Genomic DNA, 57,671 nt, shown 5'->3' on the forward strand with positions numbered 1-57,671 from the left:
TCGGCGCCGTTGCCGCAGAAGCTGTGCCAGTAGGCCACGGCAAAGCGCAGGTGCTCGGCCATGGTCTTGTCGCCGATGGTCTTGTTGGCGTCGTAGACCTTGAACGCCAGCGGGTTGTCCGAGTCGCGGCCTTCGAAGCCGATCCTGCCGATGCCGGGGAAGTATTCCTTGGCGCCGATGTACACGGTGTTGCTCATGGGGTGACTCCTGCACGAACGAAGAGGGTGTTGGCGCGGATGCGAGGGGCGCTGCAGCGTGGATGCGGGATGGCTGGATGCATGGTCACGACCGTGCCGCGTCGCAGGTTTTGCCGGATCGCGACGCCGTTGGCGTGAATGTTAGCGCTACCACAATCGCGACCGAAAAAAGCCGCGCCTTGTAGCGAAGCTGAAAGTGGCATGCCCATCCCAGGCCGAGCGTTGCTGCCGACTTTACCCAGCCGGCCATCGAAAGGCTTGCTGCGCTGCGAGATGCGGGCGTGCCAGCGGGCCCTCACCCGCCCTTCGGGCACCCTCTCCCGCAGGCGGGAGAGGGACGATCAACAGCGGGAGAGGGCTTGCCCCCTTCCCCCCGTTCACGGGGGAAGGTGCCCGAAGGGCGGATGGGGGCAGCCACCGCTGACCTCACGACCCAATCCCACTCCGATCCAAATCCAACCGGCACCTACAGTGGGCGGCTAACGACCAGGGCTTGCTCCCTTCCCCCGTTCACGGGGGAAGGTGCCCGAAGGGCGGATGGGGGCAGCCACCGCTGACCTCACGACCCAATCCCACTCCCAATCCAAATCCCCCGGCAGCTACGATGGGCAGCTCACGACCAGGGCTTGCTCGCTTCCCCCGTTCACGGGGGAAGGTGCCCGAAGGGCGGATGGGGGCAGCCACCGCTGACCTCACGACCCAATCCACTCCCGATCCAAATCTCCCCGGCAGCTACAATGGGCAGCTCATGACCGCCGTCCTGCCGCTGCCGCAACCCCTGGCCGATCCCGCGCCGCGCGACCCGCGCCAGCGGCGACTGCGCCTGGGCAAGCGCCTGCAACGCCAGGTCGGCCAGGCGATCGCCGATTTCGGCATGATCGCCGCCGGCGACAAGGTGATGGTGTGCCTGTCCGGCGGCAAGGACAGCTACACCTTGCTGGACATGCTGCTGCAGCTGCAGCGCAAGGCGCCGGTGCCGTTCACGCTGGTGGCGGTGAATCTGGACCAGAAACAGCCGGACTTTCCCGCCGACGTGCTGCCCACCTATCTGCGCACACTGGGCGTGCCTTACGACATCGTCGAGCAGGACACCTATTCGGTGGTCAGCCGGGTGATTCCGGCCGGCAAGACCATGTGTTCGCTGTGCTCGCGTCTGCGGCGCGGCGCCCTGTACGCCTACGCGCAGGCGCACGGGGTGACCAAGATCGCGCTTGGCCACCACTGCGACGACATCGTGGCCACGTTCTTCATGAACCTGTTTCACCACGCGCGCCTGGCGGCGATGGCGCCCAAGCTGCGCAGCGACGATGGCGCGCACGTGGTCATCCGCCCGCTGGCCTATGTGCGCGAGGCCGATATTGCCGCCTACGCACAGGCGCGGCAGTTTCCGATCATTCCCTGCAACCTGTGCGGCAGCCAGGAAAACCTGCAGCGCCAGCAGATCGGCCGCATGCTGCAGCAATGGGATCGGGAACAGCCCGGGCGCGTCGAGCAGATCGCGCGTGCGCTGGGCGACGTGCGCCCCGAGCAGCTGGCCGACCGCGCCCTGTTCGATTTCCTGGCGCTTGGCCGCCGCCCCGATGCCGGCGCGCCCGATCCCGCTGACTGGCACGCTGCCGACGACGGCAGCCACGATAGCGACTGACGCGCCCGCCCGGTCACCGTCGGTCTTCCACCTCCACGTTTCCCCTCTTTGGTCTTATCCATGTTCTTTCGCAATCTCACGCTGTTCCGTTTTCCCACCACGCTGGATTTCTCCGAGATCGAGACGCTGCTGCCACAGGTGCAGCTCAAGCCGGTCGGCCCGCTGGAAATGAGTTCGCGCGGCTTCATATCGCCGTTCGGACGCGACGAGCAGGAAGTGCTCTCGCACCGTCTGGAAGATTTCCTGTGGCTCACCGTCGGTGGCGAGGACAAGATCCTGCCCGGCGCGGTGGTCAATGACCTGCTCGAGCGCAAGGTGGCCGAGATCGAGGAAAAGGAAGGCCGCCGCCCGGGTGGCAAGGCGCGCAAGCGGCTCAAGGACGACCTGATCCATGAGCTGCTGCCGCGCGCCTTCGTCAAGAGCTCGCGCACCGACGCCATCCTGGATCTGCAGCACGGCTATATCGCGGTCAACACCTCCAGCCGCAAGAGCGGCGAGAATGTGATGAGCGAGATCCGCGGTGCGCTTGGCAGCTTCCCGGCATTGCCGCTCAACGCCGAGGTCGCCCCGCGCGCCATCCTCACCGGCTGGATCGCTGGCGAACCGCTGCCCGATGGCCTGAGCCTGGGCGAAGAATGCGAGATGAAGGATCCCATCGAAGGCGGCGCGGTGGTCAAGTGCCAGCATCAGGAGCTGCGCGGCGACGAGATCGACAAGCATCTGGAAGCCGGCAAGCAGGTCACCAAGCTGGCGCTGGTGCTGGACGACAATCTCTCGTTCGTACTCGGCGACGATCTGGTGATCCGCAAGCTCAAGTTCCTGGACGGGGCGTTGGACCAGCTCGAACATAGCGAAGACGACGGCGCGCGTGCCGAACTCGATGCGCGTTTCGCGTTGATGAGCGCCGAAGTGCGCCGGCTGTTCGTGCTGCTGGAAAGCGCATTGAAGCTCAGCAAGGCCGAGTGATCCGGTTTGGCGACCGGGCGCATGCACGCCCGGTCGCCCGCCTGCCGTGGCGCAACGCGTGAGGTTGGCGCCTGCTCCCAGCCGGGATGCGGACAGGCCGCCGCAGTCGATGCTGGCAGACACTCCATGCAAGCGCGATCGCGCCTTGCCGACATCGTCAGCGCCGCTGTCTGCCGCGCGCTGCTGCTCATCGGCCCTGTCGCAATGCGTACCGGCAGCGCCGTCGGTCGCAGGACATCGTCGGCGTCGGTCGGCTCCGCACGCGTCGCTGGCTGCGCCAGCACATCGCGCGCAAGCTCTCACCACCTGACACATCGCAGCGCTATCCTGTGCCCATGTTCAAGCCCGTCCGCCGTCTGATTGCACCCGCTCCGCAGGTCGTCGAACGCGACTGCTTGCGCGTGCAGCTGGATGGTGCCGAGATCGAGGTGCTGCGCGTACGCGATCCACGCGCGCGCCGTATCAAGCTCAGCGTGGACGAGCGCGGCGCGCGGCTCACCCTGCCGCTGCGTGCGAGCCTGGTGGCCGGCGAGCGCTTCGTGCACGCGCATCTGGATTGGCTGGGCACCCAGCTGTCGCGTTACCAGCAGGTCGATGCGTTTCCCGCGCTGCAACGCGGCGTGCCGGGGGTGTTGCCATTGCGCGGCGCGCTGCTGCCGCTGGCCTGGCACGAAGCGCGCTACGCGCGCATCGACCTCGACGACACGGGCGCGCATTTCCATGTGCCGGCGCGTTTGGGCGAAGCGGGCCTGCGCCGCACATTGAAGGAATTCTACGAGGCGCAGGCACGCGCCGATGTCGGCCGCTGGTTGCCCACCTATCTGCCGGGGCTGCCGCGCCCACCGGCGCGCGTGCGGCTGAAGGTGATGTCCTCGCAATGGGGCTCGCTCGCGCCGGATGGCTCGATGGCGCTGGATCTGGCGCTGGTGCTGGGCCGCTCATCGGCGTTCGAATACGTGCTGGTGCACGAGCTCTGCCATCTGCTGCAGGCCAACCACTCGCCGGCGTTCTGGGCCGAAGTGGAGCGGCGGTTTCCCGCCTGGCGCGACGAGCGCAGCTACTTCCACGAACACGGCCGCCAGCTCAAGGCGCAGCTGCGGCGGTTGCTGCAACCGACCTAGCCGATCGGTGTGCTGCGCAACGCGCGGTACCGCCAGTGCGCAATGCCGAGTGCGTCAGGTTTGCAAAAGGCCAGACGCGTCCTCGCTCCGGCACAAGGGCGTCGCATTGCGCGGCAGATTGCCGTCGCACTGCGTCCGCCACGCGCTCGCGCTAGCGCCATTGGTAGGACGCCGCCCTGGCAAGTTGCCTGCAGGCCAGCGGCGACAGCCAGGCGTAGCGCTGGGCCAGCGCCGTCTCGGCGGCTGCAGCGCCCGCCTGGAGCGTGCACGTCGTCATCCAATGCTCGGCATCGCAGGCCACCGCCCAGAGTGCGTCCAGCAACCGGCGATCGTCCGCATCCAGTGGTGGTGCCGAACGCACGGTGTCAAGGAAGGCCCAGGGCGAATTCCACAGGTCGAAGCCCTCGATCGCCGCGATCAACTGCACGGGCAGACGCATCACGCGATTTCCCTGCCGACTTGCTGCCATGCAAGTGTCCCGTCGCCGCCCAGCGCGCACCTGCAGCCATCGGGCGCGCCGAGGGATGGTGCAGCTGCCGCGTCAGCCAATGGCAGCATCACCGGCGCCGGTGCCAGCGCACGTACACGTCATGCCCTCGCTTCATGCGCGTGGCGATGGCACTGGCAACGATGCCAGAAACGCGTCGATCACCGCCGCCACCGGTTGTGGCGTCTCCATATGCACATGGTGCGTGCCCGGCAGCAGCGCCAGGCGTGCATCTGGCACCAGCGCCACGCGGTGATCGCGCAAGGTATCGGAAAAATACGGCTGCGCCGGCGTGGCGAAGATCGCCTGGGTCGGGCACACGATGGACGTCAGCAGCGCATCGATCTGAGCCTCGGTCATGCGGACGGCGGTGGGCAGGGTCAGGCGTGGATCGGTGCACCAGCTATAACCACCGTCGACTGCGCGCAGGCCGCGTTCCACCAGCAGCCGTGCGGCCGGCTCGGTGAGCTGATTGGCCATCATGCGCGCGCGGATCGGCGCTTCCATCGTGCCGAACACCCGCAGCGGCCGCTGCGCCAGGCCGCGCGTCGAACGCACCGAATCGCGCAGGCGCTCGGCGGTGTTTTCCGCCGGTTCGGCCAGGGCGCCCAGCGCCTCGATGACCACCAGCGCCTCGATGCGTTCGGGTGTGGCCGCCGCCATCAGGCTGGCCACGCCGCCGCCCAGCGAATGGCCGAGCAGGGTGAAGCGGTCCCAACCCAGCGCATCGGCCACCTGCAGCAGATTGTGGATGGCACTGCTGAGGGTGTATTCGGCGCCCACCGGCAGCCACGCGCTGTGACCGTGACCGGGCAGGTCAAGCAGCACCAGGTCCAGATCCGGCGCCTGCAGATGTGCGCTCAACGGCAGGAAACTGGCTGCGTTATCGAGCCAGCCATGCAGCGCCAGCACCCGTCGCCGACCGCGTTCGGCGCTGCGCAATCCGGTGACGCGGCCGATCGCCAGCGTGCAGTCGAACGGTTCCAGCCTCACGCGCGCCGCGCCAGTGCGGCCAGTGCCTGCACGTGTGCCGCTTCGGCATTGAGGCAGGGGATGTAGCTGAGCGTGGCGCCGCGTTCGGCCAGCGTTTCGGCAAAACCCAGCGCCACCTCTTCCAGGGTTTCCAGGCAGTCGGTGGCAAAGCCCGGGCACACCAGGTCGAAACTGCGCACGCCACCTTCGGCCAGTTTCCATAGGGTGGGCTCTGCGTACGGCTGCAACCAGCGCTCGGAGCCGAAGCGCGACTGGTAGCCCATCTGCCACTCGTCCGCGCCCAGGCCGAGCGCGGACGCGATCGCCTGCGCACTGCGCTCGCATTGCTGAGGATACGGATCGCCCGCATTGGCCACGCGCTGCGGCAGGCCGTGGAAGGAGAACATCAACGTCTCGCTGCGCCCATGTACCTGCCAGTGCGCGCGAATCGAATCGGCGATCGCCGCCACCCAGCCGGCGTCTTCGCAATAGTCGCCGATCACCTGCACCGCGATCTCCGGCGCGTCGCGGTGCCAGGCATCCACCACGTCCTGGATCGAGGCGGTGGTGGTGGTCGAATACTGCGGATACAGCGGCAGCACCACGATGCGTTTGATACCGCGTGCGCGCAGGTCATCGAGCGTCTTGCGCAAGGGCGGCGCGCCGTAGCGCATCGCCCAATCCACCTGCCAGTCGGGCATGGCCTGCTGCAGGCCTTCGGCAAGGCGGCGGGTGTATACCGCCAGCGGCGAGCCATCGGGCAACCACACCTTGGCGTACTTCTCCGCCGACTTGGGCCCGCGGATCGGCAGGATCACACCGTACAGCAGCGGCTTCCAGAACAGCGGCGGGATCGCGACCACGCGGCGGTCGCTGAGAAATTCGGCCAGGTAGCGGCGCACGGCCGGCGCGGTGGGCGCATCGGGCGTGCCCAGGTTGACGACCAGCAGGGCGGAATCGGGGGGCATGTTCATGCGGGCCATTCTGGCAGAGCCGGGCGGCGCTGCCGACCACGGCGCGCCGATCCGCTGCGTCCTGCACGTCGGCTGCGCTCACCACCGATTCATTGCTCCACCACTAACGTCGCGCCATTGCTATCTTTGACCGATCGCCCCGTGGAGTTTGTCATGCCCCGTCTGTCGCGCCTGGCCCTGTTGTTGTCGCTGACCTTGGTTGCCGGCCATGCCGTCGCCGGTCCGGAAGAGGATCAGCGTGCGCGTAACGCGGTGCGGGTGCTGGACGAGATCATGAAGATTCCCGAGCAGGCCATCCCCGACAAGCTGCTCGACGAGGCACGCGCCATCGTGGTCATCCCCGATACGCTCAAGGCCGGGCTGGTGATCGGCGGCCGCCGTGGCCACGGCCTGATGTCGATGAAGAATCCGGACGGCAGCTGGTCGCAGCCGGTGTTCGTCAAGCTCACCGGCGGCAGCATCGGCTTCCAGGCCGGCGTGCAGTCCTCCGATGTGGTGCTGGTGTTCCGCAACGACCGCAGCCTGGACAACATCGTCAACGGCAAGTTCACCCTGGGCGCCGACGCCGGCGTGGCCGCCGGCCCGGTCGGTCGCAATGCCGCCGCCGCCACCGACGGCCAGCTCAAGGCCGAGATCTGGTCGTGGTCGCGCGCGCGCGGCCTGTTCGCCGGCGTGGCGCTCGACGGCGCAGTCTTGCAGATCGACGATGCCGCCGACCTCAATGCCTACGGTGGCGGTGCCACGCCGCGCATGATCTTCGAAGGCCGCACCAACGAGCGGCCATCCACCGACGTGATCGCCTTCCGCGATCGCCTGGAGGAGGCCACCTATACCGCACGCACCAATCGCAACAGCGACGGCGACAGTGCAGGCGCCGCGCCCGCACCGCGTGCACACAGCGCCACGCCGGTTCCAGCGCAGTCGCCGCCGCCGGCCAACGAGGCCAGTACGGTGCCGATGCAACCCACCACCACACCGCCAGCGCAGCAGGGCTTCCAGCCGGTGTCGGAGGGCGAAATCCGCACCGAGTCGCTGGACGGCAACCGCTGACGGCCTGTCATCCCCCTGCGCGGTGCGCTGGGGTATCCTGCGCGTTCCTTCTTTTCAGCAAGCGAGCAGATCATGGGCGGTTTCAGCATTTGGCACTGGCTCATCGTGCTGGTGATCGTGCTGCTGGTGTTCGGTACCAAGCGGCTGACCAGTGGCGCCAAGGATCTCGGCAGCGCCGTCAAGGAATTCAAGAAGGGCATGCACGACGACGACAAGCCAGCCGGCAAGCTGGGCGACGACTCCCGTGCTGCCGAGCAGGCGCGTGAGGCGCAGGCCGAGCGCGACCGCGACGCGCGCTGATTCGGAGCAGCGTCGGTGTTTGACATAGGTGTTGGCGAACTGACGCTGATCGCGATCGTTGCGCTGGTTGTGCTTGGCCCCGAGCGCCTGCCCAAGGCGGCCCGCTTCGCCGGGCTGTGGGTGCGCCGTGCGCGTGCGCAATGGGACTCGGTCAAACAGGAACTGGAGCGCGAACTGGAGGCCGAGGAACTCAAGCGCAGCCTGCAGGACGTGCAGGCCTCGTTGCGCCAGGCGGAAACCGAGCTGCGCAGCACGCAGCAGCAGGTCGAGCAGGGCGCACGTGCGCTGCACGACGACGTGAGCCGCGATATCGACATCCGTGCCAGCGCCACGCCGCTGGAACGGGCGCATGCGGATCTGGCGCCGGGCACCGGTGCCGACGCTGCGACCAGCACCATGGATGCTGCTGAAGCCGCACCTGCCGCACCGGTCATCGCGCAAGCGCAGCCGATGGCGCCGGCGCCGCATCAGACACCGATTCCGGCCCCCCATGACAGCGTGGTGCCGGCACCGCACGCCGCGCACCTCACCCGCGCGCCGGTGCCGGCGACCAGTGCGCCCATCGATGCGACCGCACCGGCTGCGCCAATGCCGACCGAGCCGAGCAAGATCCAGGAGAACCAGCCGTGAGCCTGTTCGACGACGCACAGGCCGAAAGCAGTCTGATCGAGCACCTGGTGGAATTGCGCGCCCGCCTGGTGCGCGCGCTGATCGGCCTGGGTGTGGTGCTGCTGATCCTGCTGCCGTTCTCGCGGGCGATCTATTCCTGGCTGGCCGCGCCGCTGATCTCGCAGCTGCCGCTGGGGCAGACCATGATTGCGATGAATCCGGCCGGCGCGTTCTTCGCTCCGTTGAAGCTGACCTTCTTCCTGGCGGTGTTCATCAGCGTGCCGTGGCTGCTGTTCCAGGCCTGGGCCTTCGTGGCGCCGGGGTTGTACCAGCGCGAAAAGAAGCTCGCATTTCCGCTGCTGGCCTCGGCGGTGGCGTTGTTCTACATCGGCTGCGCGTTCGCCTATTTCCTGGTGCTGCCGGCGGTCTTCCACTTCCTGACCACGTTCAAGCCCGACGTGATCGCGATCACTCCGGACGCCAATTCCTACCTGGATTTCGTGCTGGCGATCTTCTTCGCCTTCGGCGCGAGTTTCGAGTTGCCGGTGGCGCTGGTGATCCTGGTGCTGCTGGGCTGGGTCAGCCCCAAGCAGCTCAGCGAAGGCCGCGGTTACGCCATCGTCGGCATCTTCGTGCTGGCCGCCGTGCTCACCCCGCCTGACGTGGTCTCGCAGCTGATGCTGGCCATCCCGATGTGCCTGCTCTACGAACTGGGCATCATCGCCTCGCGTGCGGTAGGGCCGAAGGCGGCATAGCGCGGGCGGCGGCGCGCGCCTGACGCGCGGCCGAGACTCTTCCAGAAGCCGAAGCCGGCATACGAACCGGATTGCGTCGCAGGAGCGCAGCCGTGCGTGAGAGGCTTTATCGGTAACGCTTCATCGCGCCCGGGTGCGCCATCACGGATCGGCGGCCCCGGGCCAGCCGGACTCAGGCCGCAAACACATCCGGCCGCGACGGCGGGGTGGGCCGTGCGGCGGCGCTGTCATGGGTGAACATCTGCTTCCAGGCCGCGTACACCGAACCGGCGAACACCGGCATCAGCACCGCCATCAGCAGCAGCTGGGCCAGCCACATCGCCACGGTCTGCCCGGCCACCAGGCCGACGATCAGCGCCACGATCATCACCGCGAAATAGATCGCGAAGATGGCGATGAACGCCAGCACGAAGAACACCAGCATCGCCGGCAGGTTGTGCAGACTGGCACGCAGGCTCTCGCGCAGCGCGTGGCCGCCGGTGCTGCGGTCGAACATCACCTGCGGGGGCATCACGAACAACGCCAGCGTCATCGCCGCGAAGGTGGCGATGGTCAGCAGCAGCCACAGCAGGATGCGCCCGGCCGGCAGGCTGGCCGCCAGTTGCTCGATCTGCGCCGGGTCCGGCTGCGCGCCGGACTGGCTGATCTGGTTGATCTTGATCATCACCTCCGACAGCTGCTGCAGCCCGCTGGAGCCGATCATCACCAGCAGCAGCACGCCCAGCAGCAGGCCGGCGATCAGCTGGGGCAGCAGCGACACCAGCAGATGCGGCGCGCGGCCATCCTGCAGGCCGTGCAACAGGTGCGCGGGCCTGGCGATGCGGCCTTCGTCCACTTCGCGGATCGCCCACAGCAGGCCACCCATGAACAGCGGGCCGGCCAGCACCAGCAGGAACTGCAGTGCCGGGCCCAGCAGCGGCACCAGTACCGACAGCGATACCGCCAGCGAGGCGGCCACGCTCCAGATCACCCCCAGCGAGCCAAGCGCCAGCGGCGCCCGCTTGAGCAGTGAGAAACCGGTCAACAGCCATTCTGCGCCGGCAGACGCCGGCACCTTGCGGATTTCGCTCATTCCCATTCCGGATCGATACGCGCGCCGGACCACCCGGCGTCCCGCGATTATCGCCGCTTTTACGTGTGCGCGGCGGGACGAGCGTTCACTGTCTGCAGGCCGCGGGCATGGTGCACGAACCGGCGCAGCAGCTTGCGGGCGACCGGCGCAGCGGTGACCTCACGGGCCACGGTCCGGGCGCAGCGGCCGTGGCGGGCGATGCACTCCGCGCGCGCCTGCACGTAGCCGCGCATGTGGTGGGTGGCGAATTCGGGATGGAACTGCACGCCCCAGGTGGCCTGGCCCCAGCGGAAGGCATGGCAGCGGTCCTGGCGCGAGTGCGCCAGCACGATGGCGCCGTCCGGCGCGCGTACCACCGTCTGCAGGTGGGTGGCATGCGCAGGAAACTGCCCCGGCAGGCCGGAAAACAACGGATCCTGCTCGGCCGGCGGATGCAGTTCCAGCGCCACCGTACCGGACTCGCGTCCGGCCGGGTTGTAGTCGACCTCGCCCCCCAGCGCATGCGCCAGCAATTGGTGCCCGTAGCAGATGCCCAGCAAGGGCTTGCCCTGGTGCGCGGCCTGGCGCAGCCAAACGGCGCTGCGCTCGCTCCATTCGGCGCGGTCGGTGACGAAGGCGGCCGAGCCGCTGACGATCGTGCCGGCAAAGCCGGCCGGGTCGGGCAGGGCGTCGCCGTTGGCGACATCGATGGCCACCGTCTCGTGTTCGGCCAGCCCGGCCGCCACGCGGATCCAGTGGCGAAAACGGCCGTATCGCTTCATCTCCGGCACGGGGCAGCCGGTTTCGATGATCAGGAACGGCAGAGCGGACATGCGCAAGGATCCGGACACGACAGATGTCCTCGATTGTAGGCGGCAGTGGCCGGTTTTTTTCAAGCTGCGTGCCGCCGCAGACGCTGTGGGTCATGGCCGATTGGCATGTGCTGATTCCCTCGAGACTGGATGGCTGAAGGCGATGGCGACGGCCCATCGCGCTGGCATGCCTGGATATCGGCCGACAGCCGCGCGACTGGACCATGGACGCATGCGCCGGGCCGTTGGCCTCGGACGGGCAGCTGGCCGTCCTGGCCAGCAGCGGGTGGAGCGGATGCTGCGGGCGCCCGCGGCACCGGACGACGTTGCGGTTACTCCCGCGGCGGCAACACCGACAGCACTTCTTCGATGGTGGTGAGCCCGGCGGCGACCTTCTCCAGGCCGGTGCGGCGCAGCGTGCGCAGGCCTTCGCCGCGGGCGGCCTGGCTGAAGCTGGCCAGCTCGGTGTCGGGGCGGATGAGGGTACGCAGGCGTGGGGTGACCGGCAGCAGTTCGTACAGGCCCACCCGGCCCAGGTAGCCGGTGCGGCGGCATTCCAGGCAGCCGACCGGCGCGTGCACGTTCAGCGGTTCCGGCAGTGCTTCGCCCGGCTCGCGCAGGGCCGCCCAGTCGGCGTCGCTGAGCGTGTGCGGCCGCTTGCAGTGCACGCACAGGGTGCGCACCAGCCGCTGCGCCAGCACGCCGTTGAGCGTGGAGGCCACCAGATAGTGCGGCACGCCCAGGTCGAGCAGGCGGGTGATCGCCGAGGCGGCGTCGTTGGTGTGCAGCGTCGACAGCACCAGGTGGCCGGTGAGCGAGGCCTGCACCGCCATCTGCGCGGTTTCCAGGTCGCGGATTTCGCCGATCATGATGATGTCCGGGTCCTGCCGCAGCAGCGTGCGCACGCCGCTGGCAAAATCCAGATCGATGTTCTGCTGCACCTGCATCTGGTTGAATTCCGGCGCGATCATCTCGATCGGGTCTTCCACGCTGCACACGTTCACGTCCGGCGTGGCCAGGCGCTTGAGCGTGGAATACAGCGTGGTGGTCTTGCCCGAACCGGTGGGGCCGGTGACCAGCACGATGCCGTGCGGGCGCTCGACCAGCGCGCTCCAGCCGGCGGCCTCTTCCGGGCTGAAGCCGAGCTGCTCGATGCTCTTGAACGCCGAATCCGGGTCGAAGATGCGCATCACGCACTTCTCGCCGAACGCGGTGGGCATGGTGGACAGGCGCATTTCCACTTCGCGCCCGCCCGGCGAGCGGGTCTTGATGCGGCCGTCCTGCGGGCGGCGGCGTTCGGCCAGGTCCATGCGGCCGAGCACCTTGATGCGGCTGACCACCGCGGTCATCACCGAGGGCGGCACTTCCAGCACCTTGTGCAGCACCCCATCGATGCGGAAGCGCATGCGCCCGGCCTCGCGGCGCGGCTCCAGGTGGATATCGCTGGCGCGTTGCTCGTAGGCGTACTGCAGCAGCCAGTCGACGATATGCACGATGTGGTGATCGTCGGCATTGACGTCGCCGGCGCGGCCCAGTTCCACCAGCTGTTCGAAGCTGGGCAGGCCCGCATTGGATTCGGTGCTGCGCGCATCGCCGCGCGCGCCACGCACCGACTGGGTGACGCCGAAGAACTCCATCGTGTAGCGATGCAGGTCCAGCGGGTTGATCAGCGCCAGCTCCACGCGGCGGCGGCTCAGGTGCTGCACGTCGGCCAGCCAGTCCAGCGCCAGCGGTTCGCTGGTGGCGATCAGCACGCGCTCGGCATCCAGCGCCAGCGGCAGGATGCGGTGGCGGCGCGCGTAGGCGTGCGAGACCACGCCAGTGACCGCGGCCACATCGATCCGGGTGGGGTCGATGCGCAGATAGCGCAGCCCGGTGCGGGTAGCCAGCCATTCGGTGAGCCGTTCCAGGCCCAGCTCGCCGGCCGGCGGCTGCGCAGCGTGAAGCTTGAGGTTGGCCAGCAGCACCAGCGGATGCACGTCGCTGGCGGTGCGCACGCCGGCACCGGAGAACTGCACGCGCTCGTGTTCGTGCGGCACCACCATGCCATCGGCGAGCAGGGCGGCCGCCACGGTGTCGAACATCAACCGGCCGCGCGGCAGGATCGCCGCTACGCTGTCCGGGTCGGCGCTACGCCGCTGTTCCATGCTGATCGTCCCTTGCGGCAATCGCCCGCGGCAAAGCGCCGCGGGTGGGCCGGTATACTAGCGCACCCCTTCCGCACGGCCCTTGCTGCATGTCCGATTCCTGGCGCGTTCCAATCACTTTCCAGGGCCTGATCCAGACCCTCAACCAGTACTGGGCCGAGCAGGGCTGCGTGCTGATCCAGCCCTTGGACCTGGAAGTGGGCGCGGGCACGTTCCACCCGGCCACCTTCCTGCGCGCGCTGGGACCGGAGCCGTGGAATGCGGCCTATGTGCAGCCCTCGCGCCGCCCCACCGACGGACGCTACGGCGACAATCCCAACCGCCTGCAGCGCTACTACCAGTATCAGGTGGCGATGAAGCCCAACCCGGACAACATCCAGGACCTGTACCTGGGCTCGTTGAAGGCGCTGGGCATCGACCCGCTGGTGCACGACCTGCGCTTCGTCGAAGACAACTGGGAATCGCCCACGCTCGGCGCCTGGGGCCTGGGCTGGGAAGTCTGGCTCAACGGCATGGAAGTCACCCAGTTCACCTATTTCCAGCAGGCCGGCGGACTGGAGTGCAAGCCGGTGCTCGGCGAGATCACCTATGGGCTGGAGCGGCTGTGCATGTACCTGCAGAGCTGCGACAACGTCTACGACCTGGTGTGGACCTACGGCCCGGATGGCACGCCGGTGAGCTATGGCGATGTGTACCACCAGAACGAAGTGGAGCAGAGCGCCTACAACTTCGAACACGCCAACGTGGCCGAGTTGTTCCACCGTTTCGATGCCTGCGAAGCCGAAGCCAAGCATCTGGTCGAAGTAGACTTGCCGTTGCCCGCCTACGAGCAGGTCACCAAGGCCAGCCACGCCTTCAACCTGCTGGATGCGCGCCGCGCGATCAGCGTGACCGAGCGCCAGCGCTACATCCTGCGCGTGCGCGCGCTGGCCCAGGGCGTGGCGCAGGCCTACTACGCGCAGCGCGAGAAGCTGGGGTTTCCTGGAGTGAAGAAGTAACCGAGCCCCTCTCCCGCCGGGAGAGGGGTTGGGGTGAGGGTACGGGGCGCAGCCCTCGTGCACCCAAACTCCATAGGCTTCGGCCGTACCCTCATCCGCCCCTTCGGGGCACCTATTCCCGCAGGGAGAAGGGACCAAAAGCCCCTCTCCCCTCGGGAGAGGGGTTGGGGTGAGGGTACGGGGCGCAGCCCTCATGCACCCAAACTCCACAGAGCTTCGCCCGTACCCTCATCCGCCCCTTCGGGGCACCTTCTCCCGCAGGGAGAAGGGACTACGCAAAGGTCCACGTCATATGAGCGAACAACTTCCCCTGCTGATCGAACTGGGCACCGAAGAGCTGCCGGTCAAGGCGCTGCCGGGTCTGGCACAGGCCTTTTTCGATGGCGTGCTGAACGGCCTGGAAAAGCGCGGCGTCGCCGTCACCCGCGGCGATGCCAGGCCGCTGTCCACGCCGCGTCGCCTGGCGGTGCTGTTGCCGGGCGTGGCCACCGAGCAGCCGGAGCAGCGCTCGGAAGTGCTGGGGCCGTATCTCAACATCGCGCTGGATGCGCAGGGCCAGCCGACCAAGGCACTGGCCGGCTTCGCTGCCAAGGCCGGCATCGACTGGAGCGCGCTGGAGCGCACCAGCGACGCCAAGGGCGAGCGCTTCGTGCACCGCGCAGTGACGCCGGGCGCGCGCACCGCGGATCTGCTGCCGGAGATCCTGCGCGACGCCATTGCCGCGATGCCCATTCCCAAGCCGATGCGCTGGGGCGCGCACGAATACGCCTTCGCACGGCCGGTGCAGTGGCTGGTGCTGCTGTTCGGCAGCGAGGTGATTCCGGCCGAATTGCTGGGTGTGCGCGGCGATCGCGTGACGCGCGGTCACCGCTTCATGCATGAAGGCGCCGTGTCGCTGGCCGCTCCGGGCGACTACATCGACGCACTGCGCGCCGCGCACGTGCTGGTGGATGCCGACGCGCGCCGCGCCCGCATCGTCGAAGAAGTGGAAGCCGCCGCACAGCAGGCCGGCGGCAGCGCGCGCATCAGCGACGACAACCTGGAGCAGGTGGTCAACCTGGTCGAATGGCCGTCGGCGGTGCTGTGCAGTTTCGAGCGCGATTTCCTGGCGGTGCCGCAGGAAGCGCTGATCGAAACCATGGAGATCAACCAGAAGTTCTTCCCGGTCCTCGATGCCGGCGGCAAGCTGACCGAGCAGTTCATCGGCATCGCCAATATCGTCTCCAGGGACGTTGCCGAAGTGGCCAAGGGCTACGAGCGCGTCATCCGCCCGCGTTTTGCCGACGCCAAGTTCTTCTTCGACGAAGACCTCAAGCAGGGGCTGGAGGCGATGGGCGACGGCCTGCGCACGGTGACCTACCAGGCAAAGCTGGGTACGGTGGCCGACAAGGTCGCGCGCGTGGCGGCACTGGCCGAAGCGATCGCGCCGCAGGTGGGCGCCGACCCCGCGCAGGCGCGTCGCGCAGCGGAACTGGCCAAGAACGACCTGCAATCGCGCATGGTCAACGAATTCCCGGAACTGCAGGGCATTGCCGGGCGCCATTACGCCACCGCCGCCGGCGAGCCCGGCGAAATCGCGCTGGCCATCGACGAGGCCTACCAACCGCGCTTTGCCGGCGACGACATCGCACTCTCGCCGCTGGGCAAGGTGCTGGCGATCGCCGAGCGGCTGGATACCTTGGCCGGTGGGTTTGCGGCCGAGTTGAAGCCGACCGGCAACAAGGATCCGTTCGCGTTGCGGCGTAATGCGTTGGGATTGGCGCGGACGGTGATTGAGTCGGGGTTTGACTTTGACCTGAAGAAACTGATCCAGCAGGCATCAATTCAAGTGTGGGTAAAAATCAATTCGAAGGCGACCCTGGAGCAAGTGGCTGAAGTGCTGCTCGCGTACACGAAGTGGGATTTCAAATCAAAATTGTCATTGAGCCAAAACATTGATATCGATCCTTCTGAGTTGTCCAAAGACTTGGCCGTCCAAGACCAGTTCGACTTCATCCTAGATCGCCTACGCGGCTACTACGCCGACAAGGGCGTACCGGCCACGCATTTCAACGCGGTCGCCGCATTGTTCTCTGCCTCGCCCGAAGCCGTGCCGACACCGGCCGGCGTAGGAGCGCACCTGGGCGCGACCCACGGCTCCCTCTACGACTTCGACCGCCGCATCGACGCCATCGGCAATTTCGCCACCCTGCCCGAGGCCGAAGCGCTGGCTGCGGCCAACAAGCGCATCCGCAACATCCTGCGCAAGGTGGAAGGCGAGATCCCCGGCGACATCGATCCCATGCTGCTGCGCGAACCGGCTGAACAGGCCCTGGCCGAAGCGGTGGAAGCGGCCATCGGCGACACCGGCGATGCCTTGCACCGCCACGACTACGTCGCCGTGCTCGCACGCCTGGCGCGCCTGCGCCCGCAGGTGGATGCGTTCTTCGACGGCGTGATGGTCAATGCCGACGATCCGCAGCTGCGTGCCAACCGGCTCGCCCTGCTGAAGAAACTCGGCGACCGCCTCGGCAGCGTCGCTGCCATCGAGCATCTGTCCAGTTGAGGGCACGATGCATGCCGGGGCCAGGCACGGCACCTAGGCAGCGCGGCGGGTGGTGTGAGCCGAAGTGGCGGACACACCCACGGATCGCTCCAGGGTGGCGACCTGCGAAGCCGACCAGTTCATGCCGAGCGCGGCGATGCCAGTGGCATCGCTGCGGGGCCCCCGAGGCGGGGTCCGCAGCCGGTCAGTCCCGCGCGCGCGGTGATAGCGCTTCGTCGCGTCCTCTTCGCTCGCTGGATGTCGGATAGCCGCGTGCATCCGCGCGTGACAAGCGACATGGCACTCTCGCCTTCTAGACGTCCCATTAACAGACCCGAGCGGTCCTGCCGGTATCCTGCGCCGATGCGATTCATCTTCCGGGTCCGCCCCGTCCTGCTGCTCTTGTGCGTCCTGGCGGGCCCCGCCTTCGCACGCGCAACCATCGACAAGATCGAGATCAAGGGTCTGGACGAAGGCGACGATGCCGAGATGATCGAGAACATCGAGGTCTCGTTGTCCCTGTATGAGGCCGTCGGCAAGGAGCAGGGCGAGTCGCGGCTGGAATACCTGCTGGCGCAGGCCGAGCGGCAGACGCGCGAGGCGCTGGAGCCGTTCGGGTACTACTCGCCCACCATCGATCTGGCGGCCCCGCGCAATGGCGACCGGGTGACGGTGGTGATCACGGTGGAGCGCGGCGAACCGGTGCGGGTGCGCACCTCGCACATCTCCATCACCGGTTGGGCCGAACAGGACCGCTACCTGGGCCAGGACCTGAAGCAGTTCGAGCCGCGCCCGGGCCAGGTGTTCAGCCACCCGCAGTACGAATCCAGCAAGGTGCGCATCACCCGTCGCCTGGCCGAGCGCGGCTATTTCGACGCCGACCTCACCCGCCGCCGGGTCGCGGTGACGCGCGCCGAGCAGGCCGCCGACATCGATCTCAACTGGGACAGCGGCCGGCGCTACGACATGGGCAAGGTGCGCTTCGACTACGACTACTTCCGCCCGGGACTGTTCGAGCCGTTGGTGTACTGGGAAGAAGGCAGCTACTACCACGAAGGCAAACTGGATCGGCTGCGCGAGTCGCTGACCAAGCTGGATTACTTCAGCACCATCGATATCCAGCCCAAGCCCGAGGAAGCCGATGCCGATGGCCGCGTGCCGGTGGACGTCAAGCTCACCCGCGCCAAGCGCACCATCTACACCTCCGGCCTGAGCTACGGCAGCGAGAGCGGAGCCGGCGTGCGCGGCGGGGTGGAGCGGCGCTATGTGAATTCGCGCGGCCACAAGATGGACACGCAGCTGGACTATGCGCAGAACCGCAAGAGCCTGACCTCCAGCTATCGGGTGCCCGCCTTCCGTTGGCTGGACGGCTGGTACACCGCCTCGGTGCGGCTGTACGACGAGCAGACCGAATACATCGACCTGCGCAACATCAAGCTTACCGGCAGCCGCAGTGGCCAGATCAACGAGCGCTGGAGCGCGATTGCCTCGATCAACGCCTTGCGCGAGCGGTGGCGTTTCAGCAGCGGCGACGACTTCGAAGGCGCGGTGTACGAGACATCCACGCTGATCTATCCGCAGCTGCAGGCCAACTACGTCAATGTCGACGACCGCCTGTTCCCGCGCAGCGGCGTGTCGGGGCAGATGTTCATCCGCGGCGGCGCCGAAGGGGCCGGTTCGGATACCAATTTCGGCCAGCTGTACGGGCAGTTGCGCTGGTTCCTGGGCGCCGGCGACAACGGCCGGCTGATCCTGCGCGGCGAAGGCGGCACCACCTGGACCAGCGACTTGGTCGCGATGCCGCCGAGCCTGCGCTTCTTTGCCGGCGGCGCCAACAGCATTCGCGGCTATGCCTTTCGCGAAGTCGGCCCGCGCACGCCCAGGCCGGACGAATTCGCGCTCGGTGCCAAGAACGTGGTGACCGCCAGCGCCGAATACGAGCATTACCTCAAGGGCGGCCCATGGGGCGGGGCAGTGTTCGTCGATGGCGGCAGCGCCTTCGACGACCGGCCTGACTGGCACACGGGCATCGGCTTCGGCCTGCGCTGGCGCTCGCCGGTCGGCCCGGTGCGAGTGGATATCGCGCATGGCCTGAACGATCCCGACTCGCAGTTCCAGCTCTATATCGATATCGGGGCCAACCTGTGAGCACACCCACGCCGCCCGCCGTACCGCGCCGCGCGCGTTTCTATCGCCGGCGCCGCTTCTGGGTGGGCTCGGGGCTGACCGTGCTGGGACTGGTGCTGCTGGCCCTGATCGCGCTCTATTGGCTGCTGCAGACCGTGGCCGGGCGCGATGTATTGCTGGCGCAAGTGGTGGCGCGGTTGCCGGTGGGCGCCAGCTTCACCTATGCCAGCGTCGAAGGCCCGGTGGCCGGCCCGCTGACCTTGCGCAATGTCGACTTCAAGTATCAGGACATCCACTTCACCGCCGAGCGCGTGTATCTGGAGCCGGACCTGCGCCCGCTGCTGGGGCGCAAGCTGCAGCTGGATGCGGTGCAGGTCAGCAACGCCTCATTGAATCTGGGCAAGAGCGACGAACCGTTCAAGCTCCCCAGCTGGCCCGAATCGCTGCCGCAGATCACCGTGCCACTGGCGATCCAGGCCGACAGGATCGATGTGCAGAACCTGCGCATCACCCAGCTGCAGCAACCGATGGTCGTCCTGCACAGGGTGCAGGGCGGGCTGGAAGTGGCCACCGGCGAACTGCGTACGCGCGCGCTGGTGATCGATACCGACAAGGGCGATTTCCGCCTGCACGGCGATTACGTGCCCAACGACGACTACCGCGCCGATCTCACCGCCACCGCAGTGCTGCCGGCCCCACGCGGGCGCACCCCGGCCAGCCTGGGGCTGGTGGCGCGCGGGGATCTGGACAAGATGGAAGTGGCCATTGCCGGCCGCGCGCCGGCACCGTTGCAGGCCAGCCTGGTATTCACCGGCCGCGACGACCCCAGCTGGGCGTTCAAGGCGGTGACCGAGGCGTTGGACACGGCGCTGTTGATTCCCGCCGCCGAGGGGCAGACCGCTCCCCCCGCCACGCCGATCGCACTGAACCTGCAGGCCTCCGGCAAGGGCGGCAACGCCGATCTGCAGGGCAGCATCCGCCAAGGGGAACTGAGCGCTACCCTGCAGCCTTCGCATCTCCGCTTGGCCGACCAGGTCCTCACGGTCGAACCGTTGGTGATCGAGACCTTCGAAGGCCGCACGCAATTGCGCGGCACCGCCGATTTCCGCGATCCCCAGAATCCGAGCTTCCGGTTCGCGGTCAATGCCGGCGGCCTGCGCTTCACCCCGGCCCCGGACCCTGCCACACCCGATGCGCCGGTGGTCCCGGTGGAGCTGAGCGAAGCGCGCCTGGGCGTGGCCGGTACCCTGAAGGCATGGGCGGCGATCGGCCGCGCCACCGTGGAGCGCGACGGGCAGCAGGCCAAGCTGGTGTTCGACACGCGCGGCAACGACCAGCGCGCCCAGCTCAAGCAGGTGCAGGCCGCCACCCCGGGTGGCGCGCTGGATCTGACCGGCGAGGTGGGCTGGACGCCGGAACTGCACTGGGACCTCGCCGCACAACTGTCCAAGTTCGATCCGGGCTATTTCGCGCCGGGCTGGAACGGCAACCTGTCCGGCACGATCGCCTCCAAGGGCCGCCAGCTGCCGGCCCCCGCGGGCGGGGTATCGCCGGGCCTGGAAGCCACCGCACAGGTGTCCAGTCTGCGTGGGCAGCTGCGCCAGCGCGCGCTATCGGCCGACGGCAAGTTCGCGCTGCGCGGCGAACAGGGCGAAGGCGAGCTGCAACTGGCGCTGGGCGCCAGCCGCATCACCGCCAAGGGCAAGGTCGGCGATCAATTGGATATCGCCGCGCAGCTGCAGCCGCTGCAGCTGGACGATGTGCTGCCCGGCGCCACCGGCGTGGTGCGTGGACAGTTGCAGATCGGCGGTAAGCGCAATGCGCCGGACATCACCGCCGATATCGCCGGCAACGGCCTGCGCTGGAACAGCTACAGCGCGCAGAGCATCAGCCTGCGTGGCCGGCTGCCGTGGCGCGGCAGCGATGGGCAACTCGCATTGCAAGGCACCGCCATCGAAGCCGGCGTGGTGCTGGACAGCGTGCGCGTGCAGGCACGCGGTGCGGTGGAGGCGCTGCGCCTGGAGGCCGACATCGCCAATGCCATGGCCAGCCTCGCCCTGCAGGGCGATGTGCGTCGCAACGGCGCGCGCTGGCAGGGCCAGCTGGCCACGCTGCGCATCGCGCCGGTCAAGGGCGATGCCTGGGCGCTGCGGCAGCCGGCGCAGTTCAGTACCGACGGCGCCGCCTTCACCCTGTCCGATACCTGCCTGGGCGCCGCCACCGGCGGTGCGCTGTGCGCCAGCGCCAACTGGCCGCGCGACGGCATGGTGGTGCATGGCGATGCCTTGCCGCTGTCGCTGGTGCAGCCGTGGCTGCCCAAGCAGGAAGGCCGGCAGATCTATCTCCGTGGCGAGCTCACCGTCGATGGCAGCTTCAAGCCACGCGGCAATGCCTGGGAGGGCAGCTTCCGGGTCGCCTCGCCGGAGGGCGGCATCCGCCTCGGCGAAACCCGTTACGCCGCGGTGGCCGGCAACCCCAATCGTGGCGAGTTGCTGCGCTACGACCAGTTCAGCATGCAGGCCGATTTCACCCAGCAGCAGATCCAGGCCAAGCTGGGCATCGGCTTCCAGGGCGCCGGTTTCGTCGATGCCAAGTTCAACACCGGCTGGGATGCGTACGCGCCGCTCAACGGCGAGCTGTATCTCAATATGTCGCGGCTGTATTGGCTGGAGCTGGTGGTGGCCGACGTCGTGCGGCCCAAGGGCCTGGTCGAAGGCCATGTGAGCCTGCGCGGTACCCGCGACAAACCGCTGCTGGGCGGCGATGCCACCTTGAGCGATTTCACCGCCGAGTACCCGTCGATGGGCCTGACCCTGAGCGAGGGCAAGGGCCGCTTCGACGCGTTGCCGGATGGCTCGGCCAAGATCACCGCCTCGGCCAAGTCCGGTCCCGGCACGCTCACCATCGACGGCGGGCTGTCGTGGTTCGGCAGCAGCACGCCGCTGCTGCTCAATATCCGCGGCGAGAACGTGCTGGCCTACAACACCAGCGAACTGCGCATCATCGCCAACCCGGACATGCAGTTCGGCATTGCCGACAACACGATGCAGCTGCGCGGCAAGGTCACCGTGCCCGAAGCGGATATCGACCTGGAACGCCTGGACCGTGGCACTTCGGTGTCCGAAGACGTGGTGGTACTGGACCCGGTGGATCCGGAAGAAACCCCGGCCTCGCCGCTGGACATGGACCTGGCCATCGTGCTCGGCGACAAGGTCAACATGAGCGGCTTCGGCCTCAAGGGCGGGCTGAGCGGGCAGATGCAGATCCGCGCCCGCCCCGGCCGCGAGATGACCGCCAACGGCGGGCTGGATGTGCGCGGCCGCTACAAGGCCTATGGCCAGGACCTGACCATCAGCCGCGGCCAGCTGACCTGGAACAACAACATCGTCTCCGATCCACGCGTGAGCCTGCGTGCCGAACGCAAGGTGGGCGACGTCACCGCCGGCATCGACGTCAGCGGCCGCGCCGAATCGCCACGTGCCGATGTGTGGTCCGAGCCGGCAATGTCGCAATCGGAGGCGCTGTCGTACCTGGTACTCGGCCGCGGCCTGTCCACCGCCAGCAGCGACGAAACCCAGCAGGTCAGCGCCGCCTCGGCCGCGCTATCGGCCGGCAGCAGCCTGATCGCCTCGCAGATCGGCGCCAAGCTCGGCCTGGACGACGCCGGCGTCAGCCAATCCAGCACCCTGGGCTCGGTGGTGGGCTTCGGCAAGTATCTCTCGCCCAAACTCTACGTCGGCTACGGCGTCTCGATGATCGGCAGCGGCTCGGTGCTCACCCTCAAATACCTGCTCAGCCGCGGCTTCGACATCGAAGCCGAATCCAGCACGGTGGAGACCAAGGGTTCGATCAATTGGCGGCGGGAGAAGTAGGCGGCCCATAAACGCCGTCTCGGCAGTGCCGCGCGTCGAAGCTCCGGCGCACCGCCGCCGGCCGTGGTGCGCCGGACCATCGATGGCCCGGCACGAAGCGGCGCCAGCGCAGGCATCGACGCTGCCGCCGCCTGCCGTTCGAGACGGCAGGCTGGCATCGATGCGCGCCAGGGTCGGTCAATGCGCTGCGTTTCTGCGCGCACTCCAGTGCGAGATCAGGTCCGCACCCCAGGCGATCGCAGTCCCCAGCAACGCGATCTGTGGAAAGAGGATCAGAAAGCCGATGCCCACGAAGACGCCCTTTGCGCAGATCGCCGCGGCCCACACCCAGCCCCAGCTCCACTGAAACCGGAATGTCTTGCCGCCCCGACGTATCCAGCGCAGCAGTGCGATCAACAGCAAGGGCAAGGCGATGAAGGTTGCGGCCTGTTTCAGGCCGACGGCGATCAACGCCCCCGCAAGCACGCCGATGGCAGGAATGAACAGACGTTGCAGCCAGGGATGCTCCACCCGCGGGTCGGTCTCCGGCCGGCATTGCCAACGCAGCAGGGAGGTCAGGGCGTACCACGCGACCCAGCCGGCGACACTGATCACTGCGCCCCAGAGTCCGACCTTCAAGACCGGAGACATGCCCGGTGTCGGATTGTGGTCGACCATTGCCAACAGCAGGCACAGCAGCAGGAACGCCACACCGACGATGGCACTGCGCATCAATCCCAGCGCGGCGATCATCGGGTTGAACATGTCCCGCTGGCTGGCCATATACCAGCGCAGAGCGCTTTCCCGATCCACTGGCGGTGGCGGCTTGCTGCCGCCCGGGACATAACCGATCAGATCGAGCAGGCGGCGGACCCGGCCGGCGCGTCCGGGCCAGAGCATCGTGGCAAGGGCAGTACCTTCCGGCTCTGCTGGCGCCAGCCATTCCAGCATCCTGCGTACCTGAGGCACCGATGCGGAGGCATCGCCGCAGCGCTGCAGCTCCCTGGCCAGTTGGGCGTGACCGGCCGGCTGTAGCAACCACCGGCGATGCATACGTGTACGCACCTGTTCGACCAGATAGGGATCGGGCGCATCCAGCGCCTGCTCCCAGTCGAAGAAGCCCGCCAGCACATCGTAGTTGTCTGCGATAAGCGCGTGACTCTCGCCAAGCAGAGAGCGCTGTAAGGCGCTGCCGATCTGTGGCTTGAATTCCAATGACCATAGTTCCGGTTGCGTCAGCAGCCATCGCTGCAGTTCCTGCGCGTCCACCGCGCAGGCTTGCTGCAGGATGCGTCGCTGCACCTGCTCCACGTCGACATCCGGCTGCCGTGCTTGCGGCGGCGCGCTCCAGTCGGCAGCAATGTCCGGGACGGGTCGGGGTGTTGCATCCGGCTGCGCGGACTCGGGCCAAAGCGCGTCAGCGGGCTGGACGTCCGGTGTGGGAGAGTGCGCGGCCAGCGGCGACGCGGCGGGCCGAACACTGCCCACGCCAGCATCAGACATGCCGTCATCCTGCGGCTCATCGGCTTCCTCGGCCGCCGCTGTCTCCGCGCGGTAACGCGACCAGGCGAGCGCGGCCTGATAGGTCTCATGCAACTGCTGGAACCCGGCCGGATCGTCGTCCGGGCGGGTGAGCTTCAGGCGTGCCGCGTAAGCCCGCTTGATCGCACGCGTGTCTGCATCGTCATCCAGCCCCAGCGCATCCAGCGCCCAGTTCATGCACGCGCCTCCAGTTCGTCCAATGCTTGCGCGAGTTCGTGGCGGTGGCGCTCGATGCGTTCCAGATCCTGGCTCTCAAGCACCTCCCGGAACTGCACCATCCACTGTTGTACCAGATGCCGCGCGTCGATGTATTCCTCGTAGACGCGCTCGCTCCGTGCCATCAGTGCGATGTTCTGCTGCTGGTCGCGTGGATGCACCTTCAGGTCTTGCAGGGCCTGCAGCCGGCGCACGATTTCTTCGCGATCGAGCAGTCCGGGATTCTGTTCCAGCACCAATTCGTGCCGCCTACCGGTGGCATCTTCGATCACCTCCACCTGCAACAGCCCATCCACATCATAGGTAAAGCGCGTCAGCACGCCTTGCTCGCTGCGCGCGCGCTTGGGGTCGAGTGGAACACGTAGTTCGCCCAGTTTGATGTTCTTTTCCACCATCGGGTTTTCGCCCTGGTAGACATCGATGATGACCTGGGTCTGCTGCTCGTTGATCGGGTAGAAGCGGTCCTCGCGGCTGACCGGCACCACGCTGTTGCGCGGGATGATGGGATGGAAGTAGCCGGAGCGCACCTGGCCGTCGTTGCCCTGACGTGCGACCTGCGTGCCCAGTGTGTATGGGCAGACATCGGTGAGCACGACTTCGCGCAGGCTTTCGTCGCGGCTCTTCAGGCCCGCGGCGACCACAGCCCCCAACGCGATGGCGTGATCCGGGTTGACATGACGCAACGGCAGGCGACCAAGCATGCGCGTGGCCAGCCGGCTGATCATCGGCATGCGCACCGCTCCGCCGACCAGCACGATATCGTCCAGCTCCGACGGCTTGAGTTTGGCATCGCGCAAGGCGCGCTCGATCGGTGTGCGCATCCGCTGCAACAACGGCTCGGCCAGTTGCGCAAAGCGCGCTTCGTCGATCTCCCAGGCATAGCTCTGCCCTGCCATGCTCAGGTTGATGGCACCCTGCGTCTGGGTGCTCAGTTCGCGCTTGAGCTGTTCCAGACGGCGGCGCAGCTGCGCACTGTCGCCGGGGGCAAGCTTGCTCGCATCGAGGCGATGCTCGGTACAGAAGCCCTCCAGCAGTACCTCGAGAAAATCTTCGCCTCCCAGAAAATTGTCGCCTGCACTGGCATGGACTTCGACCACCCCGTCGAACATCTCCAGCAACGACACGTCGAACGTGCCGCCTCCCAGATCCAGCACCAGTACGCGGCCTTCGCCGCCGCGTTCCTGCAGCCCGTAGGCGAGCGCGGCGGCGGTGGGCTCGTTGATCAGCCGTTCGACCCGGATTCCCGCCAGTTCACCGGCCACGCGCGTGGCTTTGCGCTGCGCATCGGAAAAGTACGCCGGTACGCTGATGACGGCTTCTTCGATCTTGCTGCCTAGTGCCGCTTCGGCGTCGGCGATCAACGAGCGTAGGATCAGCGCTGATAACTCTTCCGGACGGAAACTGCGCCCACCCAGCGTGGTCTCGCGTGAGCTACCCATCCAGCGCTTGAACGCCGCCACGCTGTGCTGTGGATGCGTCACCAGGCGCTCGCGGGCCGGTTGGCCGACCAGCAGGCTGCCATCGTCGGCGATGCTGATCACCGACGGTGTCAGCAGGCTGCCGTGCGGGTTGGAAAACAACCTCCCACCCTCGGCATCATGCACTCCGATCAGCGAGTGGGTGGTGCCGAGGTCGATGCCTACGATCATGACGGAATCCTTTAGCGTCTATGAAGTTCTAGTTGAGTACGGACAGGTCGTCGTGCTGCGCGTCTTGGACAAGCGACACCAGCCAAAGGAATAGCGCGACGGCCAATCCGGGCCACAGGCTCGCACCCATTGCCGCCGATGCGAGTCCGATAGTCCCCGACATGATGAGCGATTGTGGCGCCTTGACTGCCGGTGGCGGAACCATGCGCCCCATGACGCGGTACAGCGCCATGCAGATCAAGGCCGCGCCCATGGCCGCCCCCACCACGCCATCGCCCAATCCACCTGCTATGCCGGCAATGCCCGCAGTCATTGTCGCAGGCAACAACCAGCGGTGCGCGATGTGTTTGTGCGTGCCGGGCGTGAGTCTACGCACCTGCCACCGCGCACCCAGGTGGACGAGTACCAGCGCACTCCAGCCCCCCAAACCCCATCCAATGCTACGGAACGCCCAGGTTGCGTTCTCAGTGTCGGGATGAACGGTCGAAAGGATCGCCAACAAGCCGGAGCCGATGGCAAGCAGGGCGGCAACGCAAAGCCCTCGCGCCAGGCCCAAGCCCAACTGACGCCCGTGTGGGCGCTGCGGGTTACCGATCTGTATCCAGAAACGCAGATTCTGCGGATGCACTGATTCGGGTAACTGGTGTGGAAACCACCGCTGCACGATGCTGCAGAAGCGGTACATCCATGCAGGCCTTGCCGGTAGGAGCGCGGTCGCCAGGGAGCGCCATGGCGAGGGTGGCCGTGCCAGACGTGAGCGCAGTGCAGCCGCCCACTGCGGCGTCATCCCGTCCCATCCAGCCACCGTCAACTCATAGGCAAGCACTTCGGCATCGCCATCGAGTGCCAGCGCCGACTCCCGCCTTAGCGCCAGTTCCTGCTTGCGTGCAGTCCTGCGTGCTGCCTGAAGCCAGGCGACGTTGTCATCGTCCTCTTGCGCCTGCCAGCCGAAGGCCTTCATCAGCGTATCGATGGTCGCCAGGCGTAGCGATGGGCGCTGAGTACCGAGCGCGTGCGCTACGTGGAGGCTGATCATGAAGCGCTGGTAGTCTGACCAAGTGTCAGCATGGCTCTGCATCCAGAGTTCTAAGGAGTCTGGCGGCTGGTCCAGGGCAACATCGAGCAAGCGCGCGGACCACAGCACATGGGAGGCATCCGCGTCGGGATCATCTCCGAAACTTGTGATCAGCAGATCGAAAGTCGCATCGGTGACTGGTAAGCATCGGCTCTTGATGAGGTCTGCCAGAGCCTGGCCAATCTGCGGACGCAGCTCCAGCGACCACCACTCCGGTAGCTCGCTCAACCATGCGGAAAAACTCTGGTCGGGCATGTCTTGCGCTGCGGCCAGGATGCGTGCCGCGCAGTCCGGTACGTGCGTGCTCTCGCGCCAGCGCTCGATCTCTGCCTCAAGGGCAGGGTCGTGGACATATGCAGCCAGCGAGCGCGGTGCTTGATTCCTCTGAGACTGGCTTGCTGGTAGCGCTTCTGCCGTCGATGCGGCGGTCTGCGCGCCTGCCCACGTCTCGTCAGCGTCAACTTCGTCAGCTCGCTCGATGCATGCTGCGTAAGCCAATGCGGCCTGGTAGGTTTCGTGCAGTTGCTGGAATGCCGCCGGATCATCGTCCGGACGAGTTGTTTTCAGGCGGGCGGCATACGCGCGCTTGATCGCGCGCGTATCGGCATCCGCTGACAGACCCAGCGCTTCCATTGCCCAGCTCATCATTGCAACCCTGCAACCCCGATGGGGTGATCGCGTTCCATCCTGACCTGCTCCCGGCTCCAATCACGCGTTATCGACCGGTGGCTTCCAAACTTTACGGTGCTGCCTACGGGGTGGATAAGACTTGAATGAACTGATGAGTGCAGCCATTACGCACTCTTTATGCCACACCCTGAGGCGCGAATAGCTCCTTTATGCCCTCCAGACCTACCTTGGCACTCCCGCACCATGGTGCGTTGAGCCCAACACGATGTGTATCCTGATTTTGCAAGGCCCGCAGGCTGATCCGGCGCAACGGGCGCCGATGCAGGCCGAATGCGCCGGACGTGTGTTGCGTACGCTGGCCTGCGCCGATGTGCAGACCTTGATTGCCGGGCTGCACGCAGCCGGCCGCGATACCGAGGTGGAGCTGGTGCTGCTGGACTCTGGCGATCTGCCGTTGTCCGAGCGCAGCTGTGCCAGCGCCTTGCGCGCGGCGGTGGATGCGTTGCCCACGCCTTACATCGAACTGCATGCCGATGCGGGGCAGGAGCTGGAGCCGTGGCTGCATCCGCAGCATGCGCCGCTGGCGGTGGTGATCGCGCCGCACGATACGCCGCGCGCGTATGCGGTGTCGCTGGGGATCGCGGCGCGTTGCCTGCCGTCGTTGCACGCGCCGCTGCGCGTGGCGGCTTGAGGGCGCCGCCATGTCGATCATGATCATACGTGGGCCGGAGGCATCGTCGCCGCTGGTGCGTGGGCCGCAGCCGCTGCCGCGGGCGGTGATCCGCCAGCTGGTGCAATGCGCCGGCGATGCGGGCAAGACCGTGGCCCTGCGTGCCTGCGGGTCGGAGCAGGAACTGCTGGATGCCCTGCGCGTGGCCGGGCAGGCGCGGATGGAGATCGCGCTGATCGATCCGGGCAGTTGCGTGGAGAGCACGCGCCTGCACCGTCTCCTCGGCGCACTGCCGTACCCCTTCGTGGAGGCCCACGACGACAGTGTGGACCGGCCCGAACGTTGCCTGCCGGACGGTTTTACCCAGCGGGTGGCCACGGTGCGCGGTTATTGCGCGCAGAGCTATCTGCTCGGGCTGGAGATCGCGCTGGAACATCTGGGCTGCACGGAGATCCAGGGCGATGTCCACGTCGGAACCTGAGTCGCGCCAGCTGCATTACTTCGTCGACTACGAGGGCTATTGCGACGGTCGGCCGGTGCTGTGGGGGCAGCTGGCCCACAGTGTGGACGTGCGCGGCGGCGAGCTGGACGCGGCAGGGCTGGTGTACGCCTTGCGCCGCCGTGCCGCGGAGGTGCATGGACTGGAAGCCGGGCAGATCCGGCTGTGCCAGGTGACGCGCTTGTAGGGGCATGCCGCTACCGCTGCGCGGCCGTTACGTGCCGCTGTCGCCGTTCCCCATCAGCACGCAGCTACCCGTCGTCCACCGCATCGTGCACGGCCATCCTGAAAACCGCGGACACGACGACGCCACCCGAAGGTGGCGTCGTCGTGCTGGGCGAACTGCGCATCGTTGCGCAGATCAGCGGTGTTGAGGCTTACCTGCCCGCACTGCCGTTCGGCACGAACTTGATCAGCTGGTTGCTGGTGGCCGGAGTGCCGAAGTTGAAGCGGCCGTAGCCGGCGCCCCAGTACAGCGCACCGTCGACGGCGGCCGGGGAGCTGATCACCGAGCCCGCGGCGTCGTAGTTCCACAGCGTCGCGCCGGTGTCGGTGTCCAGGGCGACCATGTTGCCCGCCATCGAGCCGGCATAGAGCAGGTTCGGCGACACCGTCAGCGAGCCCTGGCCACCGGCCGGTACGTTGGGGTTGACGCGGTTGATGCCGGGCACCTTGACCTGCCACTTGATCTTGCCGGTGGCCGCGTCCAGCGCCGCCCACGAACCGCCATTGTGGCTCTGGACATTGGCAGGTCCCAACGTATAGGTGGCGTTGGAGCTGTTGTTGATGGCCACATACACCTGCGACTTGTACGGGTCCACCGCGGTGCCCCATTCGACGCCGCCGGTGGTGCCGCCCGGGCCCACCTGGGTGGACCACACGGTGGCCCCGGTCTTGGCATCCAGTGCGAAGTAGATGCCGCTCTTCTGCCCGGCGCCGACCAGCTGCTGCAACTTGCCGTTGCGGCGGGCGGAGAACAGATTGACGCCGGCGCCGCCGAAGTCGTAATCCGGGCCGGTGAGGTTGCTGGCCTGGGTGTTCGGGCACAGGCCGTTGGTGGGAGCGACGATGCACGACAGGTTCCAGGCATCGTAGCCCTGCAGGCGGTGCGCCCAGGCCAGCTTGCCGCTGTCCAGGTTCAGGGCGATCACCGAATCGACGTAGTTGTCTGGCGCCATGCAATCCAGTTCGTCCTGCACGGTGAGCTGGCCGCCGCGATAGGAGCGCGCATTGGAGACGCAGTTACCCACCCCTTGCGGGATGTTGTAGTTGTTGCCGGTGCCGAAGTACAGGCGGCGGCTGATCGGGTCGATGGCGACCTGCCCCCAGACCGCAGCGCCGGTATAGCCTTCCGGCACGGTGTAGAACTGCCACAGCTTCTTGCCGGTGTTCAGATCCACCGCCACCACGCTGCCGCGGAAGCTGAAGGTGTGGTTCGGCTGCAGATTGCCCCAGTCGCCGGACGAGACGCCGACGTAGATGCGGTTGCCGTAGATGACCGGCGAGGAGGTGATGCGTGCCTGCAGGTTGGCCTCCACCGTGGTCTTCCACAGCAGCTTGCCGGTCTTCTTGTCGATCGCCAGCAGGGTGCCGGCAGCCTGGTCGCCGACGATGATGCTCCTGGCACTGATGGCCGGGGTATTGCGCGTGACCGAATTGGTATTGCCGGTGTAGTCGGACAGCTTGGCCTGCCAGTTCGGCTTGCCGGTCTGCGTATCCACGCTGTAGAGGCTGCCGCCCCAGTCGGGAACGTACAGGGTGCCGCCCTCGACGCTGGGCGTGGCCGAGATGTCGCCGGTGGTGGTCAGGGTCCATGCCGGCTTGAGCGAGCCGACAGTGCTGCGGTTGATCTTCCATTCGCCGGGCGCGAAGCGCGTGTTGAAGTAGCCGCCACCGGCAGTGGCCCAGTTGGTGGGGCTTGCGAACGGGAGGTCCTTGCCGAAACTGCGCCAGACCTGGCCGGAGCGTGCGAACGCCTCGGTGTCCAGTGACGACACCGGCGGCTGGGCGGCAGTGGCGGTCGTGGCGGTCGTGGCGGCGGACTGGGCAAAAGCCATTGCGCTGGCGAGCAGGCAGGGAGCGAGCGTCAAACTGCAAAACCACATGCGGCGATTGGAGTTGGTCATCACGGCGTGTCCATTGATGGAAGGAAGCGCTGGATCCCCCCGGATCTGCGCCCATGAAGATCGCCGATTGCGGTGACCGAGCAAGCGATGCGCGATGCGCGCGTTCACGAAACGGTCGGGTCTGCCTGCATCTGGTTAAACCAGCTCGGAAAATTTTTGTTCAGCTCGTTCGTTAATCGCACAAATGGTGATGATTCATCACTATCTGCAGCCATTGCGATAGGAAAAATGATTGGCCGCGGTGCACGCGTATCTGCCCGAAAATCAATGGTATGCAAAAAGTAACCAGGAAATTTTGCGCCACCTTGTGGGGTTGGCCACTGTGTTGAAACCACCCCTCTCCAGCGGGACGAGAAGGCACGGTTTGCGCGCCACCGGGGCGTGCCTTGGAGCGCCCGCGTTGCAAACGCGTGGCGCGGAGCGGGGGTTGGGGTGAGGGTAGGGGGCGGAGCTTCTGTGTCGTCAAAATGCACGAGGCTTCGCACGTACCCTCATCCGCCCCTTCGAGGCACCTTCTCCCGCAGGGAGAAGGGACACGAGGCTTCGTACGTACCCTCATCCGCCCCTTCGGGGCACCTTCTCCCGCAGGGAGAAGGGATTAGGCATGTACGGCTGCGTTATCAGGCGCGTTATGCGCTTTGAGGCGAGGGCGCGGCGGTATGCGCTGCAGCGGGAGCGATCAGCGCCAACTGCGCGATCGCATCCTGCACCACTTCCGCCACCGTGGCATCCACATCCACCGAGACCACATCGGCTTCGTCCAGCGGCAATTCCAGCGTCTGCAGCTGACTGTCGAGCAAGGTCGCGGGCATGAAGTGGCCGGCGCGCGCGCTCAGTCGCGCGGCGATCACCTGCGGGGCGGCATGCAGGAACACGAAGCGCATCGGCACGCCGCTGCCGCGCAGCAATTGCCGGTGCGAGCTGCGCAGGCCGGAAAACGCCAGCACCACCGATTCGCCGGCCTGCACGCAATCGCGCAAGGTGGCCGACAGCAGTTCCACCCATGGCACGCGCATGGCGTCGGTAAGCGGCTGGCCGGCAGCCATCTGCGCGCGTGCGGCCACGCTGTGATAGTCGTCGGCATCCAGGAAGCGGAAGCGGTAATGCGCCGCCAGGGCCTGGGCGATGGTGGTCTTGCCGCTGCCCGACACGCCCATCACCACGATGGCCAGGGGCGAAGCGGACGCGGGTGTGGCGAGTGCGGCGGTGTCCATTACGTCAGGTTATATCTCCGGATCGATTCGGCATTTGAGCGGATTTCACGTTGGCGGCAGCCGATGCGTGGTGTAGCGTCGGCGCTCCTTGCCAGGTGAGCGGGCACCCAGCGTAACGGCGTGCCCGGCCGGGTACAACGCATCCGAAGGTCTGTCGATGACGTCATCACCCGCACCGTCTCCCGTATCCGCACGCCTGCGCTGGCGCGAAAAACTGGGCTACGGCGCCGGCGACCTGGGCCTGAACCTGTACTGGGCCAACATCGGCTCGTTCCTGCTGATCTTCTATACCGACACCATGCATCTGCCGGCCGCGGCCGTGGGCACGATGATCCTGCTGACCAAGATCGCCGATGCGATCGCCGATCCGGCCATGGGCGCGCTGGCCGATCGCACGCGCAGCCGTTGGGGCAAGTTCCGTCCGTATCTGCTGTGGGGCGCGGTGCCGATGGCGCTGACCGGCGTACTGGCCTACACCACGCCCGACCTGGACCAGCATGGGCGCATGTGGTGGGCGACGCTCAGCTTCCTGGTGATGATGCTGGCCTATACGGTGGTGAGCATTCCGTACTCGGCGTTGTCGGGCGTGATCACCGCCGACAGTGGCCAGCGGACGAGCCTGATCAGCCTGCGTTTCATCGGGGCCTTCGCCGGCACCACGCTGGTCAACTACTGCACGCTGGACCTGGTGGCCTGGTTCGGCGGTGGCAACGATGCGCTGGGCTGGCAGCGCACGATGATGCTGTACGGCGCGGTGGCGGTGGCCTTGTTCGTCACCGTGGCGCTGACCACGCGCGAACGCGTGCAGCCGCCGCCGCAACAGCGCACGCCGATCGGCCGCGACATCGCCGACCTGGTGCAGAACAAGCCATGGTGCGTGCTGTTCGTGCTGTCGCTGATCATCATGATCACCATCGTCATGCGCGGCGGCGCCGGCGTGTACTACCTCAAGTACTACGTGCAGCGGCCCGATCTCACCGGCCTGTTCCTGGGCAGCTATTCGGTGTCGCTGGCGGTGGGTGCGGCGATCACCCCGCTGCTGACCCGGCATTGGGACAAACGCCGCCTGATGGCCGTGCTGATGGCCGTGGTCGGCGTGTTGAGCTGCCTGATGTTCTTCGTGCCCGCCGATGCGGTGTGGGCGATCTTCGTGCTCAACGCGCTGATCGGCGTGGCATTGGGGCCGAAATCACCGCTGGCATTCTCGATGTACGCCGACAGCGCCGACTACACCGAATGGCGCACCGGGCGGCGCGCGACCGCCATGACCTTCGCAGCGGCGACGTTTTCGCAGAAGCTCGGCGGCGCGCTGGCATCGGCCGGCATCGCCTGGGTGCTGGCCGGCATGGGCTATGTCGCCAACAGCGCGCAGTCGAACGTCTCGCTGACCGGCATCGTGCTGTTGCTGACCGTGATTCCCGGGGCGGTCGCGCTGCTGGCCGCATGGACCATGCGTTTCTATCCGCTGGACGACGGCCTCCTGCACCGCATCCAGCAAGAACTTGCCGCGCGCAAGCGCGATGAACCGGAGCATTCCTGATCGTGTCCGCAACGCCTTCCGCCGAGTCCGACGACCTGTCCACCCTGCTGGCGCCCAGCGCCGATGGCGCGCGCTACGCGCTGTACAGCCCCACCGCCATGCCCAATGCCGGCGGCTTTCTGTGGAACCGGCGCATGATGCTGCAGCTGACCTGCCGCGGATATGCCACCGGGCAATTCATGCAGCCGGAACCGGCCAAATACGCGCATGCGCCGATCCTGGAAGCGCGCAACTTCATGATGCCGGAGCAGCCGTATTACGCGCATCATCCCGGCCGCTTCTTCTATCTCAAGGACGAAGACAGCGGTGCGCTGTATTCGGTGCCGCACGAACCGGTGCGCGCGCCGCCGCAGGCGTTCGAGTTCTCTGCCGGCAAGCGCGATGTGCGCTGGACGGTGCGCCATGACGACATCGTGGTGGAGCTGTGCGTGGCCCTGCCCACCGACGATGCGGTGGAGCTGTGGGAATGCCGCGTGCACAACCGTTCCGGACGCGCGCGCCGGCTCAGCCTGTACGTGTATTTTCCGGTCGGCTACATGTCGTGGATGCATCAGGCCGGCGGTTACGAGCCGGCACTGGGCGGCATCGTGTGCCGCAGCGTGGCGCCTTACCAGAAGATCGAAGACTACTTCCGCCAACGCGATTTCAAGGACTGCACCTTCCTGTTGCACGAGCAGCCGCCGGTGGCCTGGGAGGCGCAGCAACTGGCCTTCGAAGGCGAGGGTGGGTTGCATGCGCCGTCGGCGATCCAGGCCGAGCAGCTTGGCAATCACGAGGCGCACTACGAAACCCCGGCCGCCGCGTTGCAGTATCGCCTGAGCCTGCAGGCCGACGACGCCCGCGTGTACCGCTTCGCGTTCGGGCCGGCCAAGGACGATGCCGAGATCGCTGCGCTGCGTGCGCGCTATCTGTCGCAGGAGGGCTTCGCCGTGGCCGCACGCGATTACGCGCTGTATCTGCAGGGTGGACGTGGTTGCATGCAGATCGCCACTCCGGACCCGGCGCTGGACAACCTGGTCAACCACTGGTTGCCGCGGCAGGTGTTCTACCACGGCGACGTCAACCGCCTGACCACCGACCCGCAGACCCGCAACTACCTGCAGGATCACATGGGCATGGCCTACCTGCAGCCGGCCACCGCGCGCGCGGCGTTGCTGCACGCGCTGTCGCAGCAGGAGCCCAGTGGCGCGATGCCGGACGGCATCCTGCTGGTGGAAGGCGCCGAGCTGAAGTACATCAATCAGGTGCCGCACACCGATCACTGCGTGTGGTTGCCGATGTTCCTGAGTGCTTACCTCGCCGAAACCGGCGATGCCGGCATCCTGGATGCGATCGTGCAGACCCACGACGGGCAGCGCCTGCGTGTGGCCGAACGCCTGGATGCGGCCATGCAGTGGTTGCTGGACGCACGCGATGCGCGTGGCTTGAGTTTCATCGCCCAGGGCGACTGGAACGATCCGATGAACATGGTCGGCTGGCGCGGCAAGGGCGTGTCCGGCTGGCTCACCGTGGCCACCGCGTATGCGCTGCGGCTGTGGTCGGACATCTGTGCTGCGCAGGGACGCAGCACCCAGGCGCAGCGCTTCGGCGAGGCGGTCGGGACCATCAATGCCGATGCCAATCGCGAGTTGTGGGACGGCAACTGGTATGCGCGCGGCATCACCGACGACGGCGTGCGCTTCGGCATCGCCGACGATGTGGAGGGTCGCATCTATCTCAATCCGCAGAGTTTCGCGTTGCTGGCCGGCACTGCCGATACGCAGCAGCGTGCGGCGCTGCTGGAGGCGGTGCGCGAGCAGCTGCATACGCCGTACGGCCCGGTGATGCTGGCGCCGGCGTATACGCACATGCGCGACGACGTGGGTCGGTTGACCCAGAAATGGCCTGGCGCTGCGGAGAACGGCGCGGTGTACAACCACGCGGCCGCGTTCTATCTGTACAGCCTCTACCAGATCGGCGAGGCCGATCGTGCCTGGGAGGTCCTGCGTTCGCTGCTGCCTGGCCCGAGCCGCGAAGACGTGTTGCAGCGCGGCCATCTGCCGGTGTCGCTGCCCAACTATTACCGCGGTGCCTGGCATCAGTATCCGCGCACGGCCGGGCGTTCGAGCCAGTTGTTCAATACCGGCACGGTGGCCTGGGTGTATCGCTGCGTGCTGGAAGGTCTGTTCGGCCTGGTCGGTGAAGGCGATGCCCTGGCGATCCGTCCGCAGCTGCCCTCGCACTGGCCTCGGGCCCAGGCGACGCGGCAGTTCCGCGGTGCGCAGTTCGAGGTGCAGCTGCAGCGCGAGGCCGGACGCGTGGCGACCGAGGTACTGGTGGACGGCGTGGTCAGCGCGGATCAACGCGTGCACGCGGTGACTGCCGGGCGGGTGTACCGGGTGCAGGTGCGGCTGCCGGGCTGAGCGGCCCTCACCCGCCCTGCGGGCACCCTCTCCCGCACGCGGGAGAGGGGGAGCTTGCTGACATCGGGTTGGCTGTTGTCTTGGAGGTGCTGGTGGACGGTGTGGTCAGCGCGGACCAGTGGGTGCACGCGGTGACTGCCGGGCGGGTGTACCGGGTGCAGGTGCGGTTGCCGGGCTGAGCGGCCCTCACCCGCCCTGCGGGCACCCTCTCCCGCGGGCGGGAGAGGAGAGCTTGCTGACATCGGGTTGGCTGTTGCCTTCCAGCGCTGCGCCAGCTGCGGTGCCGCTTCCCGGCGATCCATTCTGTCCGGCGCTGCTCCCTTCCCCCGCCTGCGGGGGAAGGTGCCCGCAGGGCGGATGGGGGGCAGCCTGCCTCCCGCATGCTCCATTCCCCTGCCGCCACTGCGTACACTCGCACGCTGGCATTGCCCGAAGGAGCGCCGTTGGTTTCGAGCTGGATCCTGCTGCTGGTGTCCGTGGGCTATGCCGCGCTGCTGTTCGGTGTGGCGTGGTGGGGCGATCGCCGGCCCATGTACACGCAGCGACCGTGGCTGCGGCCTGCGGTCTACAGCCTGGCGCTGGCGGTGTACTGCTCGTCGTGGACCTTCTACGGCGCGGTGGGCTCGGCGGTGCGCAATGGCATCGGCTACCTGCCGATCTATCTCGGCCCGCTGCTGTTGCTGCTGTTCGGCTGGCGCATCATCGAACGCCTGGCGCTGATCGCGCGTGCCGAGAACACGGTGTCGATCGCCGACTTCATTTCCTCGCGCTACGGCCGTTCGCGGCGGCTGGCCGCACTGGTGGCGGTGATCGCGCTGGTCGGCATCGTGCCTTACCTGGCATTGCAGTACAAAGCCGTGGCAATGAGCCTGGAGGTGTTGACCGGGCATAGCAGCGCCGGGCGCGGCATCCTCGCCGATCCGGCGCTGTACGTGGCGCTGTTGATGGCGCTGTTCGCCACCTTGTTCGGCACCCGCCAGGTCGATGCCACCGAACACCATCACGGCATGATGCTGGCGGTCGCGCTGGAGTCGGTGATCAAGCTGGTCGCCATCGTGGCGGTCGGCCTGTTCGCATGGCTGTGGTTGAGCGATCACCAGCTGCACATCGCCGATTCGGCGCGCACCCTGTTCGAACATACGCCATCGGTGGGCTTCATCTCGCAGACGCTGCTGAGCTTTCTGGCGGTGATCTGTCTGCCGCGCCAGTTCCATGTGGCCGTGGTGGAATGCAGCGATGTGGGCGATATCCGTCGCGCCCGCTGGTTGTTCGGCGCGTACCTGGTGGTCATCTCGGCGATGGTGGTGCCGATCGCCTCGGCCGGTATCGCCCTGTTCGGGCAGGGCAGCACGGTGGTCGACGATGCGGTGGTGCTGGCACTGCCGCTGAGCCAGGGCAATAGCGTCCTTGCGCTGGTGGCCTACGTCGGCGGATTCTCCGCAGCCACCGGCATGGTGATCGTGGCCAGCATCGCCCTGGCCACGATGGTCAGCAACGATCTGGTGGTGCCGGTGCTGCTGCGCCGCCGCGTCAGCGCCGATGCGCGCGCAGCGGTGGCCTCGCGGGTGCTGTGGATCCGGCGCGTGGCGATCCTGCTGCTGGCCCTGATCGCCTATGGCTATCACCGTAGCGTGGCCAACGACACCACCTTGGCGACCTACGGGCTGATGGCGTTCGCGGCGGTGGCGCAATTCGCGCCGGGACTGATCGGCGGGCTGTACTGGCGCGGTGCCAGCCGCAAGGGCGTGGAGACCGGCATGGTGCTCGGCTTCATGACCTGGATCTACACGCTGCTGCTGCCGGCGGCCACGCGCGCCGGCTGGCTGCAGCCGGAGTGGCTGGTGGATGGGCCGTTCGGTATCGCATGGCTGCAGCCGCAGCAGTTGTTCGGCATGCGCGGCTGGGATCCGCTGGCGCATGGCACGTTCTGGTCGCTGCTGATCAATGTCGGGGCGATGATGCTGGTCTCGGCGCGCTGGCGCCCGGGCGTGGACGAACGGCTGCGCGCCGCGCCGTTCCTGGATCCGTATGCGCAGCGCCCGGCAGTGGCCGGCGAGTGGCCCGGGCACGTGCGTGTCGGCGATCTGCAGGCGCTGGCCGAGCGCGTGGTGGGCGAGCGGCATGCGCGTCGCGCGTTCGTGGAGCAGGCGCAGTTGCTGGAGCGCGAGCTGCAACCGGCGGCGGTGGCCGACCGTGCCTGGGTGCAGTTCACCGAGCGCCTGCTGGCGGCCTCCATCGGTGCAGCCTCGGCGCGGCTGGTGCTGACCAGCCTGTTGCGCGGCTCGGGCATGGAGCTGGGCGAAGTGGTGGCGGTGCTGGACGAGGCTGGGCAGGAGCTGCGCTTCAATCGCGAAATCCTGTCCACGACGCTGGAAAACATCAGCGCCGCAGTCAGCGTGGTCGATCCGGAGATGCGCCTGACCGCGTGGAACCGGCGCTATCAGCAACTGTTCGGTTACCCGGACGGCATGTTGTACGTCGGCCGCCCGGTGGCCGACCTGATCCGCTACAACGCCGAGCGCGGCGAGCTGGGCGAGGGCGACATCGAGGACCAGATCGACCGCCGGATCCGGCATATGCGCGCCGGCTCGCCGCATGTGTTCGAGCGCACCCGCAGCGATGGCAAGGTGATCGAGATGCGTGGCCAGGCGCTGCCCGGCGGCGGCTATGTCACCAGCTATAACGACATCACCGACTACAAGCGTGCCGAGCGCGCGTTGCTGGACGCCAACGAGAACCTGGAGCAGCGCGTGGCCGATCGCTCGCGCGAAGCCGAGCTGGCGCAGCAGTCCAAGACGCGCTTTCTGGCCGCGATCAGCCACGACGTGCTGCAGCCGCTCAACGCCGCACGCCTGTTCGCCTCGGCACTGCGCGAAAGCCACCGCAACAACGATGAACAGCGCCATCTCGCCGAGCGTGTGGATGCCTCGCTGCGTGCGGCCGAGGAACTGCTCGATGGCCTGCTCGATGTGTCGCGCCTGGATGCGGGCGGGCTGCGCCCCACGGTCGAGGATTTCGATGCCAGCGCGCTGATGCACGAGCTGGCCGCGCAGTATGCGCCGGTGGCGGCCAGCCGCGGCCTGCGGCTGCAGGTGCACACCCGGCCGATCTGGGTGCGCAGCGACCGCCGCCTGTTGCGCCGGGTGATGCAGAATTTCCTGGCCAATGCGCTGCGCTACACGCGCCAGGGCCGTATCGTGCTTGGGATGCGCGGGCGCGGCACGCAGGTGGAACTGCAGGTCTGGGACACCGGCCCGGGCATTCCCGAACACCACATGCGGCAGATCTTCGAAGAATTCCGTCGTTACCAGCAGCCGTTCGACTGGGGCGAACAGGGGCTGGGGCTGGGGCTGTCGATCTGCCAACGCATCTCGCGCCTGCTCGATCACGATTTGAGCGCGCGCAGCCAGGTTGGCCGCGGCAGCATGTTCTCGATCCTGCTGCCGCGCGTCGCGCCGGTGCCAGTGGCGCCCCTGCTGCCTGCGCCGGCCGCGCGCGCGGTGTCCAGCGGCGAATCGCTGGCCGGCCTGCGTGTGCTGTGCGTGGACAACGACCGCGAGATTCTCGACGGCATGCGCGCGCTGCTGGGCCGTTGGCAGGTGGAGGTGATCACCGCCAGTACCGTGGACCAGGCACTGGACTGCGCGCGCCAGCAACCGGATCTGATGCTGGTGGATTACCACCTGCACGATCGTCTGGATGGCCTGGACACGCTGGACGCGCTGCAGGCCGCCGCGCCGTCGCCTATCGCCGGCGCGCTGCTCACCGCCGACGGCCGCGACGAACTCAAGCAACTCGCGCGTGATCGCGGCTATCGGTTGCTGACCAAGCCGGTCAAGCCGGCATCGTTGCGCGCATTCCTGAGCGCGTATCACGATGCGAAAACGCGCTGAAGGTGTCACCCGACGACAGCGTCGGACATGCCTGCGCGCGGGGAAGCATTATCTTTAACGCCCGGTCGCGCAGGCACGCTCCTGCCAGGGGAGGCGCTTACGCGACGCCGCTGAGGTGTTCGTAGAGGATCACGCTGCCGACGATCACCAGGATCAAACCACCGAGGATTTCGGCGCGCTTGCCGATCAGCCTGCCGAGCGCGCGGCCCAGCATGATGCCGGCGGTGACCATGCTGAAGGTGCACAGGCCCACCACGATCGCCACCACGCCGATGTGCACGTCCAGGAACGCCAGGCTCACGCCCACCGCCATTGCGTCGATGCTGGTGGCGAACCCGGTGGCGGCCAGCGCGAGCAGGCCAGTCTTGTTCGTGCCGCTGCCCGGTTCGTCGGTCAGATCGGGATCGGCGCGCAGGCCGGCGACGATCATGTGCACGCCCAGCGCGCCCAGCAGGCCGAAGGCGATCCAGTGGTCGAAGGATCGCAGGTGGCTGGAAGCGGCGCGGCCCAGCAACCAGCCGATCACCGGCGTGACCGCTTCGATGCAGCCGAAGATCGCACCCGCGCGCAGCGCATCGCGCCACTGCGGCTTGCGCATGGCTGCACCCTTGCCGATCGCCGCGGCGAACGCATCGGTGGACATGGCAAAACCGATCAACACGATGGAAAGCGGAGACATCGACACGCTCGGGTTGGGCACGGACACAACGGCATGCGCCCGCGCCAACCGTCGTCGTACGCGCATGCCGCTGGTCTCGCCAAACCACGCAAGGTTGCCTGCACCACGGCGCAACGGCCGAGTATGTTGATGCAGGCGCGTCCGACGATGCGGACGCAGGCTACTCCCCAAGGGGCGCGCAGTGTAACAACGCAATACCGGTTTTCGAGCGATCTGCCTGCACGCGAAGGTCGGTCTGATCTTCATAGCCTTGGCTATTGCGGTGCCTTGTCCGCGCCATGCATCGAATGCCGTGGCGATTGCGGTGCAGCGTCACGCCGGGGGTCGGTGCTTGGGCGCGCCTTGCCCCCGTCCGCCCTGCGGGCACCTTCCCCCGTGAGCGGGGAAAGGGATGTGCTGACGCGCGATCGCTGCACGCCGTGGCAGTCGACCGCCAGTGCCAGCCAAGGACCACCAACAGGCGATGGCCGGATCAGCTTCCCAGCGCGCGTGGTGGGTGATACATCAAGGCGTCGGAAATTTCGGCGGTGGCGGCGCACAACGCCTGCAAGGCGGCCTGGGGACTCACCAGTTCGGGGCGGCGTTCGATGAAGGGCACCGTGAGCGTATAGGTGGCGCTGCCGTGCTGCAGGATCGGTGCGGTCAGGTCGACCACGCCGACCACCGCCTCGCTGGCGTGCATCGCATACCCATCGCGGCGGGTCTGCTGCGCATCCTTCAGGAACCGGGCACGGTCGTAGGGCACGGCGCTGGCATCGAGCGCCTCCAGCCAGCGCGCCTGCACATCCGGTTGCTGGAAGGCGAACAGCACCAGACCGGAGGTGGAGTGGGCCAGCGGGCGGCGGTGGCCGGGGCGCACCACCAGGCCCAGGTCGCTGGGCACGTCCATCTGCGCGATCACCACGATCTGGTCGCCCGACGGTGCCACCAGATGGCAGGGCTGGCAGATCGCATCGGCCAGCCGCCGCATCACCGGCAGTGCGGCTTCGGTGACGTTCTGCACCTGCGGCTGCTGCATGCCGAGCATGAACAAGCGATTGGTCAGCACATAGTCGCCATCGGCATCGCGCATCAGGTAACCGCGTTCTTCCAGGACCTGGAGCATGCGGAAGATTTCTCCGCGCGAGCGCCCCACGCCCTGCGAGATCGCACCCATGCTCAGCGCGCGTGCATCGCGTGCCAGCAGCTCCAGGATGTCCAGCCCCTTGTCCAGGGCCGGCGCGCGGTACTTGGCGGGTTCGGTGCTCATCCGTTTGCGGTTCCGGGCAGGGGCGGCGCGCCAGGGTACAGGCAACGCGGGCAGGGGTCAGGTGGGGAGTGTGAGTGCAAATATAAACAAAGATTTTATATTTGCATGGAGTAGGCGCGCGCAGTACGCTCGCTCGATTGCAACGCAAGCGCCACAGCCTTGGGAGGGGAACGGTCGCATGCATCACAGTGACATTGCCGCGTCACCGCGTGGCAACCTGGCGCGCACCGCCATGGTCCCCCTGGTGTTGATCGTCAGCCTGTTCTTTTTGTGGGGCATGGCCAACAACCTCAACGATATCCTGATCAAGCAGTTCAAGAAGGCGTTCGAACTGACCGACCTGCAGGCCGGTTTGGTGCAGAGCGCGTTCTACATGGGTTATTTCGTCTTCGCGATGCCGGCAGCGATGTTCATGCGCCGCTACAGCTACAAGGCCGCCGTGGTGCTGGGCCTGCTGCTGTATGCGTGCGGCGCGTTCCTGTTCTACCCGGCCGCGCAGGTGCACACCTATTGGCTGTTCCTGCTGGCGCTGTTCGTGATCGCCAGCGGCCTGGCGTTCCTGGAAACCACCGCCAACCCGCTGGTGACCGTGCTCGGACCGGCCGATGGCGCGGCGCGGCGGTTGAACCTTGCGCAGGCGTTCAACCCGCTGGGCTCGATCACCGGCGTGCTGGTGGGCCAGCACTTCATCTTCTCCGGTGTGGAGCACAGCCCCGCGGAGTTGGCGGCGATGGCGCCGGCCGCGCGCGAGGCGTTCTTCGCGGCCGAATCGGCGGCGGTGCAGACGCCGTACCTGATCATCGGCGCGGTGGTGGTGCTGTGGGCGCTGCTGATCGCGCTGGTGCGCTTTCCCGCCGGTGCGCCGGACGCAGTGGCGGGCGAAGCGCCCAAGCGTGCGCGTTTCGGCGAGCTGCTGCGCAACCGCCTGTTCGTGTTCTCGGTGGTGGCGCAGTTCTTCTATGTGGGTGCGCAGGTCGGGATCTGGAGCTACCTGATCCGCTATCTGCAGGACGCGGTGCCGGGCACGCCGGAAAAGACCGCCGCCACGTACCTGACCATCTCGCTGGTGTTGTTCATGGCCGGGCGCTTCATCGGTACCGCGCTGCTGCGCTATCTGGCGCCGGCCAAGCTGCTGGCGAGTTTCGCCACGATCAATCTGCTGTTGTGCGCCGTCGCGATCGCGCTGCCGGGATGGACGGGCTTGTACGCGTTGGTGGCCGCCAGCGTGTTCATGTCGGTGATGTTCCCGACCATCTTCGCGCTGGGCCTGGACGGCATGCATGACGATGCCCGCAAGCTGGGCTCGTCGCTGCTGGTGATGTCCATCATCGGCGGCGCGTTGCTCACCGCGCTGATGGGCGCGGTCTCGGACATGGCCGGCATCCACTGGGCCATGCTGGTGCCGGGTGCGTGCTTCGCGGTGATCCTGGTGTTCGCCTTGCGCGCGCCGCGTGCGGCGCCTGTCGTGACGGGAGCCTGAGCATGCCGCGTCTTTGCTATGTGCTGGACCTGCACGACGATGCCGCGCTGATCGCCGAATACGAGCGTTGGCATCAACCCACCGAGGTGTGGCCGGAAGTGGTGGCCTCGCTGCAGCAGGCCGGCATCCAGGAACTGGAGATCTTTCGCAGCGGCGATCGGTTGGTGATGCTGATGGATGTGAGCGAGGACTACGATCCGGCCGCCAAGGCCGCGCGCGATGCGGCCGATCCGCGCATCCAGGCGTGGGAAGAGTTGATGTGGAGGTTCCAGAAGCCGCTGCCGGGAAGTGCGCCCGGCGAGAAGTGGCGTGCAGCTGGGCAGATCTTCGCGCTGAGCCAGGCGATCCGGGCGCAACGCTAGAGCCCCCTCATCCGCCCTTCGGGCACCTTCTCCCGCAGGCGGGAGAAGGGCGTGTTCGGTGTTGGCGGTGGCCGGGCGGATGCATGCGCCGCGGTGTCCTGCGCGTGCCGCCTGGCTCCTGTGACGTGTGGTCTGACCAGCCGCCTGTCCTTCTTGGAATGCGGCAGGAGACTCCCTTCTCCCGCAAGCGGGAGAAGGTGCCCGCAGGGCGGATGAGGGAACGCGGGCTCAGGTCTTCGCGCTGGCCGCCAGATCCTCGACCCAGAAACGCCCGCCCGGATAGCTGAACTCCGCAATCGAGGCGGCATGCATCTGTGCGGAGAAGCCCGCGGCGTCCGGGGCGAGGTAGCGGCCGTGGCGGATGCGCACCGGATCCAGGAAGTGCTGATGCAGGTGGTCGACGAACTCGATCGCGCGGTCTTCCATCTTGCCGGTGATGGCGACGAAGTCGGCCATGGCCAGATGCTGTACCAGCTCGCACAGGCCCACGCCGCCGGCATGCGGGAACACGCGCACGCCGAATTTGGCGGCCAGCAGCAGGATGGCCAGGTTTTCGTTGACCCCGCCCACGCGCGCGGCATCGATCTGGATCAGATCCACCGCGCCGGCCTGCAACAGCTGCTTGAACACCACGCGGTTCTGGGTGTGTTCGCCGGTAGACACCGGCACCGGGGTAATGCCCTGGCGGATCGCGGCGTGGCCCAGTACATCGTCCGGGCTGGTGGGTTCCTCGATCCAGGCGATGTCGAATTCGGCCAGCTGGCGCATCCAGTCGATCGCCGGGCCCACGTCCCAGCGCTGGTTGGCGTCCACCGCCATCGCGATATCCGGGCCGATGGCTTCGCGCGCCAGCCGGCAGCGACGGATATCGTCCTGCACGTTGGCGCCCACCTTGAGCTTGATGGTACGGAAGCCGTCGGCCACGGCTTCTTTTGCCAGCCGCACCAGTTTCTCGTCCGAGTAACCGAGCCAGCCGGGCGAGGTGGTGTAGGCGGGGTAGCCCTGCTCGATCAACTGCGCGATACGCTGCGCGCGGTGCGGCTGCGCGTCACGCAACATCGCCAATGCCTCGTCGCGGGTGAGCGCGTCGGTGAGGTAGCGGAAGTCGATGGTGTCGACCAGTTGCTCGGGACTGAGTTCGGCGATGTAGCGCCACAGCGGCTTGTTGGCCGCGCGTGCGGCCAGATCCCAGGCGGCGTTGATCACCGCGCCGATCGCCATGTGCATCACACCCTTCTCCGGGCCCAGCCAGCGGAGTTGCGAGTCGTTGTTGAGCCGGCGCGCGAAGGCGCCCAGGTCCGCGATGATCGCTTCCACCTGCAAGCCGATCACATGCTCGGCCAGCGCGGCCACCGCCGCGGTCTGCACGTCGTTGCCGCGGCCGATGGTGAACACCAGGCCATAGCCGGCCAGGTCATTGGGTGCATCGGTGCGCAGCACCACATAGGCTGCCGAGTAATCGGGATCGGGATTCATCGCGTCCGACCCATCCAGCTCGCGCGAAGTGGGAAAGCGGACGTCGTGGGTTTCGAGGGCGATGATGGTGCTCATGAAAATCCTGGGCGATGAAGGGTGGAATAAGAGCGGAACGGCAAGAACGGAAACAGGGAATTGCTTTAGCCCCTCTCCCGCCGGGAGAGGGTTGGGGTGAGGGTATGAACGCGTAGCGCCGGTTGCGTTGACGCATGGCGTCGCCCGTGCGTTTGCAACTCAAATCACTGACTCGATTGCACGACCAACTGCGTATCGCTATCGACGCGCTGCAACGTTTGGACATTCAACGCAGCCGCTCACCCGCTGAAGACATGCTGATGATGCGTTAGCACCAGCACCGAGGTAGCACACCAACCAACAGCGGCATTGCGTCGATTTGCGCGACGACGTGGTGCCGTACCCTCACCCCAACCCCTCTCCCAAGGAAGAGGGGCCTAGGTTGCGTCGAACGAACGACTGCCGCTCGCCTTCGCCGCATCTCGCTCTCGTGGCGAGCCAGGTCCCTGGGGAGATGAGGGCCTCAACCAGCATCGCGCGGATGCGCCACCACCGGCTGGCGCTGGCGACCCAGGCCTTCGATCTCCAGCTCCATCACGTCGCCAGGTTTGAGATACACCGGCGGCTTCTGCCCCAGGCCCACGCCCGGCGGGGTGCCGGTGCTGATCACATCGCCGGGCATCAGCGTCATGTAGCGGCTGATATGGCTGACCAGTTCGGCCACGCCGAAAACCATCGTGCGCGTGCTGCCGTTCTGGTAACGGTGGCCGTTGACCTCCAGCCACATCGACAGGTTCTGCGGGTCGGCCACTTCGTCGCGGGTGACCAGCCACGGCCCGATCGGACCGAAGGTGTCGGCGCTCTTGCCCTTGACCCACTGGCCGCCGTGTTCGAGCTGGAACTCGCGCTCGGACAGATCGTTGATCACCGCGTAGCCGGCCACATGGTTCAGCGCTGCGTCCACCGATACATCGCGCGCCACATCGCCGATCACCACGCCCAGTTCCACTTCCCAATCGCTCTTCACCGAGCCGCGCGGAATGATCACGGTGTCGTTGGGGCCGCACACCGCGGTGGTGGCCTTCATGAACAGGATCGGCATCTTGGGGACTTCCATGCCTGATTCGGCGGCATGGTCGGCGTAGTTCAGGCCCACGCAGATGAACTTGCCGATGCGGCCCACTGCGGCACCGTAGCGCACGTCGCCTTCGATCACCGGCAGCGTGGAGACGTCCAGCGCCCGTAGTTTGTCCAGGCCGGCATTGGTGAGGTGCTCGCCGGCCACATCGTCGATCACACCGCTGAGGTCGCGGATGCGGCCGTCGTGATCGATCAGACCAGGGCGTTCGTGGCCTTCGGCGCCAACACGTACGAGTTTCATGCAGTCTTCCTTTGCAGATGAGGAATGGAGTGGCTATCGGGACTGGCGCGCGTGCAGCGGCTCACGCAGATCGCTCCCTCGACAACGCAGCGCAGGAACGGCAGCGCTGCGCCGCATCGCGCGCGGCTTGCAACGCGCAACGCGGCGTGTGGCGCGTTCAGTTGGACCAGCCGCCATCGATGATATGGGTCTGGCCGGTGGTGAACGACGATTCGTCCGACGCCAAATACACCACCAGCTGCGCGATCTCGCGCGGATCGCCCAGGCGGCCCATCGGCTGGCGGTCGGTGAAGCTCTTCCACACCGCCTGTTCGTCGCCGCCCAGGGCTTTCACGCGCTGGCCCAGCGAGGGCGTCTTGATGGTGCCGGGGCAGATCGCGTTGCAGCGCACGCCCTGGGCGACATAGTCGGCGGCGATCGCCTTGCTCAGGCCGATCACCGCGGCCTTGGTCACGCCGTAGACGAAGCGGTTCGGCACGCCCTTGATGCTGGACGCCACCGAGGACATGTTGATGATGCTGCCACGGCCGCGTTCCAGCATGCCCGGCAGCACCGCCTTGCAGGTGTAGTACATCGCATCGACATTGATCGAGAACGAGCGGCGCCAGGCCGGCTCGTCGCACTCGAGAATGCTGCCCTGATGCACGAAGCCGGCGCAGTTGAACAACACATCGAACGGACCGTGCGCATCGATCAACGCGGTGATCGCCGCGGCGTCGGTGACGTCGAGCAGCTGGGTGGTGATCGCCTCCGATTCGGCGGCCAGTGCCTGCAAGGCCGCGGCGTCGATATCGGTGGCAATCACCTGCGCACCGGCGCGTGCGCAGGCCAGCGCGCTTTCGCGGCCGATGCCGGCGCCGGCGGCGGTGATCAGGCAGCGCTTGCCGTGCAGGCGGTCGGTGGGGGTCGAAGCGATCGAGACAGTCATACCGGTGAGGTTCCGTGGGTGGGTGCCGCCGGCCGTGGCAGACGATAGAACGCGCGGGCGTTGTCGGCGAAGACCGCATCGGCATCGCCAGCGGCATGGCGGGCGACCAATCGGTCGGCGATCTCGACCCACTGCGCGTAATCCGCACGCAGCGTCAGTACCGGCCAGTCGCTGCCCCAGAGCAGACGCTGTGCGCCGAAGCGGGCGAACAGATGCGCCACATACGGCTCCAGCGCGTCCACGCCGGCGCCGCGCGCGGCTTCGGTGAGCAGGCCGGAGAGTTTGCAATGCACGTTGGGATGCTGCGCCAGTGCTGCCATGCCGGCCGCCCAGGCAACGAATTCGCCGGCCGCGATCTGCGGCTTGCCGCCGTGATCGACGACCACGCGCAGCGACGGATGGCGTTGCAGCCGCGTCTGCAGCGCCGGCACGTGCACCGCGCGGATCAGGGCATCGAAGGCCAGATCGTGCGCCAGCATGGCGTCGAATGCGGCGTCGAGCGCCGGATCGGCCAGCCACCGGACATCGGCGATGTCCTGCACCATCGGGCGCAGTCCCTTGAGCAGGCCGTCGCCGGCGCGCACCAGCGCACCGATGCGTGCGGCGGCATCGGGTGCGGCGAAATCCACCCAGCCGACCACGCCGGCGATGCGTGGCTCGTCGCGCGCCAGCTCGAACAGGTAGCAGGTCTCGGCTTCCGTCGCGGCCGCCTGCACGACGACCAGGCTGGCGACGCCGGCCGCATCCAGCGCCGCGCTCGCATCGTGCAGGGCGAAGTCGCGGTACAGCGGCGCGAGCTCAGGCGTCAGCCAGTCGTAGTCGCCGCGGGCCAGGTGCCAGAAATGCAGATGCGCATCGACGCGGTTCATGGCGTGGGCAGGTCCGCATCGAGCAGGCCGCCATCGCGCAGGCGTTGCCACAGCGCGGCCGGAACGGGGGTGTGCAGGCGGGCGGCGGCCGCGTGCACCTCGGCCACGCTGCGCATGCCGGCCACCACCGTGGTCACCGCCGGATGCGCCAGCGGGAACTGCAGGGCCGCCGCGCCGATGTCCACCGCGAACGCCGCGCAGGCCGCATACAGGCGCTGCGCCTGCTGCAGGGTGGCGGTGTCTACCGGCGCGTAGTTGTAGGTGGCGCCCGGCCCACGCGCATCGCTGAGCAGGCCCGAGCTGTACGGACCGGCCGACAGGATGGAGACGCCGCGCTGCTGCGCCTGGTCCAGCAGCGCACGCGCGCCGTGCTGTTCCAGCAGGGTGTAGCGGCCGGCCAGCATCACGCAGTCGAGCGGGAAGCGTGGCAGCACCTCCAGCGCCACCTCCTGTTCGTTGACGCCCAGCCCGATCGCCCCGCATGCACCGGCGGCCTTCAGTTCCGCCATCGCCGGCAAGGCCTCCTCCAAGGCCTGGCGCAGCACATTGGCGTGGTTGTCGCCGTGGGTCAGCGCGCCGATGTCGTGCAGCAGCAGCACATCGATGTAGTCGGTCCCCAGGCGCTCCAGGCTGGAGGCGAAGGCGCGGCGCACGCCGTCGGCGCTGTAGTCGAACTCGGCGCGGCGGCCAGCCACCGCAAAGCCTTCGCGGCCGGCAGGCGCCTGTGCATCGTCGTAGACGCAGCGGCCCACCTTGGTCGAGAGCGTGTAGGCATCGCGCCGCACCCTGGCCAAGCCCCGGCCCAGGCGCGCCTCGCTCAGGCCGTAGCCGTAGTAGGGCGCAGTGTCGAAATGACGAATGCCGGCCTCGAGGGCCGCGGCGATCGCCGCCAGCGCCTGGCCCTCGTCGACCTCGGCGTACAGATTGCCGATGGGCGCGGCGCCAAATCCCAGTGCCGGCAGCTGCACGCTGGTGCTGCCCACCGACTGCGGCAGCCTGCTCATGCGTGCCGCTCCACACGCGCTGGCGATGCGGCGCAGGGTGGAGCGTAGTGGTGAGGGCTATCGCTGGGCATCGCAACGTCCGGCAGCCGGCGGGTGCCGGACTGTTCGCATATGAATATCGCAATCATGAGTGAACAGATCACGCTGCGGTGCAGCATGGCGGGAAGGCAGGGCGAGAGGGCACCCCGCGTGGTGCTGGTGCTGCAAGCGCCGAGGGCGCGCCTTGCGAAACCGGATCGCTGCTCGTCGAGGGGTGGCCCGACACCGGCGCCAGTCGATGTGGCGCAGACATGCCGCGATGAGGCGCGCCGGACCCGGGATGCGCGCAGTCGGCGCGTGCCGTCATCGGCCTGCACCGAGAACGGTCGCACCGCCCGGCGCCGCCATCGTTTGTCCAGTTCGCTTGTTCTCGATCGCCCGGACGCCGCACTCCGCCGCCCGCTGCTATGTCGAAATCCACGCCCCGCATCACCAGTTCCTATAACGCGGCGCGCGCGGTTGCCTCGTGCCCGCCGCTGGGGCTAGATAGCCAGCCCTTTCCCAGCGAAGCGCTTGCATGCCAGACACGACCCGGCGCGATTTGTTCAAGGTGTTGGCCGCAGGTGCGTTGGTCGCACCGCTCACTGCGGCGGCGCAGGCACCCGCGCCAGCCATGCAATGCACCCGCACCCCGCAGTGGGCACGCGGCCCCGAGGGCCAGCGCAAGGCCGATCTGGGCAACGGCACCTATCTGAATCCCATCGTGGCCGGCGATCACCCGGATCCCACCATCCTCAAGGATGGTGACGACTACTACATGACGTTCTCGTCGTTCTTCTCGTATCCGGGCATCGTGCTGTGGCATTCCACCGACCTGGTCAACTGGACGCCGATCGGGCCGGCCCTGCGCAAGGAGCTGGGCACGATCTGGGCGCTGGACCTGTGCAAGCACGACGATCGCTACTACATCTACATCCCCGCCAATCCGGACGACAAGGGCTGGTCGATCTTCGTGATCTGGGCCGACGATATCCGCGGGCCGTGGAGCGACCCGATCGATCTGCAGATCGCCGGCTGCATCGACCCCGGCCACGTGGTGGGCGAGGACGGCAAGCGCTACCTGTTCGTCAACGGCATTCGCAAGATCCGCCTGCGCGACGACGGTCTGGCCACCGACGGGCAGCTGGAACCGGCCTACGCGCCGTGGCGCTATCCCGAGGACTGGGTGGTGGAGAACTTCGCCCCCGAAGGCCCCAAGCTCACTTGGCACGAGGGTTGGCTGTATCTGGTCACCGCCGTCGGCGGGACCGCCGGGCCGGTCACCGGGCACATGGTGATCGCCGCGCGTTCGCGCTCGGTGCACGGGCCGTGGGAGCACTGCCCGCGCAATCCGCTGGTGCGCACGCAGTCCGAGCAGGAGCCGTGGTGGTCGCGTGGGCATGCCACGCTGGTGCAGGGCCCGCGCGGCGACTGGTGGCTGGTCTATCACGGCTACGAAAACGGCTTCCGCACGCTGGGGCGCCAGACCCTGCTGGAACCGGTCGAGTGGACCGCCGATGGCTGGTTCCGCGCCACCGGTGGCGACCTGTCCAAGCCGCTGCGCACGCCGGCACGCGCCCCTGTCGGCAAAACGCCGGCCGCCACCGGCTTCGCCTTGTCCGACGACTTCTCCAGCGATCGCTTTGGGACGCAGTGGAGCCTGCACGCGCCCAAGCCTGGCGAGCAGGCACGCGTGCGACGTGCGAACAAGGCGCTCACGCTCGCCTGCGCCGGCAGCTCGCCGATCGACAGCGCGCCGCTGACCTGCGGCGTGCCCGACCGTGCCTATGTGGCCGAGGTGTCGCTGGAGCTGGTCGGCGATGCCGAAGGCGGCATCCTGCTGTTCTACAACCACAAGGCCTTCGTCGGCATCGGCTTTACCGCCGAGGCCATGAAGACCTACGAGTACTCCCAGGAACTGGTGTGGGCGCGCGCGCCCAACACGCATTGTCGCGTGCGCGTGCGCCTGACCAACGATCGCCATGTGGTGGGTTTCGAGTACTCGGTCGACGAGGGGCGGCAGTGGACGCGGCATCCCACCCGCATGGAGGTCTCCGGATTCCACCACAACGTGTTCGGCGGCTTCCTGAGCCTGCAGCTGGGCCTGTATGCCGCGCAGCAGGGCGAGGTGGTGCTGCGCGATTTCCGCTATCGCGCGCTGGGCTGAGGGCGGCCTGTCTGCACGGTCCGAGTGTGTGCCGCGCGCGCGCTGTAGCGGGTGCGATGGATGACAGGGCCGCGTAGGCATTCGCTGCCGGAGCCCGGCAAGGCGGCCACTGCAGTGTCCGAGACACATTGACCCGAACGACGTGTGCAATCCCACGCGCGCCGGGTCGCCACGGAAGCCGGCGGGGCGCGGATGGCCCCGCCGCTGGACCTGCAGCGGCCCACCGACCCCGGCGAGCCAGGGTCAGCGAGAAATGGACGACGCGCTCGAAACCCGAGCGTCCGTGTGGTGCTGCAGATTCAAAGCACCGGCCGCGCCCGCCCCGGCGGTGAGCGCAGCCGCTGTGCCAGCTGCTCAGCCGCAGCAATAGCAGACGTTGCCCTGGCCCAGGTCGCCGCCGAATTCCGGACACTCGGCCTTGCATGCCCACGCGCTACACGATTCGACCTTCGGCTGGGCGTTATCGACCGCCATCACCTGGAACGCACCAAAGCCGGTGCTGGCCAGGAACGTCGCTGCCATCAACGCACTGCGCAAGCTTACCCAACGCTTTTTCATGCATTACTCCCTCAAGGTTGCAAAAGCCGCTGGCGCATCCGTGCGGCCCAAGGCGGCGACCAGGTCCTGCACCCGCTCCGTGGTATCGAAGACGCCAAGATGGGAATGGCGCACACGTCCCTCCCCATCGATGGCCAACAGCAGCGGCACGTTGCGCGCGCGGAACAGCATCAGCGCGCGACGATCGGTCAACGTGACCACCGGAAAGTCGAAACCGTGCTTATGCGCGTAGCGCGCGGCCTGCGCTGGATCGCAATGGCAGACGCCCAGCAACTGCGGTCGCCCCGGCAGGTTGGCCTGCAGTTGCCGCGCCGCGCGCAGCACGGTCGGCGCCGAACGCTGGCAGTACGGGCAGGTGGTGGTGAAGAAGAACAGCACCTGCGCCCGTCCTTGCGGCGCGCCCAGCAGATGCCGCTGGCCCTGGGCATCGGCAACCTCTATTCGCGGTACGTACATGCCCTCGTAGGGTGTGCTGATGCGCGTCTGCAGCCATTGCTGCTGCATGCGCAGTTGCCGGTTCTGCCAGGCCAGTACCGCGATCAATGCGCAGGCCACCAGCAGGCCCATCCAGAGCCAGGGGAAACGTCGCGCCATGCCAGCTCCAAAGCACCGGTGATGGCCGAGCCTTGCCCAGCCATCAGTAAATGGTCAATGGTGATATCGACAACTGCGATACCGCACGGTGCGCGGCTGTGGATGCGATCACGCCTGTGCGCTTGGGCCTGCCAGCGAATCGTTGCAGGCTCCAGCGCGTTTGCGCAGGCGGGGCTGGGCTTGAGCAGCCGGCGCCCCCATCCGCCCTTCGGGCACCTTCCCCCGCGGGCGGGAGAAGGGAAGCGTTGGCCCGGCGCTGCAGCAGTGCTGGTAACCATCACCTTCTCCCGCAGGCGGGAGAAGGTGGCGCGCAGCGCCGGATGAGGGGCATTGGTGCCGTGCGAGTCTCGCCTGCGGGAATGTCGCGAGACTGCTGCCCCCATTCGCCCTTCGGGCACCTTCCCCCGCGGGCGGGGGAAGGGAGGTGTTGGCCTGGCGCTGCAGCAGTGCTGGTAACCATCACCTTCTCCCGCAGGCGGGAGAAGGTGGCGCGCAGCGCCGGATGAGGGGCGTTGGTGCTGTGCGATTCTCGCCTACGGGACTGTCGCGAGACGGCTGCCCTCCCTCCGCCCTTCGGGCACCTTCCCCCGCAGGCGGGGGAAGGGAAGCGTTGGCCTGGTGCTGCAGCAGTGCTGGTAACCATCACCTTCTCCCGCACGCGGGAGAAGGTGGCGCGCAGCGCCGGATGAGGGGCGCTGGTGCTGTGCGAGTCTTGCCTGCGGGAATGTTGCGAGACTGCTGCCCCCATCCGCCCTTCGGGCACCTTCCCCCGCGGGCGGGGAAGGGAACTAGTGGGGCAAACGCAGCGGCGCAGCTTACTCTTCGTCAGGCGGCGGCAGGACGATGCCGTCGGCGTCGATGGCGAGCTTGCCGGCCATCAGGACCGCCTGGGTGCGGTTGGTCACGCCGAGCTTGCGCAGGATCGCGGTGACATGCGCCTTGATGGTGGCTTCTGACACGCCCAGGTCGTAGGCGATCTGCTTGTTCAGGCGGCCGGCGCCCAGCATCTGCAGCACGCGGAACTGCTGTGGCGTGAGGTCCCGCAGGCGCTGGCCGACCTCGCGTTCCTCGCTATCGGTGGGCGGCAGTTTCTGCGCTTCGGCCGGAATCCAGCGCTCGCCATCGAGCACCGTGGCCAGGGCGCGGCCGATGGTGTCCGAGTCGGCGGACTTGGGAATGAAGCCGAATGCGCCGTGGTCGATCGCCCGACGCATCACCGTGGGCTCCTCGCGCGCCGACACCACCACCACCGGCAGCTGCGGGTGCAGCGAGCGCATATGCACCAGCGCACTGAAGCCCTGCGCACCCGGCATGTTGAGATCCATCAGCAACAGGTCTGCATCCGGCTGCGCATCGGCCAGCGTGTACAAGGCATCCACGTTGTCCGCCTCGAACAGCTCCACCCCCGGCATCACGCGCTGCACCGCCCCGCGCAAGGCTTCGCGGAACAGGGGGTGGTCGTCGGCAATCAGCAGGGTGGTCATGGTGGGGCCGGGAGTGGGGATTTGGGATTGGTAAAAGCGCGGGATTCGGGATTCGGATGTTGGGATTCGCAAGAGCAGGGATTTCGAAGAGCGCATCGCGATTGCCGATGCAAGAGACCGTCTCTCTCTGCATCGCACTCAACACTGCATGGACAGGGAGAGAGATGATTGGGCAATGGGAACCCGCTTCTGCGAATTCCCAATCCCAAATCACCAATCCCCGCTCCTTAGCGAATCCCCAATCCCGAATCCCCGCCTCTCAGCGCGCCAGCCGCTCGTTGACCAGCGAATCCACCACCGACGGATCGGCCAGCGTGGAGGTGTCGCCCAGCTGGTCCGGCGCGTTCTCGGCGATCTTGCGCAGGATGCGGCGCATGATCTTGCCCGAGCGGGTCTTGGGCAGGCCTGGGGCCCACTGCAGATGATCGGGCGAGGCGATCGGGCCGATCTCCTTGCGCACCCAGCCCACCAGTTCCTTGTGCAGCTCGTCGCTGGGATTCTCGCCGGCGATCAGGGTCACGTAGGCATAGATGCCCTGGCCCTTGACGTCATGCGGGAAGCCCACCACCGCCGCTTCGGCCACCTTGGGGTGCGAGACCAGCGCGCTTTCCACCTCGGCGGTGCCGATGCGGTGGCCGGAGACGTTGATCACGTCGTCCACGCGGCCGGTGATCCAGTAATAGCCATCGGCATCGCGGCGGCAGCCGTCGCCGGTGAAGTAGCTGCCCGGATAGGTGCGGAAGTAGGTGTCGATGAAGCGCTGGTGGTCGCCATAGACGCTGCGCATCTGGCCCGGCCACGAGTCCAGCAGCACCAGATTGCCTTCGGTGGCGCCTTCCAGAATCTTGCCTTCGGCATCCACCAGCGCCGGCTGCACGCCGAAGAACGGCAGCGTCGCCGAGCCCGGCTTGAGGTCCACCGCGCCGGCCAGCGGCGAGATCAGGATGCCGCCGGTTTCGGTCTGCCACCAGGTATCCACGATCGGGCAGCGGCTGTCGCCGACCACCTCGTAGTACCAGCGCCAGGCCTCCGGGTTGATCGGTTCGCCCACGCTGCCGAGCAGGCGCAGGCTCTTGCGCGAGGTCTTCTTGACCGGCGCCTCGCCGTCGCGCATCAGCGCGCGGATGGCGGTTGGCGCGGTGTAGAACAGGGTGACCTGGTGCTTGTCGATCACCTCCCAGAAGCGCGACACGCTGGGGTAGTTGGGCACGCCTTCGAACATCAGCGCGGTGGCGCCATTGGCGAGCGGGCCATAGACGATGTAGCTGTGGCCGGTGACCCAGCCCACGTCGGCGGTGCACCAGTAGATGTCGTCCTCGCGCAGGTCGAACACCACCTCATGGGTATAGCTGGCGAACAGCAGGTAGCCGGCGGTGGTGTGCAGCACGCCCTTGGGCTTGCCGGTGGAGCCGGAGGTGTACAGGATGAACAACGGGTCTTCGGCGTTCATGCGCTCGGGTTCGCACTCGGCCGGCTGGCCGTCGACCACGTCGTGGAACCAGCGGTCGCGCGGGGCCTGCATCTCCACCGCGCCACCGGTGTGGCGTACCACCAGCACGGTTTCGACGGTGTTCGTGCCGGGAATCTTCAGCGCCGCGTCGACATTGGCCTTGAGCGGAATCTTCTTGCCACCACGCAGGCCTTCGTCGGCGGTGATGATCAGCTTGCTCTGGCAGTCGATCACGCGGTCGGCGATGGAGTTGGCGGCAAAGCCGCCGAACACCACCGAATGCACCGCGCCGATACGCGCGCAGGCCAGCATGGCCACGGCCGCGTCGACGATCATCGGCAGATAGATGGTGACCCGGTCGCCCTTCTTGACGCCCAGGTTGCGCAGTGCGTTGCCGAGCTTGCACACGCGCTCGTACAGCTCGCGATAGGTCACCGGGTAGGAGGCCGCATCCGGGCTGTCCGGTTCGAACAGCAGCGCGGTCTTGTCGCCGCGCGTGGCCAGTTGGCGGTCCAGGCAGTTGACGCTGGCGTTGAGCTCGCCATCGCCGAACCAGCGGATGCGGAAGTCGTCCAGCGCGTAGCTGACGTCCTTGACCTGGGTGGGTTGCTTGAACCAGTCCAGCCGCTGCGCGGCCTTGCCCCAGAACTGTTCCGGGTGCTCGATCGATTCGCGGTACAGCGCGGCGTACTGCTCGCGCGTGACGCGCGCATCGGCAGCGAACGCGGGATCGACGGGGTACACATCAGCCATGGCAACCTCACTTGCGATAAGCGTGTCGGGAGAGGGCCAAGCCGCTGCCCTCGGTAGGCAATCAGTGTGCCGTATCCATTCTGTCCCGGCGGTCAACGTCGCCTTAGACCATGGTCGTAACCCGGCAAGTGCGCCAGCGCACACCCATTGCGGGCGCTGGAGCAGGCATCGCGCAGCGGCTGGAATGCTGCGTTGCAGCTACGACCAAAGGCGAATAGGCTGCAAACCGCGGACTGCCTCACGCTCCGCACAGCATCGCCATCAAGCGCGAGGCCTTCACCGGGGAGAGGGTTCCATGAAACACCGTACTGCACCGCTGGTGCGTCATCCGCTGGCTACCGCATTGCTGGTTGCCAGTTTCCTGCCGGGGGTCGCGTTCGCGCAGACGGCAAAGGAAAAGGCACTGGAAGCGCGCATCGCCGAGCTGGAGCGTCAGGTCCAGCTGCTGGTCACCGCGCAGCAACAACAGCAGGGCCAGATCGCCCAGACGCAGAGCCAGGTCACCGAAGTGCGCACCTTGCAGGCGCAGACGCCGGCAGCGGCGCCCGCACCTGCGATCCCGGCCGGCAAGCGGCCGATCCAGGTCACCAGCATCACACCGAACGCAGCGGCGGGGACAACGTTCCGTTACGGTGGTTTCATCAAGGCCGACTTCATGACCACCCGCACCAGCGATGGCGCATTGCCCGAAGGCGCGGTGGGACGTTACCTGTACATTCCGACCCAGACGCCTGTCGGGGGGCAGGCGTCGAGCACCGACACCGACTTCCACGCCAAGTTCTCGCGCTTCAATCTGGGCGTGGACACGGTCACCGAGAACGGCGACAAGCTCACCGGCTTCATCGAACTGGATTTCTTCGGCAACGCGCTGGCCAACCAAGTCAACAACCTGTACGGCGGCACCTTACGGCATGCGTACATGAGCTGGAACAACTGGCTGGCCGGCCAGACCTGGTCCAACTTCATCGATGCCACCATCCTGCCGGAGGCGGCCGATATCGTCGGGCCGACCGACGGCGCGTTGTTCAGCCGTCAGAACCAGATCCGCTACACACGCGGCGCCTTCAGCGTCTCGGCCGAGAATCCGGAAACCCTCACCACCCCCTACCAGGGCGGCAACACCATCCTGGCCGCCGACCACGGCGCGATGCCGGACCTGACC

Annotated in this window: 43 protein-coding genes, 1 pseudogene and 1 riboswitch (1 of these 45 running past the window's edge); of the genes and pseudogenes, 21 read left to right on the forward strand and 23 right to left on the reverse strand. The window is 67.2% G+C overall.

Annotated features, from left to right (window positions below):
- Positions 1 to 197, reverse strand: a pseudogene (locus LL962_RS10370) (xylose isomerase); the annotation flags it as partial.
- 748 nt (positions 198 to 945) lie between these two features.
- Between LL962_RS10370 and ttcA the strand changes: the two are divergent.
- The 3 genes from ttcA (at position 946) to LL962_RS10385 (ending at position 3,929) form a co-directional block, all read left to right on the forward strand.
- A complete protein-coding gene (gene ttcA / locus LL962_RS10375) occupies positions 946 to 1,842 on the forward strand; it encodes a tRNA 2-thiocytidine(32) synthetase TtcA (protein ID WP_228316836.1) in 897 nt (298 codons plus the stop codon).
- Positions 1,843 to 1,902: 60 nt separating this feature from the next.
- Entirely contained in the window at positions 1,903 to 2,808 is a 906-nt protein-coding gene (locus LL962_RS10380) for a recombination-associated protein RdgC (RefSeq protein ID WP_104588409.1), read from the forward strand.
- A gap of 335 nt (positions 2,809 to 3,143) precedes the next feature.
- Positions 3,144 to 3,929, forward strand: coding sequence for a YgjP family zinc-dependent metalloprotease (locus tag LL962_RS10385; protein ID WP_228316837.1), 786 nt, complete (start codon positions 3,144 to 3,146; stop codon positions 3,927 to 3,929).
- A gap of 151 nt (positions 3,930 to 4,080) precedes the next feature.
- On the opposite strand, the gene LL962_RS10390 is transcribed toward LL962_RS10385, so the two are convergent.
- The 3 genes from LL962_RS10390 to hemH form a co-directional block, all read right to left on the reverse strand.
- The gene (locus LL962_RS10390) at positions 4,081 to 4,368 is read right to left on the reverse strand and encodes a hypothetical protein (RefSeq protein WP_228316838.1); all 288 of its coding nucleotides are present in this window, start codon (positions 4,366 to 4,368) and stop codon (positions 4,081 to 4,083) included.
- A 162-nt stretch (positions 4,369 to 4,530) separates the two neighbouring features.
- Positions 4,531 to 5,403: an alpha/beta fold hydrolase gene (locus LL962_RS10395; RefSeq protein ID WP_228316903.1), complete on the reverse strand. Its 873-nt coding sequence runs from the start codon at positions 5,401 to 5,403 to the stop codon at positions 4,531 to 4,533.
- A gap of 2 nt (positions 5,404 to 5,405) precedes the next feature.
- Positions 5,406 to 6,371: a ferrochelatase gene (hemH, locus tag LL962_RS10400; protein ID WP_228316839.1), complete on the reverse strand. Its 966-nt coding sequence runs from the start codon at positions 6,369 to 6,371 to the stop codon at positions 5,406 to 5,408.
- A gap of 144 nt (positions 6,372 to 6,515) precedes the next feature.
- On the opposite strand from hemH, the gene LL962_RS10405 reads away from it, so the two are divergent.
- From LL962_RS10405 to tatC, 4 genes are all read left to right on the forward strand, one after another.
- Positions 6,516 to 7,412, forward strand: a complete 897-nt coding sequence (locus LL962_RS10405; protein WP_228316840.1) for a lipid-binding SYLF domain-containing protein — start codon at positions 6,516 to 6,518, stop codon at positions 7,410 to 7,412.
- Between the two features lie 72 nt (positions 7,413 to 7,484).
- Positions 7,485 to 7,712: a Sec-independent protein translocase subunit TatA gene (gene tatA / locus LL962_RS10410; protein WP_104588404.1), complete on the forward strand. Its 228-nt coding sequence runs from the start codon at positions 7,485 to 7,487 to the stop codon at positions 7,710 to 7,712.
- A gap of 15 nt (positions 7,713 to 7,727) precedes the next feature.
- The gene (gene tatB / locus LL962_RS10415) at positions 7,728 to 8,342 is read left to right on the forward strand and encodes a Sec-independent protein translocase protein TatB (protein WP_228316841.1); all 615 of its coding nucleotides are present in this window, start codon (positions 7,728 to 7,730) and stop codon (positions 8,340 to 8,342) included.
- A complete protein-coding gene (gene tatC, locus LL962_RS10420; protein WP_228316842.1) occupies positions 8,339 to 9,076 on the forward strand; it encodes a twin-arginine translocase subunit TatC in 738 nt (245 codons plus the stop codon). The genes tatB and tatC overlap by 4 nt, the downstream gene beginning before the upstream one ends.
- 172 nt (positions 9,077 to 9,248) lie before the next feature.
- On the opposite strand, the gene LL962_RS10425 is transcribed toward tatC, so the two are convergent.
- The 3 genes from LL962_RS10425 to LL962_RS10435 all read right to left on the reverse strand — a co-directional run bounded on the left by LL962_RS10425 (position 9,249) and on the right by LL962_RS10435 (position 13,086).
- Positions 9,249 to 10,148 (reverse strand): BPSS1780 family membrane protein, encoded by a 900-nt coding sequence (locus LL962_RS10425; protein WP_104588401.1) that lies wholly within the window; start codon positions 10,146 to 10,148, stop codon positions 9,249 to 9,251.
- Between the two features lie 59 nt (positions 10,149 to 10,207).
- Positions 10,208 to 10,960, reverse strand: a complete 753-nt coding sequence (locus LL962_RS10430; protein ID WP_228316843.1) for a glutamine amidotransferase — start codon at positions 10,958 to 10,960, stop codon at positions 10,208 to 10,210.
- Positions 10,961 to 11,271: 311 nt separating this feature from the next.
- On the reverse strand, positions 11,272 to 13,086 hold the full coding sequence (locus LL962_RS10435) for a GspE/PulE family protein (protein WP_104588399.1): 1,815 nt from the start codon (positions 13,084 to 13,086) through the stop codon (positions 11,272 to 11,274).
- Positions 13,087 to 13,175: 89 nt separating this feature from the next.
- On the opposite strand from LL962_RS10435, the gene glyQ reads away from it, so the two are divergent.
- From glyQ to LL962_RS10455, 4 genes are all read left to right on the forward strand, one after another.
- Complete coding sequence (glyQ, locus tag LL962_RS10440; protein WP_228316844.1) at positions 13,176 to 14,084, forward strand: glycine--tRNA ligase subunit alpha; 909 nt, start codon at positions 13,176 to 13,178, stop codon at positions 14,082 to 14,084.
- A gap of 292 nt (positions 14,085 to 14,376) precedes the next feature.
- Positions 14,377 to 16,629, forward strand: coding sequence for a glycine--tRNA ligase subunit beta (gene glyS / locus LL962_RS10445; RefSeq protein WP_228316845.1), 2,253 nt, complete (start codon positions 14,377 to 14,379; stop codon positions 16,627 to 16,629).
- Between the two features lie 342 nt (positions 16,630 to 16,971).
- Positions 16,972 to 18,756, forward strand: coding sequence for an autotransporter assembly complex protein TamA (locus LL962_RS10450; protein ID WP_104588396.1), 1,785 nt, complete (start codon positions 16,972 to 16,974; stop codon positions 18,754 to 18,756).
- Complete coding sequence (locus tag LL962_RS10455; protein WP_228316846.1) at positions 18,753 to 22,607, forward strand: translocation/assembly module TamB domain-containing protein; 3,855 nt, start codon at positions 18,753 to 18,755, stop codon at positions 22,605 to 22,607. The genes LL962_RS10450 and LL962_RS10455 overlap by 4 nt, the downstream gene beginning before the upstream one ends.
- 177 nt (positions 22,608 to 22,784) lie before the next feature.
- Here LL962_RS10455 and LL962_RS10460 read toward each other — a convergent pair whose 3' ends face one another.
- Genes LL962_RS10460 through LL962_RS10470 form a run of 3 tightly spaced genes read right to left on the reverse strand, consistent with a single transcriptional unit; the run spans position 22,785 to position 27,701 of the window.
- A complete protein-coding gene (locus LL962_RS10460; RefSeq protein ID WP_228316847.1) occupies positions 22,785 to 24,305 on the reverse strand; it encodes a hypothetical protein in 1,521 nt (506 codons plus the stop codon).
- Entirely contained in the window at positions 24,302 to 25,993 is a 1,692-nt protein-coding gene (locus LL962_RS10465) for a molecular chaperone HscC (RefSeq protein ID WP_228316848.1), read from the reverse strand. Before LL962_RS10465 ends, LL962_RS10460 begins: the two co-directional genes overlap by 4 nt.
- Before the next feature lie 28 nt (positions 25,994 to 26,021).
- Positions 26,022 to 27,701 carry a J domain-containing protein gene (locus LL962_RS10470; RefSeq protein ID WP_228316849.1) on the reverse strand — a complete coding sequence of 560 codons (1,680 nt, stop codon included), beginning with the start codon at positions 27,699 to 27,701 and terminating at the stop codon, positions 26,022 to 26,024.
- Between the two features lie 262 nt (positions 27,702 to 27,963).
- Here LL962_RS10470 and LL962_RS10475 point away from each other — a divergent pair, with 262 nt between their 5' ends.
- Genes LL962_RS10475 through LL962_RS10485 form a run of 3 tightly spaced genes read left to right on the forward strand, consistent with a single transcriptional unit; the run spans position 27,964 to position 29,054 of the window.
- Positions 27,964 to 28,389 carry a hypothetical protein gene (locus LL962_RS10475; protein WP_228316850.1) on the forward strand — a complete coding sequence of 142 codons (426 nt, stop codon included), beginning with the start codon at positions 27,964 to 27,966 and terminating at the stop codon, positions 28,387 to 28,389.
- Positions 28,390 to 28,399: 10 nt separating this feature from the next.
- Positions 28,400 to 28,849, forward strand: a complete 450-nt coding sequence (locus LL962_RS10480; protein WP_228316851.1) for a 3-dehydroquinate dehydratase — start codon at positions 28,400 to 28,402, stop codon at positions 28,847 to 28,849.
- Positions 28,830 to 29,054, forward strand: a complete 225-nt coding sequence (locus LL962_RS10485) for a hypothetical protein (protein WP_167395406.1) — start codon at positions 28,830 to 28,832, stop codon at positions 29,052 to 29,054. The genes LL962_RS10480 and LL962_RS10485 overlap by 20 nt, the downstream gene beginning before the upstream one ends.
- A gap of 190 nt (positions 29,055 to 29,244) precedes the next feature.
- On the opposite strand, the gene LL962_RS10490 is transcribed toward LL962_RS10485, so the two are convergent.
- Together LL962_RS10490 and LL962_RS10495 are read right to left on the reverse strand one after the other, a co-directional pair.
- On the reverse strand, positions 29,245 to 30,993 hold the full coding sequence (locus LL962_RS10490; protein WP_228316852.1) for an outer membrane protein assembly factor BamB family protein: 1,749 nt from the start codon (positions 30,991 to 30,993) through the stop codon (positions 29,245 to 29,247).
- Between the two features lie 629 nt (positions 30,994 to 31,622).
- Complete coding sequence (locus tag LL962_RS10495; protein WP_228316853.1) at positions 31,623 to 32,207, reverse strand: gluconokinase; 585 nt, start codon at positions 32,205 to 32,207, stop codon at positions 31,623 to 31,625.
- Positions 32,208 to 32,364: 157 nt separating this feature from the next.
- On the opposite strand from LL962_RS10495, the gene LL962_RS10500 reads away from it, so the two are divergent.
- The 3 genes from LL962_RS10500 to LL962_RS10510 all read left to right on the forward strand — a co-directional run bounded on the left by LL962_RS10500 (position 32,365) and on the right by LL962_RS10510 (position 40,042).
- Positions 32,365 to 33,747, forward strand: coding sequence for an MFS transporter (locus LL962_RS10500; protein ID WP_228316854.1), 1,383 nt, complete (start codon positions 32,365 to 32,367; stop codon positions 33,745 to 33,747).
- Positions 33,748 to 33,749: 2 nt separating this feature from the next.
- Positions 33,750 to 36,149 carry a GH36-type glycosyl hydrolase domain-containing protein gene (locus LL962_RS10505; protein ID WP_228316855.1) on the forward strand — a complete coding sequence of 800 codons (2,400 nt, stop codon included), beginning with the start codon at positions 33,750 to 33,752 and terminating at the stop codon, positions 36,147 to 36,149.
- 443 nt (positions 36,150 to 36,592) lie between these two features.
- Positions 36,593 to 40,042 (forward strand): hybrid sensor histidine kinase/response regulator, encoded by a 3,450-nt coding sequence (locus tag LL962_RS10510; RefSeq protein ID WP_228316856.1) that lies wholly within the window; start codon positions 36,593 to 36,595, stop codon positions 40,040 to 40,042.
- 97 nt (positions 40,043 to 40,139) lie between these two features.
- Here LL962_RS10510 and LL962_RS10515 read toward each other — a convergent pair whose 3' ends face one another.
- The gene (locus tag LL962_RS10515) at positions 40,140 to 40,721 is read right to left on the reverse strand and encodes a manganese efflux pump MntP (RefSeq protein WP_104588384.1); all 582 of its coding nucleotides are present in this window, start codon (positions 40,719 to 40,721) and stop codon (positions 40,140 to 40,142) included.
- A gap of 6 nt (positions 40,722 to 40,727) precedes the next feature.
- Positions 40,728 to 40,896, reverse strand: a riboswitch (yybP-ykoY riboswitch).
- A 297-nt stretch (positions 40,897 to 41,193) separates the two neighbouring features.
- On the reverse strand, positions 41,194 to 41,970 hold the full coding sequence (locus LL962_RS10520; protein WP_228316857.1) for an IclR family transcriptional regulator: 777 nt from the start codon (positions 41,968 to 41,970) through the stop codon (positions 41,194 to 41,196).
- 178 nt (positions 41,971 to 42,148) lie between these two features.
- Here LL962_RS10520 and fucP point away from each other — a divergent pair, with 178 nt between their 5' ends.
- Together fucP and LL962_RS10530 are read left to right on the forward strand one after the other, a co-directional pair.
- Positions 42,149 to 43,450, forward strand: coding sequence for an L-fucose:H+ symporter permease (gene fucP / locus LL962_RS10525; RefSeq protein WP_228316858.1), 1,302 nt, complete (start codon positions 42,149 to 42,151; stop codon positions 43,448 to 43,450).
- A gap of 2 nt (positions 43,451 to 43,452) precedes the next feature.
- Positions 43,453 to 43,812 carry an L-fucose mutarotase gene (locus LL962_RS10530; protein ID WP_228316859.1) on the forward strand — a complete coding sequence of 120 codons (360 nt, stop codon included), beginning with the start codon at positions 43,453 to 43,455 and terminating at the stop codon, positions 43,810 to 43,812.
- A gap of 228 nt (positions 43,813 to 44,040) precedes the next feature.
- Here the strand turns inward: LL962_RS10530 and LL962_RS10535 are convergent, their stop codons facing one another.
- From LL962_RS10535 to LL962_RS10555, 5 genes are all read right to left on the reverse strand, one after another.
- On the reverse strand, positions 44,041 to 45,363 hold the full coding sequence (locus tag LL962_RS10535) for an L-fuconate dehydratase (RefSeq protein ID WP_228316860.1): 1,323 nt from the start codon (positions 45,361 to 45,363) through the stop codon (positions 44,041 to 44,043).
- 463 nt (positions 45,364 to 45,826) lie between these two features.
- Entirely contained in the window at positions 45,827 to 46,684 is an 858-nt protein-coding gene (locus LL962_RS10540) for a fumarylacetoacetate hydrolase family protein (protein ID WP_228316861.1), read from the reverse strand.
- Between the two features lie 157 nt (positions 46,685 to 46,841).
- Positions 46,842 to 47,612, reverse strand: coding sequence for an SDR family oxidoreductase (locus LL962_RS10545; protein WP_104588379.1), 771 nt, complete (start codon positions 47,610 to 47,612; stop codon positions 46,842 to 46,844).
- On the reverse strand, positions 47,609 to 48,481 hold the full coding sequence (locus LL962_RS10550) for an amidohydrolase family protein (RefSeq protein ID WP_228316862.1): 873 nt from the start codon (positions 48,479 to 48,481) through the stop codon (positions 47,609 to 47,611). The genes LL962_RS10545 and LL962_RS10550 overlap by 4 nt, the downstream gene beginning before the upstream one ends.
- Positions 48,478 to 49,485, reverse strand: a complete 1,008-nt coding sequence (locus tag LL962_RS10555) for an aldo/keto reductase (RefSeq protein ID WP_228316863.1) — start codon at positions 49,483 to 49,485, stop codon at positions 48,478 to 48,480. Before LL962_RS10555 ends, LL962_RS10550 begins: the two co-directional genes overlap by 4 nt.
- A 556-nt stretch (positions 49,486 to 50,041) precedes the next feature.
- On the opposite strand from LL962_RS10555, the gene LL962_RS10560 reads away from it, so the two are divergent.
- On the forward strand, positions 50,042 to 51,670 hold the full coding sequence (locus LL962_RS10560) for a family 43 glycosylhydrolase (protein ID WP_228316864.1): 1,629 nt from the start codon (positions 50,042 to 50,044) through the stop codon (positions 51,668 to 51,670).
- Positions 51,671 to 52,024: 354 nt separating this feature from the next.
- Here the strand turns inward: LL962_RS10560 and LL962_RS10565 are convergent, their stop codons facing one another.
- The 4 genes from LL962_RS10565 to acs all read right to left on the reverse strand — a co-directional run bounded on the left by LL962_RS10565 (position 52,025) and on the right by acs (position 56,509).
- Positions 52,025 to 52,228 carry a hypothetical protein gene (locus tag LL962_RS10565; RefSeq protein ID WP_005922076.1) on the reverse strand — a complete coding sequence of 68 codons (204 nt, stop codon included), beginning with the start codon at positions 52,226 to 52,228 and terminating at the stop codon, positions 52,025 to 52,027.
- A 3-nt stretch (positions 52,229 to 52,231) separates the two neighbouring features.
- Entirely contained in the window at positions 52,232 to 52,795 is a 564-nt protein-coding gene (locus tag LL962_RS10570; protein WP_228316904.1) for a peroxiredoxin family protein, read from the reverse strand.
- 842 nt (positions 52,796 to 53,637) lie between these two features.
- Positions 53,638 to 54,306 carry a response regulator transcription factor gene (locus LL962_RS10575; RefSeq protein ID WP_104588374.1) on the reverse strand — a complete coding sequence of 223 codons (669 nt, stop codon included), beginning with the start codon at positions 54,304 to 54,306 and terminating at the stop codon, positions 53,638 to 53,640.
- A gap of 259 nt (positions 54,307 to 54,565) precedes the next feature.
- Positions 54,566 to 56,509 carry an acetate--CoA ligase gene (gene acs, locus LL962_RS10580; RefSeq protein ID WP_104588373.1) on the reverse strand — a complete coding sequence of 648 codons (1,944 nt, stop codon included), beginning with the start codon at positions 56,507 to 56,509 and terminating at the stop codon, positions 54,566 to 54,568.
- Positions 56,510 to 56,804: 295 nt separating this feature from the next.
- Here acs and LL962_RS10585 point away from each other — a divergent pair, with 295 nt between their 5' ends.
- Positions 56,805 to 57,671, forward strand: partial view of a DcaP family trimeric outer membrane transporter gene (locus tag LL962_RS10585; protein ID WP_228316865.1) — the 5' portion only. The gene runs 525 nt beyond the window's last position; only the first 867 of its 1,392 coding nucleotides appear in the window; it begins with the start codon at positions 56,805 to 56,807; its stop codon lies beyond the right edge, outside the window.

The sequence above is a fragment of the Xanthomonas sp. NCPPB 1067 genome, assembly GCF_020783795.1.
GTDB classification, from domain to species: domain Bacteria; phylum Pseudomonadota; class Gammaproteobacteria; order Xanthomonadales; family Xanthomonadaceae; genus Xanthomonas; species Xanthomonas melonis.

Excerpts from the sequence above, each read along its gene's own strand:
- ttcA (WP_228316836.1), top strand. The coding sequence starts at position 946 with ATGACCGCCGTCCTGCCGCTGCCGCAACCCCTGGCCGATCCCGCGCCG.
- LL962_RS10380 (WP_104588409.1), top strand. The coding sequence starts at position 1,903 with ATGTTCTTTCGCAATCTCACGCTGTTCCGTTTTCCCACCACGCTGGAT.
- LL962_RS10385 (WP_228316837.1), top strand. The coding sequence starts at position 3,144 with ATGTTCAAGCCCGTCCGCCGTCTGATTGCACCCGCTCCGCAGGTCGTC.
- LL962_RS10390 (WP_228316838.1), bottom strand. The coding sequence starts at position 4,368 with ATGCGTCTGCCCGTGCAGTTGATCGCGGCGATCGAGGGCTTCGACCTG.
- hemH (WP_228316839.1), bottom strand. The coding sequence starts at position 6,371 with ATGGCCCGCATGAACATGCCCCCCGATTCCGCCCTGCTGGTCGTCAAC.
- LL962_RS10405 (WP_228316840.1), top strand. The coding sequence starts at position 6,516 with ATGCCCCGTCTGTCGCGCCTGGCCCTGTTGTTGTCGCTGACCTTGGTT.
- tatA (WP_104588404.1), top strand. The coding sequence starts at position 7,485 with ATGGGCGGTTTCAGCATTTGGCACTGGCTCATCGTGCTGGTGATCGTG.
- LL962_RS10425 (WP_104588401.1), bottom strand. The coding sequence starts at position 10,148 with ATGAGCGAAATCCGCAAGGTGCCGGCGTCTGCCGGCGCAGAATGGCTG.
- LL962_RS10430 (WP_228316843.1), bottom strand. The coding sequence starts at position 10,960 with ATGTCCGCTCTGCCGTTCCTGATCATCGAAACCGGCTGCCCCGTGCCG.
- LL962_RS10435 (WP_104588399.1), bottom strand. The coding sequence starts at position 13,086 with ATGGAACAGCGGCGTAGCGCCGACCCGGACAGCGTAGCGGCGATCCTG.
- glyQ (WP_228316844.1), top strand. The coding sequence starts at position 13,176 with ATGTCCGATTCCTGGCGCGTTCCAATCACTTTCCAGGGCCTGATCCAG.
- glyS (WP_228316845.1), top strand. The coding sequence starts at position 14,377 with ATGAGCGAACAACTTCCCCTGCTGATCGAACTGGGCACCGAAGAGCTG.
- LL962_RS10450 (WP_104588396.1), top strand. The coding sequence starts at position 16,972 with ATGCGATTCATCTTCCGGGTCCGCCCCGTCCTGCTGCTCTTGTGCGTC.
- LL962_RS10460 (WP_228316847.1), bottom strand. The coding sequence starts at position 24,305 with ATGAACTGGGCGCTGGATGCGCTGGGGCTGGATGACGATGCAGACACG.
- LL962_RS10465 (WP_228316848.1), bottom strand. The coding sequence starts at position 25,993 with ATGATCGTAGGCATCGACCTCGGCACCACCCACTCGCTGATCGGAGTG.
- LL962_RS10470 (WP_228316849.1), bottom strand. The coding sequence starts at position 27,701 with ATGGAAGCGCTGGGTCTGTCAGCGGATGCCGATACGCGCGCGATCAAG.
- LL962_RS10475 (WP_228316850.1), top strand. The coding sequence starts at position 27,964 with ATGTGTATCCTGATTTTGCAAGGCCCGCAGGCTGATCCGGCGCAACGG.
- LL962_RS10480 (WP_228316851.1), top strand. The coding sequence starts at position 28,400 with ATGTCGATCATGATCATACGTGGGCCGGAGGCATCGTCGCCGCTGGTG.
- LL962_RS10485 (WP_167395406.1), top strand. The coding sequence starts at position 28,830 with ATGTCCACGTCGGAACCTGAGTCGCGCCAGCTGCATTACTTCGTCGAC.
- LL962_RS10490 (WP_228316852.1), bottom strand. The coding sequence starts at position 30,993 with ATGACCAACTCCAATCGCCGCATGTGGTTTTGCAGTTTGACGCTCGCT.
- LL962_RS10495 (WP_228316853.1), bottom strand. The coding sequence starts at position 32,207 with ATGGACACCGCCGCACTCGCCACACCCGCGTCCGCTTCGCCCCTGGCC.
- LL962_RS10500 (WP_228316854.1), top strand. The coding sequence starts at position 32,365 with ATGACGTCATCACCCGCACCGTCTCCCGTATCCGCACGCCTGCGCTGG.
- LL962_RS10515 (WP_104588384.1), bottom strand. The coding sequence starts at position 40,721 with ATGTCTCCGCTTTCCATCGTGTTGATCGGTTTTGCCATGTCCACCGAT.
- LL962_RS10520 (WP_228316857.1), bottom strand. The coding sequence starts at position 41,970 with ATGAGCACCGAACCCGCCAAGTACCGCGCGCCGGCCCTGGACAAGGGG.
- fucP (WP_228316858.1), top strand. The coding sequence starts at position 42,149 with ATGCATCACAGTGACATTGCCGCGTCACCGCGTGGCAACCTGGCGCGC.
- LL962_RS10530 (WP_228316859.1), top strand. The coding sequence starts at position 43,453 with ATGCCGCGTCTTTGCTATGTGCTGGACCTGCACGACGATGCCGCGCTG.
- LL962_RS10535 (WP_228316860.1), bottom strand. The coding sequence starts at position 45,363 with ATGAGCACCATCATCGCCCTCGAAACCCACGACGTCCGCTTTCCCACT.
- LL962_RS10540 (WP_228316861.1), bottom strand. The coding sequence starts at position 46,684 with ATGAAACTCGTACGTGTTGGCGCCGAAGGCCACGAACGCCCTGGTCTG.
- LL962_RS10545 (WP_104588379.1), bottom strand. The coding sequence starts at position 47,612 with ATGACTGTCTCGATCGCTTCGACCCCCACCGACCGCCTGCACGGCAAG.
- LL962_RS10550 (WP_228316862.1), bottom strand. The coding sequence starts at position 48,481 with ATGAACCGCGTCGATGCGCATCTGCATTTCTGGCACCTGGCCCGCGGC.
- LL962_RS10555 (WP_228316863.1), bottom strand. The coding sequence starts at position 49,485 with ATGAGCAGGCTGCCGCAGTCGGTGGGCAGCACCAGCGTGCAGCTGCCG.
- LL962_RS10560 (WP_228316864.1), top strand. The coding sequence starts at position 50,042 with ATGCCAGACACGACCCGGCGCGATTTGTTCAAGGTGTTGGCCGCAGGT.
- LL962_RS10565 (WP_005922076.1), bottom strand. The coding sequence starts at position 52,228 with ATGAAAAAGCGTTGGGTAAGCTTGCGCAGTGCGTTGATGGCAGCGACG.
- LL962_RS10570 (WP_228316904.1), bottom strand. The coding sequence starts at position 52,795 with ATGGGCCTGCTGGTGGCCTGCGCATTGATCGCGGTACTGGCCTGGCAG.
- LL962_RS10575 (WP_104588374.1), bottom strand. The coding sequence starts at position 54,306 with ATGACCACCCTGCTGATTGCCGACGACCACCCCCTGTTCCGCGAAGCC.
- acs (WP_104588373.1), bottom strand. The coding sequence starts at position 56,509 with ATGGCTGATGTGTACCCCGTCGATCCCGCGTTCGCTGCCGATGCGCGC.